This is a genomic window from Blattabacteriaceae bacterium, from assembly GCA_036390115.1.
In the GTDB taxonomy this organism is placed as follows: Bacteria; Bacteroidota; Bacteroidia; order Flavobacteriales; family Blattabacteriaceae; genus DASQPV01.
This window is the reverse complement of the sequence record DASWCM010000003.1, coordinates 115,344-173,014: the sequence shown is the minus strand read 5'-3', so window position 1 is coordinate 173,014 and position 57,671 is coordinate 115,344. Positions and strand designations below refer to the sequence as shown.

Below are 57,671 nucleotides of genomic sequence, written 5' to 3'. Positions count from 1 at the left end.
TATAATAGCCGTAGGTTGTTATGCTCAGCTTGAGCCTGAAAAACTTTCTAAAGTTAAAGGAGTCGATCTAGTATTAGGAGCTACTGAAAAATTCAGAATTACTGACTATATTAATGATCTTTCTAAGAAAGATGTGGGAGAAGTCCATTCTTGGAAAAAAAATTTTTATGTTGGATCGCATTCTATTTCTAGAACTAGATCTTTTTTGAAAATCCAAGATGGATGCAACTATAAATGTTCTTATTGCACCATTCCTTTAGCTAGAGGTGAATCTCGTTCTGAACCTTTAGAAAGCATTTTAAAAAACGTTCTAAAAATTTCGAAAATAGGGGTGAAAGAAATTGTCTTAACTGGGGTAAATATAGGGGATTATGGAAGCAAAAGGGAAAATATTCTAGTTCTTTTGCAAAAACTAGAGAAAATAGAAAAAGTGAATAGATTTCGGATCTCTTCTATTGAACCAAATTTACTTAAAGATGAACTTATAGAGTTTTTGGCAAAAAGTAAACGTTTTGTTCCTCATTTTCACATTCCGTTACAATCTGGAAGTGACAAAATACTGAAGATAATGCGCAGGAGGTATTATAGTAGTTTATATGCGAATAGGATTCGCACGATCCTATCTCTAAGGTATAATGCTTGTATCGGTGTGGATGTAATTGTAGGATTTCCAGCAGAAGATGACTTCTGCTTTTTGCAGACATATAACTTTTTGGATTCTTTAGAAGTTTCCTACTTGCATGTTTTTTCTTATTCAGAAAGAGAAAATACCGAAGCATTTTATATGGATGGGATCATCCCTAATAATATTAAATATAAAAGGAACAAAATTCTACGTGTTCTTTCAATTAAAAAAAAAAGAATATTTTATGAACGTCAAATTGGAAAAATTCGTCAAGTTCTTTTTGAAAGCGAAAATAAAAATGGATTTATACAAGGATATACAGATAATTACGTTAGAGTCAAAGCTTCTTGGTCATCAGATTTAGTCCATACATTAAAAATGTTTGAACTTAAATATCAAGACATAGATGGTGTTGTGTATGTTGATTAGAGCTCACACGTAAAGTGTGATAAGAATTTCATACACAAGAAGGAAGAGAACAAAAAGCATATAAAAAAATCTTTGGAGAGCACTTAATAAAATCCTTCCAGAGTTAAGGGTGTTTTAGCTTCATTAAAAATAGTAATAAATTATTATTAATTTCTGAAATAGATTCTGAATTTATGAAGATTTCGGAGATCATTTCTATATTAAATTACGATTTCAAATGAAAATTGCGATTAATGGTTTTGGGAGAATTGGAAGTTTAGTATTTAAGTCGGCTTTTGATAATAGAAGAATGGAAGTGGTCGCTATCAATGACTTGGTATCCTCAGAATATATTGCTTATATGCTTAAACATGATTCTATCCATGGAAAGTTTAAAGGAGAGGTTTATATAGAGGAAGGAAATTTAGTGGTTAATGGTAAATTTGTAAAAATAACCTCTGAAAAGGATCCAAGTAAACTAGCTTGGGGAAAATTAGGAGTTGAATGCGTGGTAGAATCTACTGGGCATTTTCTTACGGAAGAAAAAGCTAGAGCTCATATACAATCTGGTGCTAAAAAAGTTGTTATTTCAGCGCCTTCTAGAGATAGCACTCCCATGTTTGTTATGGGAGTAAATCATACCTCTTTGAGAGTGAATCAGGATATCGTTTCCACTGCATCTTGCACAACTAATTGTTTAGCTCCTGTAGCTAAAGTTTTACATAATGAGTTTGGAATTATTGAAGGATTAATGACAACTGTACATTCAGCTACAGCTACACAAAGAGTTGTGGATAGTCCTTCAATTAAGGATTGGAGAGGAGGAAGATCTACCCTTGTTAACATTATTCCTTGCTCAACAGGGGCAGCTGAAGCTTTAGGGAAAATAATTCCTGATCTTAATGGAAAACTTACTGGAATGGCATTTAGAGTCCCTACAGTTGATGTTTCAGTAGTTGACTTAACCGTTCGGTTAAAAAAAGAAACGAATTATGAAGCAATAAAAGAATCAATGAGACAAGCAGCTAATGGGGAGTTAAAGGGGATTCTTGGTTATACGGAAGAAGATGTAGTTTCTATGGATTTCCTAGGAGATAATAGGACCTCTATTTTTGATGCTAATGCTGGAATAATGTTAAATCCAAATTTCGTCAAGGTGGTTTCTTGGTATGACAACGAGGTTGGGTATTCGAGTAAACTTGTAGATTTCCTAGAATACATGTTTAATTAGGAGGAATTTCTATACTAGAAAGTAGTTTTTGGTTATTCCCGTCAAATTTATAAAAAATATGCTTTAATCCGTTAGTTATCATAAGGTAAGAACTTTTCAAAATCATATGATAAAGAATAATTTGTTCTAAATTTTTTTGGGTAATTCTTCCGAAAGGAGATTTACATTCTACAATAATATAGGGGTATTCTCGTTTATATACTATGATATCGGCTCTCTTTCTACTTTTTAAAAAATGTAAGGGAACTTCTACATAAATGCTTCTTGGATTATATTTTTTAAAAAAAATAAAAAAATGTAATGTATTTTGTCTTACCCATTCTTCTGGGGTAAGCAAATAAAAATTTTTTCGAATAATGCAAAAAATATAAATTTTATTATTTTTTTTCTTTTGAAAACGGAAATTATAAGCTGGAAAATTTAGCAAAATCATAAAGGATGATGTCTTTACCACATAATTGTGGTTCTTTTTGAGAAAAAACATCAATAAACTTATAAATTATGCAACAATTTATGATACAATCAAATCTATTCGTAATTATTTTATGTTTGTAGATAATATTTTAAATTGCGTTATTCTTGGATCAGGCCCTGCTGGATATTCTTCAGCTATATATGCAGCACGAGCTTATTTAACCCCTATTTTGTATACAGGTATGGAACCTGGGGGAAAATTAACCACTACAACCTGTGTGGATAACTACCCAGGTTATCCTGAAGGTATAAATGGTTCTAAGTTAATGGAGAAACTTGAAGAACAAGCAAAACGTTTTCATACTATCATTAAAAAGCAAGAAGCTGTATATTTTGAGTTTTCCACTTCCCATAAGATGGGGGTAATTCATCAAATTAAGAATGATTATGGAAATATAATAAAAACTAGAGGTTTAATAATTTCCACTGGAACTACTCCAAAATATCTTGGCCTTTATAGTGAAAAACGTTTGATTGGATTTGGGGTTTCATCTTGTGCTACTTGCGATGGGTTTTTATACAGAGCTAAAAATGTGGCTGTTATAGGAGGAGGAGATACTGCAATTGAAGATACAATCTACTTATCTAAAATTTGTGCTAAAGTTTACTTATTGGTAAGAAGAGGGTATTTTAGAGCTTCTAAAGTCATGCAGTATAGAATTTCTATTCTATCAAATGTAGAAACTTTATTTAATTATGAAATTGCTGAAATTTTAGGGGATAAAACAGTAAAAGGAATAAGAGTCGTTAATAATAAAACAAATAAAAAAAAATTTTTTTCTATAGAAGGACTATTTCTAGCTATAGGGAATACACCAAATACACAACCTTTAAAAGGTAAGCTAAAAATGGATGATAAAGGATATATACTTACTGAAAAAGTAAGTACAAAAACGAATACACAAGGTGTTTTTGCTGCTGGAGATGTTCAAGATCCTATCTATCGTCAAGCTATTACATCAGCTGGAACAGGTTGCATGGCCGCCTTGGATTTAGAACGATATCTATCAATAGTTAAATAACATTTAGAAAAAAATATCTTCTGGATAGAGAATCCTTTTCAATGATAAACCTGAGGCAGGAGCTGAATTACCTGCATATCTACGATCCTTTGCTTCAATAATCTTAGAAAAATCTGAAAGATCAATTTTTCCTCTTCCTACTTCAACAATGGACCCAACTATTGCGCGAACCATATTTCTTAAAAAGCGATTTGCTTCAATAATGAAAAATAAAGATTTTTTCCTTTTAACCCATTGGGCTCTATAAATTTTACAGGTACGTTTTTTATTCTTTTCAAGAAGTTTACAAAAACTGCTAAAATCCTCATATTTCTTCAATATATCAGTTGCCTTATTCATTTTTTTTATATTTAAAGGACTTTTAAGCCACCAACTCATATCATAAGCTTTCTCAAATGAAATATGATATTCATAAGTTCTACTAATAGCATCAAATCTAGCGTGAGAATTCTCCCTCACAGGAGAGATACGAGATACTTTAATCGTTTTAGGTAAAAAATAATTGATTCTCCTAATCTCTTTTAAATTTAAAGGAGTTTTTGAATCAAAATGTGCAAACATTTTAAGAGCATTTACACCACAATCTGTACGCCCAGAACTATAAATTTTTATGTAGGTCTTTAGAAATTTAGATAATTTATCTTCAAGAACTTCTTGCACAGATATTCCATTTTTTTGTATTTGCCATCCGTAATAATCCCCTCCATTATAAAATAATTCCATAAACAATCTCACACACGTTTTAAGTCCCATATATACAAAATAAATAGCCAATGAATCAAGAAAATGAAAAAAACAAAATTACTGACTCATCTAAGGAGCCAGATAAAAAAAAAATAGAAAAAATAGATTTCGAAAAACATATGGAGAAAATAAAAGAAGAAAAAGACAAATTTATACGTTTATTTGCTGAATTTGAAAACTATAAAAAACGAACCCAAAAAGAACGTTTTGAACTATTCAAAACTGCTCATCAAAATTTAATTATTGATCTACTACCTGTTTTAGACGATTTTGAAAGGGGAATTAATGAAATAAAACAATCAAAAGGAATAATGCTTATTAGTGAAAAATTTATTAAAGTTCTCCAAGAAAACGGATTAAGAAAAATCGAAATAAAAAAAGGAGATAATATCAATATTGACTTACATGAAGTAATTACACAAGTTCAAGCTCCAAAAGAATACTCTATGAAAATTGTAGAAATTATAGAAGCTGGATATATGATGGAAAATAAGGTAATTAGACATGCAAAAGTCGTTGTTGGTAAATGATGGAAAAAATGGCAAAAAGAGATTATTACGAAGTTTTAGGAGTTTCTAAAAATGCCTCATCTGAGGCAATAAAAAAAGCCTACAGAAAGATCGCTATAAAATATCATCCAGATAAAAACCCGAATAATAAAAAGGAAGCTGAAGAAAAATTCAAAGAAGCTGCAGAGGCTTACAGCGTTTTGAGCAATCCAGAAAGAAGACAGAGATATGACCAATTTGGTCATAATGATTATAGCAGTAGATACTATGATGGAACATCAGAAGGCATGAACATGGAAGATATCTTTAGCAGTTTTGGAGATATTTTTGGAGAAGCTTTTGGGGAAAGAGGTTTTAGATTCGGAGGAAAACGATCCATAAAAGGTAACGATTTACGGATTCGAGTGAAACTAACGTTGAAAGAGATCTCTAAAGGGATAGAGAAGAAAGTTAAGGTTAAACGGATGAAAGTAGCACCTGGAGTTATATTAAAAAAATGTGATATCTGCAATGGAAGTGGAAATGTTACACATTTTACAAACACATTTATAGGTCGAATGCGTAGTACGAGTTTATGCAAAAAATGCCAAGGAGTGGGAAAAATTATTAATCATCTACCTAAAGGGGCAAATAGTCAAGGACTCATAAAAGAAGAAGAACTTGTTCGTGTGGAAATACCGTATGGTCTTTTCGATGGAGTGCAACTAAAGGTTTACGGAAAAGGTAACGAAGCTCCTTTTGGAGCTGGAGATCCAGGCGACTTATTAGTCCTCATTGAGGAAATTACCCACAAAAACCTTAAAAGAGAAGGTCATAATTTACATTATGACCTATACATTTCTATATCCGATGCAGTTTTAGGATCTTACAAAGAAATCCCAACTATTCATGGAAAAGTTCGTGTTAAGATAGATTCTGGAACTCAATCTGGAAAAACTCTTCGTCTTAAAGGAAAAGGACTCCCTTACTTTGAATCTAAAAAATATGGAGATATCTTAATTCATGTAAATATTTGGACTCCAAAAAAGATAACCCATGAACAAAAATATTTTTTCGAAAAAATGAAGTATGCTGAGAATTTTTTTCCCAAACCTAGCCGATTAGAAAAATCTTTTTTTGAAAAAGTTAGAGATTTTTGAAAATGTTCTAAGATGTCCCATAAAAAAAGAGTTGTTGTCGGTATTTCAGGTGGAGTAGACTCTAGTGTAGCTGCTTTTTTACTAAAAAAGCAGGGGTATGATGTTATTGGAATATTTATGAGAAATTGGCATGAGGAAGGAAAATGTACTTGGATTGAGGATAAAAATGATGCTCTTCTAGCAGCCGAAATGCTAAAAATACCATATCAATTAATTGATTTCAGTAATCAGTATCAGGAAAAAATAGTAGATTATCTGTTTTCAGAGTATGCTAAAGGGAGAACCCCTAATCCAGATATTCTTTGCAATAAAAAAATAAAATTTGATCTTTTTTTGAAAAATGCTATTTTACTTGATGCTGATTTTATTGCAACGGGACATTATGTACGAAAAATAAGCTTTTTTAAAAATGGACAAAAAATTTATCGTTTGCTATTTGGCAAAGACCAAGAAAAAGATCAATCGTATTTTCTTTGCAGACTCAATCAATACCAGTTAAGCAAAGCTCTTTTCCCTTTAGGTAAGATAACTAAAAAAAATGTTAGAAGAATAGCTTCTGAAATAGGCCTTTTCACAGCTAAAAAAAAAGATTCTCAAGGTATTTGTTTTATTGGGAAAATACGATTGTTTGATTTTTTAAAATTTAGACTTAAACCTAAAATTGGAGATATTGTAGAAATATCTCCCCACTCTCCTAGATATCATCCTCCTCCTCCCTTTTTAACCTCAAACTCAAGGGAGGAGGAATTAATTTTTCTTTCTAAAAAATATAGATATAAAAAAACAGATGGAAAAATAATTGGCTCCCATCCAGGTGCATATTATTTTACTAAAGGCCAACGAAAAGGCCTAAAAGTAGGAGGATATAAAAAAGCTCTTTTTGTCATAGAAATTGATATAAAAGAAAACATTTTATATGTTGGTATGGGAAAGAATCATCCAGGATTATACAAAAAAGCTTTTTTTGTCAAAAAAAAAGATATGAATTGGATCCGTAAGATAGAATACTCTTCCAAAGAAATAGGAGTATTTTGTAGAGTTCGTTATAGACAGTCCTTCCAAAAAGCAAACTTACATCAGACAGCGGATGGAATTTATACAGAATTTGAGAATTTTCAAACTTCCATTTCTGAAGGACAGTTTGCTTCTTGGTATAGAGGAGAAGAACTTCTTGGATCTGGGGTTATTTCTTCATAAATTCTTTCTCGTTCTTCTTTTGCTAAAGCAGAATCGATAAGTATTCGTCCGCTGGTTTCATCGAGAACTATTTTTTCTCTATTAGAGATTTCTACCCTTAGTTGAGGGGGAATTAATAAATAAGAACCCATTGAAGCTCCTTTTTCTACAGGAACAACAGCTCTTCCGTCTTTTACTTTTTTTCGAATTTTATTATAAATATAAAGAAGACTTTTATCTATTTTACTGTTAAAAACATATGCTCTTTTCCTAAGAACATCCACTTTTTTTTTATTTTTTGGATTTTTTTTAAAAATGTTCTTCTTAAACAGAAGATTTTTCTTTTTATTCTCATAATTTTCTTTTAAATTTTGAAATTCTTCTTTTTTTTCATTAATTATTAGCTGGTATTCTTTTATCTTTTTAGAGGATAGCTCAATTTCTAACTGATGAAACTCTAGTTCCTTATTATCCCACTTTTTTGATTGATTCTTTGAATTTTCTAGTTTTTTTTCTTCTATTCTTTCTTCCAAAGAAGCAATAACCTTTTTTAGGCTTTTCATTTTTTTCCAAAACTCCTTTAGTTTATCTTCCAATACTTGTATTTCTAAAGGAAGAACTTGAACTAGTCCCCTTAATTTATCTATTTGAGAATCCACTAATTGAAGCCTGTATAAGGCTCTCAATTTTTTTTCCACTGTTTTCATATTTTTAAAATTATTAGATGGATGCCTTTTGAAAAGCCTGAATGGATTAGGGCAAAATTTACAATGGGAGAAAATTATCGAAAGATAAAAGAAACCATTGTAAATTATAAACTTAATACGATATGCCAAAGTGGCAGTTGTCCAAACATGGGAGAGTGTTGGAATAAAGGAGTGGCAACTTTAATGATATTGGGTAATATTTGTACCAGATCATGCAGTTTTTGTGGAGTGAAAACTGGGCAGCCTAATACAGTAAATTGGGAAGAACCTGAAAGAGTTGCTTATTCCATAAAAAGCATGAAAATTAAACACGCTGTTATTACATCGGTAGATAGAGACGATCTAAAAGATATGGGATCTTTAATATGGACAGAAACTGTTCAAGCAATTCGTAGAATTAGCCCTGGAACTTCTATTGAAACACTCATTCCTGATTTCCAAGAAAATAAATCTATTATTGATAGAATAATTTACGTAAAACCTGAAGTTATATCCCATAATTTGGAAACTGTGCGAAGATTAACTAAAAAAGTGAGAATTCAAGCTAAATATGATAGAAGTTTAAATGTACTTCGCTATTTGAAAGAAAATGGGAAAATAAGGACGAAAACAAGCATTATGCTTGGACTGGGCGAAAATAAAGAAGAAGTATATCAAGCGATGATTGATATCAAAAAAGCTCAAGTAGATATTATAACTATTGGGCAGTATTTGAAACCAAAAAATGGGCGTATATCCGTGCACGATTTTATTCATCCAGATCAATTTAAAAAATACAAAGAAATAGGAATAGATATGGGGTTCCGTCATGTAGAAAGCGGAGCTCTAATACGTTCATCTTACAACGCATATAAGCATGTTAACTAACCCTAACTCCTCTCCCTTCCTCAATATAAATTTATAAGCAGCGTCAAATTCATTAGAAATTTCCCCTTCTAAAATTGCTGCTTTTAGATATTTTTTAATGAGTCCAACTTGCTTACAAGGGTGAATCTTAAATAGATTCATAATATCATTTCCAGATAGGGGAGATCTCCAATTTCTGAGTCTATCTTTTTCTTCAAGTTTCTGAAACTTGAAGGAAACTAAAGTAAAATTATTTTTATATTGACGCTTTTTCATTACATTTTTTGTAGTGATATCTGATTTACAGAGAAGCATAAGATCTTCCAATTCATTTCCAGCATCAAAAATAAATCTGCGTAGAGCAGAATCTGTGGTATGACAGTCTACTAAAGAAACTGGTCTAGAACTGTATCTGACTATTTTTTTAACAAATCTCATTTGCGTTTCTGGGGGTAATTTTAACCTTTTAAAGATTTTAGGGATCATATTAGAACCAACGAATTCATGAGAATGAAAACTCCACCCTATATTGGGCAGATATTTTTTTGTTATCTTTTTTCCTATATCGTGCAAAAGGGCAGCCCATCTTAACCACAAAGAAGAACTTTTTCTGCTAACATTATCAACTACTTCTATTGTATGGAAAAAATTGTCTTTATGACTATATCCATCCTTTTCTTCTATACCTTGAAGGTCTGTTACTTCTGGAAGAAGAATAGACAGCAATCCAGCTCCATAAAGTAAACGAATGCCTTTAGACGGTTGGTCAGATAAAAGAATTTTATGGAATTCATCCATAATGGGTTTTATAGGAACGATCGATATACGATTGATATTTTTTTTTATGGAATAGAACGAAGATTTTTCTATTCTAAACCTTAATTTAGAACCCAAACTTAGAGCACGGATCATCCTTAATGGAGACTCTAAATAGGTTAAATCTGGATCTAAAGGCGTTCGGATTATTTTATCTTTCAAATCTTTAAACCCATTAAAAGGATCGATCAATTGTCCGAAATCATTTCTATTTAATCCTATAGCCAAAGAATTTATGGTAAAATCACGTCTTTTTTGATATGCCCCTAAAGCATCCAAAGTTTTTAAAAATTTTATTTCTTTATTCTCATATTTAAGGAAAGCTGTCCCAAAACGTCGGGAAATACGAATTCTAGTAGATCCTTCTATTTTTTTAGAAACTAGTTTGGCTAAAAGAATTACATCGCCTATAGTGAAAATATCTATGTATTTTGTTTCTTTTATTCTTCCGATTATATAATCTCGGACATATCCACCAATAACATAACCGTGATTTCCAACTTCTTGAAAAGATTGTCTTATAATTTTAAATACTTTTTTATCAAGAGCTTTATTGAGATTCATGTAAAATATTTTAAACATTTTCTATAAAACAGAAGCCTTTGTATGAAAAATTTTTTAATATAATTATTTTTGGGAGAGAAAGGAAAACTTCTTCTTTTTCAAATCTATTTATTATTTTATTAAGGCAATCCCATTCAAGTTGAATTCCTTTACTATTATCTTCTGCCCATACAAAGGTTCTAAGATTTAGAGAAAAATCATTAAAACTTGTTATTTTAACAAGAACTAAAGGGAGATAATTTTTTTTTTCTTCGTATGTTCTTCCGTCAATACAAAAAGGATGTTTTTCTACTTCTTCTTTGATAATCTTTATAGCCAAATTTAGCTTAAAGCTATAATAAATTTTAATATTTATATTTTTTCTAACTATTATGTCTCCAATATTATTATTTATAATAAACTCTTCGTTTAGAGTTCTAACAGGAAAAACAATTTTATTATTATTTACAGTTCTTATAACTGTGTGTCTTAATGTTATTTCCTGAACATATCCAGAAAAACCTTTTGATGTTTCAAAGTAATCCCCAAACCGAAAAGGTTGAGATATTAAAAGAGAAATGCTACTAGAAAAGTCAATAAAAAACTTTTGATATACTAATATCAAAATTGCAGATACAGTTAGGAGTTTATACCCAAAATTTTTCAAAGGGGGGAATATGAAAATTATTGATAGGAAAAATAGTAGGTTGTAATTCCTTAAAACAGAGGATTTTGTTTTATCAAATTTGTTATTAAACGTTAAAATTTTTAGAAAAGCTCCAAGTAAAATGGATAAACTTTCGAACAAGTATCCTATAACTCTCCAACTTAAGAGTTTTTTCCAAATTAGAAAAAAATTCCAAAACATACCACAAAAATTAAAAAGTAATAAAAAATCTCTGAAAAGGATAACTTTAAACTAATATTTTCCTCCCTTTTGATCTTCTTCTTTTCAATACTTTTTTACTACTTTTAGTACTCATTCTTTTCAGAAAACCATGTTTATTGGCTCTTTTTATTCTAGAAGGTTGATATGTTCTTTTCATATTTTTTCACACTTTGAATTATTGCAGTTTTATCCCTATTTATTTTCTGGTACTTTATTTTTCCACGCTGGAAAAGCTTAGATCATTCAAAACTCTTTACATGAGAATCAATCCTAAAATAACTCCCAAAGAAAATAACCCTAAACTCTTTAAAAAAATCGTATGTAATACGTTTTTAATAACTTAGTTATTAAGTAAAATATTAATGGTTACTTAACCTTTAAGAAAGGAGAAATTATGAGCATACTAGTTAATAAAAATTCTAGAATTATTATACAAGGATTCACGGGAAAAGAAGGAAGCTTTCATTCTGAGCAAATGCTTGCATATGGAAGTTCTATTGTTGGGGGAGTGACTCCAGGAAAAGGGGGAGAAAAACATCTAGGGATACCTGTATTTGATACAGTGGAGAAAGCTGTTAGAGAAACTAACGCAGATGTTAGTGTTATTTTTGTTCCAGCTGCATTTGCAGTTGATGCTATTATGGAGGCGGCAGAATCTAATATTTCCCTTATTGTTTGTATTACGGAAGGGATTCCTATTTCTGATATGATTAAGGTGAAAAGATACCTTAAAAAATCTAGACTAATTGGACCAAATTGTCCAGGTGTAATAACAGTTGGAGAATCCAAAGTAGGAATTATGCCTGGATTTATTTTTGAGAGAGGTACTATTGGGATAGTGTCAAAATCTGGAACGCTAACTTATGAAGCAGCTGATCAAATAGTGGCATCTGGACTTGGAATATCAACAGCTGTTGGAGTTGGGGGAGATCCTATTATTGGTAGCAGTATGCAAGAAATTGTTTCGTTATTTATGGAAGATGATGAAACCGAAGTGATTGTTATTATAGGGGAAATTGGGGGAAAAATGGAAAAAGACGCTGCGATAGGGGTTAGAGAAATAGGTAATAAGAAACCTGTTATTGGGTTCATAGCTGGCCAAACAGCTCCAAAAGGAAGAATCATGGGACATGCTGGAGCTATTGTTGGGGGAGAAGAAGATACTGCTAAATCCAAAATAAAAATAATGATAAAATGCGGAATACATATAGTAGTTTCTCCTTCAGAAATTGGACAAAAAGTACTTGAAATATTCAGAAAAATAAAAAGCCCCAGATTTTAAATGCCTACACTACATAGAATCTTTTATGTTATTGATAAACTAATTTTTATCTGAAAAATAGAAAAGCTCTACATCAATGCTACAATATTACTTATTTAAGGCAAGAAATTAAGTACACCAAATTAGGGTAGGAAAATAAGTTGGAAATTCTGTATTAACACAGATATTTTTGAATATTTTATTCTTAATTGTAAAGATGAGAATTACTTAGAGTTGTTTAATAAAGTATAATGGAAGTTAGAAAAAAAAGAAAAAAAACACTTCTATCGACAACAGACCAGCAGCTATTCAGAAAATAAAAGTTCTTGGATAGTCTGTCGCTTTTGCTAAAGAAGGTAATTATGACGTGCTAATTATTGATCCAGCTGGAAGATTGAAAGTAATGATGGATGAAATGGAGCGTATTTATAAAGCGATTCGTCCATCCGAAAGCCTTTTTATTGTAGATGCTATGAATGGACAAGATTCTGCTAATACTGCAAAAAATTTTAAAGATGTACTGTATTTTAACGGAGTATGATGCTATACTCACAGTTTGTTCCATTTATAAAAAGCCAATAAAGTTTATTGGAACTGTAAGAGTATTTAGATATTTTCTATACTGCTATAATAGCGAAAAGCCTCCTTGTAATGGAGGATGTAATCTCTATGGTGTAAAAAGTTAATGAGTAATTTAGTAAAGAACAAGCATAAGAAGGAAGATTGATCAAAATAAATTTGATCTTAATGATTTTTTAAGTCAAATTCATAAGGTTAAAAATATGTGATGGGTATGGGAAATATTTTTCATTAAATTGACTTAAAAGGGGATAAAGACCGAATCAATTATATACTCTATGTCGGAAAAAGAACGTAAAAATCCATAACTCATAAATGAAAATCGCAATATTCGTATTTCCAAAGGATCTGGAAATTCTATCGAAGAAGTAGATGATCTTTTGAAAAATTTCAGTATATAAAGAAAATAATTCGAAAAATATGATGATTCGTTTTACTTATGGAAAGGTTAGAAAGTATTCCAAAGGAATAACTCCCGCTAAAATAATTAAAGGTATTAGTCACAGTTTTTCAAAAAGAGTTTTATCAGCCAGTCTTAACGGACAACAAGTTGAATTTGATATAGAAATCTTCGAAGATTCTGAATTATCTTTTTATACATGGGATAATGCCCTAGGTAAAAAGGCTTTTTGGCATTCTTCAGCTCATTTGTTAACTCAAGCTCTTTTAAATTTTTATCCTAAAGCAAATTTACATATTGGTAATCCCATTGATAATGGGTTTTACTATGATATAGATTTTGGAGAAGCTCATTTAAAAGATTTCCATAAGATTGAGAAAAAAATTCTGGAAAACGCTCTAAAATCAAACACTTTTAAAAGTGATACATTTTCAAAAAATGAAGCTATAAAACATTATGAAGGAAACAAATATAAAATTGAATTAATCGAAAGTTTTCAAGTTATTACTTTTTGCACTTATGGAGATTTCACAGATTTATGCCTGGGCGTACATATTCCGCATACTGGATTGATAAAATCAGTAAAAATTATCAATACATCAGGATCCTATTGGAAGGTAAATGAACAGCTTACCCGTATTTACGGTATTTCTTTCCCTAGAAAAGAATATTTAGAAGAGTATCTTCTTATTTTGGAGGAAACTAAAAAGCGTGATCATAGGAAATTAGGTAAAGAACTTGGTTTATTTATTTTTTCTGAACGGGTAGGACTTGGATTGCCATTATGGCTTCCTAAAGGTACTGACTTACTTAAACTTATGGAAAATTTTCTAATAAAGTTGCAAAAAAAATCTGGGTATGAAATGGTGACCACGCCCCATATTGGGCATAAAATACTTTATGAAACTTCAGGGCACTGGAAAAAGTATGGAAAAAATTCTTTTAAACCAATAAGGACTCCTAATAAAGAAGAGGAATTTCTTTTAAGGCCAATGAATTGTCCACATCACTGTGAAATTTATCGAAATAAAAAATTCTCATACAGAGATTTGCCAAAACGTTTAGCTGAATTCGGTACGGTATATCGTTATGAAAAAAGCGGAGAGTTACATGGGATTTCTCGTACTAGATCCTTTACTCAAGATGATGCACACATATTTTGCACACAAAATCAGTTGTCAGTTGAAATTCAAAAAGTGATTGATATGATCTTTTATGTATTTAGGGTCTTTGGATTTAAAGAATATACGGCAAAAATATCTCTAAGAGACAAGAGAAATTCTTATATAGGTTCTGAAGAAAATTGGAAAAAATCAGAAGAAGCTATTATTCACTCTTCAAGAATGAAAAACTTAAAAACTATTTTAGCATATGGAGAAGCAGCTTTCTATGGACCTAAACTAGATTTTATGGTTAAAGATTCTCTAGGTAGAAATTGGCAATTAGGTACCATCCAAGTGGACTACAATCTACCTGAATGTTTTGATTTATCTTATAAAGGAATAGATAATAAGTTTCATCGACCAGTTATAATTCATCGTGCACATTTTGGTTCTTTGGAGAGATTTTCAGCTATTCTTTTGGAACACACGGTAGGAAATCTACCACTTTGGCTTGCACCAACCCAAGTTATGTTGCTAACAATAAAAAAAAAAATCTTAAATTTGCAAAAAAAGTTTTAGATTTGCTATATATTTATGGTGTTAGGGCTCTCTTGGATGAGAGAAATGAAAATATATCAAAAAAAATTAGAGACGCAGAGAACTATAAAATACCTATTTTAGGAGTAATTGGAGATTTTGAACAAGAAAAAGGTATCATCTCTATACGCCGACATATAATAGGAAATTTGGGATCTATTTCGATAAGTCTCTTTCTAGACTTTCTAAGAAAAGAAATTAATTTTTTTAAAAATATTTAAATATTGCATAGAAAATTTTATAAGAAAAAAAGTAATAGGATTAATAATAAAAAAAATCTTCACCCAATTAATGAGCATATTTACTCAAAAGAGGTTAGGTTAATTAGTGAAGATGGAAGTGGGGGAGGGGTTCTTCCTATTTTAGAAGCTCTAAAAATAGCTAAAGAGCAAGAGTTAGATCTTGTTGAAGTTGATTCAGTATCAAGGCCCCCAGTTTGTAGGATTCTAAGTTATAAAAAGTTTTTATACGAACAAAAGAAAAAGAAAAAGCAGTTAAATAGAGATAAAAAACGGATCATAAAGGAAATCCGCTTTGGGGTTCAAACCAGTTCCCATGATCTAGAATTCAAGATAAAAAGTGCTGAAAGATTTTTGAAATCGAAAGAAAGAGTTAAAGTTTCTCTATTCTTTAAGGGTAGGACTATTCTCCATAAAGGGAAGGGCGAGGAAATGATCAATAGATTTGTTGATGTTTTGAGTCCATTTGGACGGATAGAACAAGCAATAAGAACGGAGGGTAAACGAATGTTTATAATTCTATCTCCTAAATAAAAATTTAGTATGCCAAAATTGAAAAGTAAATCAGGTGCCAAAAAACGCTTCCAGTTAACATATAATGGAAATATTAAGAGAAAGCATGCATTTAAAAATCACATTCTAACTAAAAAAACACCTAAAAGAAAAAAAAGACTGACCCAGTTTACGTTAGTAAACCGGGCAGATTTTAAAAATATCAAAAGGCAACTTTTGCCGTAAAACTATGGCAAGATCAGTAAATTCTGTAGCTTCTAGAAATAGAAGAAAAAAAATTTTAAATTTAGCAAAAGGTTATTATGGAGCTAGAAGTAAAGTGTATACTGTAGCTAAAAATGCTGTAGAAAGGGCTCTTCAATATGCTTATACAGGTAGAAAAAAAAAAAAGAGATTTTTTAGATCTTTGTGGATACAGCGTATAAATGCAGGGGTTCGTATTCATGGGGTATCTTATTCAAGTTTTATGAATAAAATAAAGAAGGTAAATATTGGATTAAACCGAAAAGTACTATCTGATTTAGCGACTAATTTTCCTGAAGTTTTTAAGGAAATAGTAGAATCTGTAACTTATAGAAGAAGTGAATAATTTTACTTCATTATTTTATATTTTGTTTTTACTTTACCTAGATAGATTTCTTTTAGCTTATTTTTTAGTAATCCCATTTTTATAGGGGCAAGATAATCGATAAATAGTTTACCTTCAATATGATCATATTCATGTTGAATTACTCTGGAGTTTAAGCCATCTAAAATTTCTTTATGTTTTATCCAATGTTCGTCAAAATACTCAATTTCTATATGTGAGGGTCTTTCTATCTCTTCAAAGAGAGATGGGATGCTTAAACAGCCTTCTTGGTATTTATAATTTTTACCATATTTATTTAAAACTTTAGAGTTTATGAAAACTTTAGTATCGATAATAAATAATCGAACATTCTGCCCAATTTGAGGTGCAGCTAAGCCTATACCTTCTGCTTTATCCATCGTTTCAAACATATCTTCAATCATTTTTTTTAAAAAAGGATAATGGGGGTTTATATCTTTACATTTTCTTCTCAAGATAGGATTACCGTAAAGTATGATTGGGAGAATCATCATCTAATTTATTAGAGATTAATCTTTCTCTATCTAGAAAAGACTGCAAAATAATTGCAGCACTTATTTTATCTACAATAGATTTATCCATTCTTTTTTTCTTTTTTAGATAACTTTTTGCAAGTGCATATTTAGCTAATTTTGAAGTAAAACATTCGTCAATACGAACTATTGTAAGTTCTTCAGAATGTTTTTTTCTAAAATCATTAATAAATTTTTGAATAACTCTTTCCAAAGAGAATTCTTGTCTAGGAAGACCTATAACAATTTTTTTTATAGATTCTTTCTTTAAATATTCGTTTAAGAAGTAAAATAACTTTTTTGTTGGGACTGTAGTTAACCCGCAAGCAATAAAATTAAACTCATCCGTAATGGATATTCCAGTCCTTTTCACCCCATAATCTATTCCTAATATTTTTGACATTTTAATGAAAAAAAGATTTAAAAAGGTAATAGAGGAAAACTGGATTGATAATAAATCATGGAAAGAAGATTCTGTGAAAAATGTTGTTTTTGAAATAATTGAAAAACTTGATCAAGGAACTCTTAGAGTATCTGAGCCATTAAACCCAGAAACATGGAAGGTTAACGAATGGATAAAAAAATCCATATTAATGTTTTTTTGGATCCAAAAAATGGAAGTATTTAAATCAGTAAATTTAGAATTTAATGATAAAATACCATTAAAGGGGAGATATAGAGAAAAAAATATTAGAGTGGTCCCTCCAGCTATTGCACGATATGGATCTTATATCTCTTCTGGAGTTGTGCTAATGCCTTCCTATGTAAATATTGGAGCTTATATTGGAGCATCTACTATGATAGATACTTGGGCCACTATAGGGAGTTGTGCTCAAATTGGGGAAAGGGTCCATATTAGTGGAGGAGTCGGGATAGGAGGCGTTTTAGAACCTATTCATAAATCACCAGTAATTATTGAAGATGATGTCTTTGTCGGTTCAAGATGTATTGTAGTTGAAGGAGTCCATATAAAGAAAGAAGCTGTTTTAGGAGCTAATGTAGTTTTGACCTCATCCACTAAAATTTTCGATGTTACAAAATCTCAATCCAAACTAATGAAAGGAATCATTCCATCTCGTTCTGTGGTAATTCCTGGATCTTATCCTAAGGAATTACCTGCTGCAGGTATTTATCATATTCCATGTGCTCTAATTCTTGGAAAGAGAAAAGAGAGCACCGATAAAAAAACCTCTTTAAATGAAGCTTTAAGGGAATATAAAGTCTCTTTATGATTACCTTTTTTCTTTAATTTTCTTTCCTTTTAGGTTTCGTAAATAATAAATCCTAGATCTTCTCACTTTACCTTTTTTGTTTATTTCAATTTTTTTAATTGACGGTTGATTTATCATAAATATTCGCTCTATACCAATATCCCCACTCTTTTTACGAAGAGTAAAGGTTTTTACAAATTTTTTTCCTTTTTTCTGAATAACTACCCCCTTAAAAGACTGAGTTCTATTCTTTTCTCCTTCAATAACTTCATAGTGAACTGTAATAGTATCACCTGATTGGAAAACTGGGAATTTTCTTTCCTTTATTACATATTTTTCTTGCACGTATTTTATAAGACTTTGCATAAGCAAATGCTTTTTTATTTTATGATCTATTATTTCCCTATACAAAATTTTGAAAAAATGTTTTCCAATAAATTATCTGGACTGACATCTCCTGTCACTTCTCCTAAAAAATGTAAAGCCTGACGAATGTCCATTGCTACAAGGTCTTCTGAAAGACCTAGTTCAAGACCTTTTCGTATTTCATAAATAGAGTCCAAAGTTCCTATAAATGCTTCATAATGCCTCCATTGTGAAATCACCATCTTTTGATCTAAAATTTTACTAGATACAAAATTAGACAGAGCATTCTTCAATCCATTAATCCCTATCCCTAATTTAGCAGATATTTGGAAAAAATAAGAAAGATCAATCATCTTTAGATCAATCTTATTAACTATATCAATCTTATTAGCCACAATAAAGATTCTAGAAGCTCTAATTTTAGAAATATCATTAAGGATTCTTTCTTCTTCAAAAGAAGTTGCGTCAAAAAGATAAATAATCAATTGTGATTTACTAACTATTTCAATAGTTTTTTGAATACTTATTTTCTCAATATCATCCTCTGTTTGTCTTATGCCCGCAGTGTCTATAAACCTAAAACGGATCCCATCTAAAATAAGACTCTCTTCAATAACGTCACGTGTAGTTCCTGGAATTTTTGAAACTATAGATCTATTTTCCTTCAATAGAGCATTAAACAATGTGGATTTTCCAGAGTTTGGAGCCCCAACTAGCACGACAGAAACTCCCTGCTTTATAGCATTTCCTAAGGAAAAAGAATCAATCAAACCTTTTAATTTATTTTCAAGCTTATCCAAAAGCTTATATAGATCTTCCTTACTGGAAAATTCTACATTTTCTTCAGAAAAATCCAACTCCAGCTCAATAATAGAAGCGAATTGAAGAAGTTCTTTACGCAACTCTTTAATAAGAGGAAAAATGCCTCCTCTCATCTGCATCATAGCAATTCGATGAGAGGACTCAGATTCTGCAGAAATAAGATCTGCGACAGCTTCTGCCTGAGATAGATCCATTTTTCCATTTATAAAAGCTCGCATAGTAAATTCTCCAGGACGAGCCATTCTAGCTCCTTTTTCTAGAAGCAACTGTAAAAGCTTATCTCGTATATAAGAAGATCCATGACAAGAAATTTCTACCATATCTTCCCCTGTGTAGGAATGTGGAGACCTGAATAAAGAAACTAACACTTTATCTAAATCCTTGCCATTATTTGATAAATATCCTAAATGGACACTATGAGATTTTTGATTTCTCAAAATTTTTCTTGAATTAACTGGTCTAAAAATATTTTCTACTATATCGATAGATTCTTTTCCAGATATCCTAACTAGAAAAAGAGCCCCACTTGATGTAGCTGGAGCTGCTATAGTTTCTTTATTAATCATATTATTCCTCTCGTTTACACCTCAAATACTCCCTATATTTAGCTCTGTTTATTTCACTTCTTCGTATAGAAGAAGGCTTTATATAGTATTTCCGATCCCTTATCTCTTTCAGAAGATGAATCTTTTCAATCTTTTTTTTGTACTTTTTTAAAGCTTTATCGATAGATTCTCCTTCTTTAAGAAATGTAGTTAATTTCATATTTATTGATTTTTTTACCTATATTGATTAATTCTATGCACTTTTCCAAAGAAGCTTCTTTGGAACTGTCTACCCGAATAAAAAAATAAAAATGCAAAGTAACGAATTTTTGATCTCTTCGAGATGAAAAAAAATTGTATAGGGCCATTAAAGATAGATACTAATAAAACGTAAATCTATGTGATAAATAAATTAATTCCCTTATCTTTTAAAAGAGAAAATAATTTTTATTTTTAAATGGTCGTTTTAAACGACTAACCTCACCTACAGATGAATCGTGAATCATTACAGCTCCGTATTCTACGGCTTATAGAAGTGTAAATTTTTTAAAAATAGATGTTATAGAATTGGTAACATATTTACTATTAGTAGTATCTATGATTTATACAAAATAAAGCATTACTCTTGCCTTACTATCTCCTATCATAAGAGGAAGAACATTTATTATTCTAGGTTTATCTAAAACTTGCATCAATATGAATTTTTTATTATACTTTAAGCTACGAGGCCTCGTAGCTTAATTTGGAGAGAGCATCTGAATACGGATCAGAAGGTTTGGGGGTTCAAGTCCCTCCGAGGTCACTTAACTATTTAAGCTATGAAAGATTTGATCCTACCTTTAGGTAGGAGGAAAGCTAAGTGTAAAGTTTTTTTTGGTCAGCTATCACAATTTTTCTAATGACTACGTGGATAAAAAATAGTTATGCAAAAAATGATAAAGTATATCTACTTATTAATTTTTATATCTATTATTTATTCTTCAATTTTAAGATCCCAATCTTTTACCATTTTTGGTAATGTAGGAGCAATAAAATACACTATAGGCCCTTATCAATATGTGGTAAATGTCTCTGTGTTAATTTTTTTTGGATTAGTTACGTTAATGGAACTTTTTATCTATCTTCTCATATATTTTGAATATGATCTTTTTCTACCTGCTGCCTCTGTAGGTCTTTTAAGTATGGAAGTTCTAAACTTAAATAATAGATATAAAAAGTGATATAAAAAATGGTAAGAATACTTTAGCAGCAAGATTAGTAGCTAAAATATACCATACTTTAATAGTTTTTGGAGCCTTGAGGCTTAAAGTTAATGAAAAAAAAATCCTAGGAATATCTATCAATTTATCTTTTTAAGATTATTTTTTCCTATGGAAATTCATATTAAAAAAGTTATTCTAACGAAAGAAGAGAAAAAATTTTCTTCTGAATTTAATAAAGTGTCTATAATTACTCTAATTTTTTCCTTATTATTAGGATTAGGACAACTAATATTCTTTATTGAAAAGTGAATCAATAAACAAATCTCTATCGAAAGGTTGTCCCTCTCCTATTCCAAGATACTTTATCGGTATCTTAATCAAAAATTCCTCCCTTAGCAGAGCCATCTAGTTTTGTGATTGCTAAAGAATAAACTCCAGTACACTTGTTCAAAAGAATTCTGTCCGATAGTTCCATCTAAGACTAGCATTACCTACTGTGGAGCTTTAGGAATCAATTTTTGCATAACTCGTTTAATTTTAGAAAGCTCTTTCAGAAGATTTACTTTATTATGCAACCGTACTGCCGTATTTATTAAAACTAGATCATCCTTTCTATATTTAGCTGAGCGTATCAAAAGCTACTGAAGCTGGATCAGATCCCATATTATGTTTTATTAAAGGAACTTCTGCACGATCTGACAAATCTTAAGCCTGGATTTTTTAAACTTCCAGGCTAATTTTCCAGTAATTGAACACTCCCAACAATCATAATGACCCTTTGCTAGGAATTTCTTTTTCTTACAAAAGCAAATAGACTTCTTCCTTAAGGAAGACCTTGAATGTCTTCAAGGTTCAAGTATTTATCTTTTTCTGCGATATTTTTTATATTTTAAATGATTTTTAGACTAGTCTTTACTCCAACATCAGAATAAATCAACACCTACTCTAGGAATTTTTCCTCTATCTTAGATTTTCCTATTATAATTTTTTCCAAATTAGAAAAAAAAAAGAATCCTAGTTTTATAGGCCTCTATTTAAAAGATTTTTTGCAGATGAGAATAAATTTCCATAAATACTCATATTTATTTTTATTTTGTATTTTCTCGTTTTTTATCATCCAAGAAAATGCTCACTTGATCCGCATCAAGGATCCTTTCTTCGAAAGAATAAGCTTTCGTTTTAGAAGATTTAAAAAAAATAATTACCTTGCACTTTTTTTTTTTCATAATGAGATTACTTTATCTCTTTGTGTATAGTATGTCTTCTAAGAATGGGATTATATTTTTTTAATTCCATTCTATTAAGCGTATTCTTCCTATTTTTCATCGTTATATAACGAGATATTCCAGGAATATTACTTCTTCTATGCTCCATACACTCAAGGATCACTTGGATCCTATTAGATTTTTTTTTAGACACCTTACGTTTTTTTTTTCAAAGCTTTCTCTATACCCACCTTATTTATGGTCTTTATCCCTGAAGCTGAAACTTTCAGAGTAATCCAACGATCCTCAGATGTTAGGAAAAATCTCTTCTTACTTATGTTAATACTGAAATAACGCTTCGTCTTTTTATTGGAATGAGAAACCCTATTTCCTATAATCAATCGTTTTCCTGTTATTTGACAAATTTTAGACATTTTTTTATCTATGATAAATTAAATTGCTATGTAACGACATGCTCAATAATATAAACAAATGTTACGAACTTCTTTCATTAGAGAATATAAAAAAAAGGTCTTTATTGGACTGAATAAACGATTTTTTACTAAAACTGATCTACTTAATGAAGTATTAATTTTGGACGAAAAAAAAAAAAAATTACAAATAAAATTAGAACATCTTTTATCTAAATCTAAAAATTTAGATAAATTTTATAAAATAAACTCAGTTGAGTTGAAATTAAAAAAAGAAATTAAGTATCTAAGATACAAATTGGTAGATATTTTTGAAAAACTTTCAGAAAAACTCTTGCAAATTCCCAACATTCCTGACGAATGCGTTAAAATAGGTAAATCAAAAGAAGATAATGAACTTATTTATCAATATGGAGATTTTCCAACTCTGAGTGAATCATCTCTTCCACACTGGAATTTGGAAAAAAAATTTAGAATTTTCGATTTTGAAACTGGAACAAAGATTAGCCAAAAAGGATTCCCTATTTATTTAGGACAAGGGGCACTATTACAGCGTGGGTTAATTAAATACTTTCTAGATAAAAACACAGAATCTGGGTATTTTGAATATGAGCTTCCTTACCTTGTGAACGAAATAAGTGTACGAAGTACTGGCCAACTTCCAGATAAAGAAGTCCAAATGTACCATATTCCAATGGACGATCTTTACTTAATACCAACTGGAGAAGTTCCTTTAATGAACATTTTTAGAAATAAAATATTGGAAAAAAAACAACTACCCATTAAAGCAGCCACTTATACTCCTTGTTTTAGGAGAGAAGCTGGATCTTATGGAAATCTAGTTCGAGGCTTAAACAGGATCCATCAATTTCATAAAGTGGAAATTATACAAATTACTGAACCTAAAAAGTCAAATTATGCTTTTGAAGAAATGAAAGAACATCTTCTAATACTTTTAAGAAGTTTAGAACTACCTTTTCGTGTGTTAAGACTTTGCGGGGGGAATATGGGAATCACCGCTTCAATAACTTATGATTTTGAAATTTATTCAGCAGTCCAGCATAGATGGGTAGAAGTAAGCTCTTTATCTAATTGCACAGATTATCAAAGTACTCGTCTTCAACTTCGATATAGAACAGATGAAGGAAAAAAAACACTTTGTCATACCTTAAATGGTAGTGCTTTTGCACTACCAAGAGTTTTAGCTGCTTTGATGGAGAATAATCAAAAAAAAGAATATATTACCCTACCTAAGGAGCTAATACCTTATACAGATTTTGAAGTTATTAAAAAATGAAAGTAATTGAACATATTACCAGAACTAAAAAAACATTATTTTCCTTTGAAATACTTCCTCCTCTCTTTAAGGGATCAATAGAAATTGTTTTCGATACTTTAGATTCTTTAATGGAATTTTATCCACCCTTTATCAATATTACCTATCATCGTTCTGAGTGTTTTAGAAAAAGTAGGCAAGGAACTATAGGGAGTTGTGCTGCTGTAACGAAAAAATATAATGTTGAAACTGTCCCTCATTTGCTTTCTTCTGTATTTTACAAGAATAACATCGAAGATACTTTTATGAACCTCCAGTTTATGGGAATAGAAAATTTATTCTGCCTAAGAGGCGATTCTATCAACTGCGAAAAAGTGGGTAAAAAAAAATTATATGCCCTGGATTTACTGAAGCAAGTACCTGATACTATAAATAGTAAAACATTTGATTTATGTCTTGGAGTAGCTGGATATATTGAAAAACATTTTGAATCTCCTAATCCAGAAATGGATTTACATTATCTAAATAAAAAAATTGAAGCTGGGGCTAATTATATAATAACTCAAATGTTTTTTGAGAACAAAAAATATTTTGAATTTGTCAAAATCTGCAGAGAGAAAGGTATATCCTTACCAATAATTCCAGGTATTAAACCAATATACTGCAAATATCATTTAAAACGTTTGCCATATAATTTTTATGTAGCTCTTCCAAATGAGCTTGTAAAAGAAGCTAAAAACGAAAAATATATAGAAAAAATAGGAATAGAATGGGGGCTAAAACAATCTAAAGAATTAAAAGATTCTGGAGTAGAAATAATTCATTATTATACTATGGGCCGTTATAATAATATTGGCAAAATTATTCAAATGATCTATCAATAAATTTAAAATATGGAAAAATTAGATTTAATCATAAAATCTGGAGAAAAAAATATGGAAAAATCTCTAGAATACCTAAAGATGGTCTTTGTTAGAATCCGTTCAGGCAACTCTAACCCAATTCTCTTAGAAGGCGTAAAAATTGAATGTAACGGAAAAATGATTCCTCTTAAAAAAATAGCTAATGTAAGTTCTCCAGATTCAATGACACTAAAAATTCAACCTTGGGATCGTTCTATGCTTTCATTTATAGAAAAATCCATAATTAATGCTAATTATTCCCCAATAAACAATGGGGAAAATATACTAATTCGTTTGTCTAGGATAACTGAAGATGGCAGGAAAAATCTCGTAAAGAAAACAAAAGCTGAGTTGGAAACTATTAAAGTTAGAATCAGAAATCTACGAAAGGAGGTACACAAAAATCTTAAAAAATTAGAAGGTATTTCTAAAGACAATATGAAAAGTGCCGAAGAAAGGATTCAAAAAATAACTAATGAATACATGAAAAAAGTGGAAGATCTCTACACAATAAAAGAAAAGGAAATTATGAGCATTTAATGCATTTTTATTCAGATAATGAAAATATCTAGTGTAAAAGAAATTCTAAGTAAAGAAAATATTTCTAATAAAATCCGAACAAAAGGATGGATACGGAGTTTTAGAAATAAGAGATTCATTATACTCAATGACGGTTCATCTATAAAAAATTTGCAGATTCTCATAGAGAGATCATCCTTTAATGAATCTTTTTTGAGAAAAATGAACATAGGAACTTCCCTTAAAGTAAAAGGGAGACTCGTTAAGAGTCCTGGAAAAGAACAGTTTATTGAAATATCTACGGAAGAAATTGAAATATGCGGAGAAGCTAAAAAGGAGGATATACTAGAAACTATTTTGCAACCAAAGATCCATAGTTTGGAAAAACTTAGGGAACAATCTCATCTGAGATTTCGCACAAATCTTTTTGGTGCTATTATGCGAATACGCCATCATCTTTCTTTTTCTGTACATGAATTTTTTCACCAAAACGATTTTTTTTACATTCATACTCCTATCATCACTTCAGCTGATGCTGAAGGTGCTGGAAAAATGTTTAGTGTATCAAATGATTTTTTTGGTAAACAAGCTTATCTAACTGTATCAGGTCAATTAGAAGCAGAAACAGCTGCTTTAGCTTTTGGAAAGGTTTATACTTTTGGCCCAACTTTCCGAGCAGAAAATTCTAACACGCCTAGACATTTAGCTGAATTTTGGATGGTTGAACCAGAAATAGCTTTTTGCACACTTAAAGATAGTATGACCTTAGCTGAGATGTTTTTAAAATATCTCATTTCGCATATATGCGAAAATTGCAAAGAAGACCTGCAATATCTAGAAATATATCATTCTTTTGAAGAAAAACAGAAAAATAAATCGCTTTTAGATCAATTGAGTATAGCATTGATGCTTCCTTTTAAAAAACTCAGTTATACTGAAGCTATAAAAATACTTAAAAAAAGCAATAGAAAATTTACATGCCCCATTCAATGGGGCATGGATTTACTTTCAGAACATGAAAGGTATTTAACCGATAAGTATTTTAAATCCCCATTAATCTTATTTAACTATCCAAAAATAGTTAAACCTTTTTATATGCGGTTGAATGATGATGAAAGAACTGTTAGTGCTATGGATATTTTATTTCCCATTATTGGAGAAATAATAGGGGGTTCTCAAAGAGAAGATCGTTATGAAATCTTAGCACAGCGTATGGGAGATTGTGGAATTAATAAAAAAAATTTATGGTGGTATCTGGATACGAGGCGTTTTGGATCAGCCCCACATTCAGGGTTCGGTATGGGATTTGACAGATTTACTCAATTTGTTACAGGAATGAGGAATATTCGTGACGTCGTTCCCTATCCCAGAACACCTGGAAACGCAGAATTTTAAAGAAGGAGAGGTGGCCGAGGGGTTAAAGGCGCATGCTTGGAAAGTATGTTCACTTTATGTGTCAAGGGTTCGAATCCCTTTCTCTCCGCTATTAATAATAAGACTTCTATGAATGATCCAACTTGTTAAAGTTATCATTCTATTCCTTCCAACTTCATAGAGTGACACTAAATTTAGTAAACAGCTTCCATATCTTTAGGATGCATTTCTTTACCTTATACCAAGGATAGCAGGCTGAGGAATACACGATTGAAAGAATCCACTAATACCTTTTCTATTTTGTAAGAATCAAAACCATCTATTAGTGCACGATTGCCCAAATAACATTAGAAGTTTCTCTATCTGTCTACCATTAGAATCTTTAACCATACAATTTACCAATATATTTACCCCCATAAAAAACGTAATATGAATATGCAAATATTTATTAAACAAAAATAAAAAGAATTTTCTCTGTTACTTACATTTCATATTTAAATGAAAAAATATAGTATAAAGCCATAACAAACGTGAAAAATATCTCTATACTCCCCTCATCTGTGTTTTTTGGGGAAGAGGCATACAAACAATTGCATATTTTTTCCCATAAAAGGGATCTATCGAATATTTTTATTTTGGTTGATTCAAATACAAGAGAATATTGTCTTCCATATTTGTATAATCGCGTAACATTTTTAAGAACAGCTAAAATTGTAGAGGTACCTACTGGCGAAAAAGAAAAAAATATACAGAATTGTATAAAAATTTGGAAAGAATTTGAAAAACAAAATGCCGATAGAAAGAGTCTTCTTATTAATCTTGGTGGTGGTGTTATTACTGATATGGGGGGGTTTTCAGCTTCAGTTTTCAAAAGAGGAATAAGTTTTTTAAATGTTCCAACAACCCTTCTTTCTATGGTAGATGCTTCTATAGGAGGCAAAACTGGGATTGATTTTAACGGAGTAAAAAATGAAATTGGTATTTTCAAAGAAGCGGAATTAGTTTTAATTGATCTTAATTATCTAAAAACTTTAGGAAAAAGGGAGTTAAAATCAGGAATGGCAGAAATCTTTAAATATGGACTAGTTGCAGATTATTCTTTTTGGAAAGAAGTAAATATTTTATCCAATAATTTAATTGGGAGATCTTTTATTGAAAGATCCATTCTTATAAAAACCAGAATGGTTCGTATTGATCCAAAAGAGAAATTTGGATCAAGAAAAATTCTTAATTTTGGGCACACTATAGGCCACGCTTTAGAAGCTTTTTTTCTTGATCGGTATTCTCCTGTTTCACATGGAGAAGCAATTGCTTTTGGAATGATTTGCGAATCTTGGATTTCTTGGAAAATAAATTGCCTTACAGAAAAACAATATGATGAAATCAGTAAAAATCTTTCGAATACTTATCCAGTAAAGGAAATTGACCAAAAAACCGCAGAAACTCTTCGGAGTTTAATGCTAAATGATAAAAAAAATGAGATAGGAAAAATTTGCTTTTCCCTTCTTAGAACTATAGGAGATTGTTACTACGATAAAAAAGTAGGCGATGTAATCATTCAAGAAAGTTTGGAACAACTAAAAAGTTTAGTAAAATATGATTAAAAATGAATCTGAAGAGTAGAGTAATTCCTATTGATATAGTAAATGAAATGAAATCTTCATACATCGATTATTCGATGTCAGTAATTATTTCAAGAGCTCTACCAGACGTAAGGGATGGGCTTAAGCCTGTGCATAGACGTGTGCTTTATGGAATGTATAAACTTAATGTTCTCTCTAATAGTGCATATAAAAAATCTGCTAGGATAGTTGGGGAAGTATTAGGGAAATTTCATCCACATGGTGATAGTTCTGTTTATGATGCTATTGTTCGTATGGCGCAATATTGGTCTTTACGCCATACGTTAATTGATGGTCAAGGAAATTTCGGATCATTAGATAACGATCCTCCAGCTGCAATGAGGTATACAGAAATTCGATTAAGTAATTTTTCAGAAGATATGCTTGTTGATATTGAAAAGGAAACGGTGGATATGCAACTAAACTTTGATGATTCAATGGAAGAGCCTACCGTCCTTCCTACTCGTATTCCGAATCTCCTTATTAACGGAGCCTCTGGAATAGCAGTTGGAATGGCTACAAATATGGCACCTCATAATTTGAAAGAATCCATTGAAGCTATTTGCGCATACATTGATAACAAAAATATTAGTATTGACGAATTAATTAATTATATTAAAGCGCCAGATTTCCCTACAGGGGGGGTTATTTATGGATCTCAAGGAGTTAAAGAAGCTTTTCACGTAGGAAAAGGTCGTATTTTACTAAGAGCTCGGGTGCATTTTGAAGATATTCAAGGACGTAAATGCCTTATTGTAGACGAAATACCATATCAAGTGAACAAGGAGGACATGATAGAAAAAACTAAAAATCTTGTAAAAGAAGGTAAAATAGAAAACTTGTCGCAGATTAGGGATGAATCAGATAGGCGTGGAATGCGTATTGTATATTTGCTAAAGCAAGGGACTGAACCTCAAATAATTTTGAATAAACTTTATAAATACACTGATCTTCAGACTTCGTTTAGTGTTAACAATATTGCTTTAGTTAAAGGAAAACCTGTTCAGTTAAATCTTAAAGAGATTATTCAATATTTTGTAGATCATAGAAATAATGTTATTATGAGACGTTCCAGGCATGATCTACGTAATGCTAAAGAACGTCTTCATATCCTTAAAGGATTTATTACTGCTTTAGATAGCTTTGATCTAGTTTTTCAGCTGGTGAGTAATTCAAAAAACCCAAAGGATGCTATAAAAGCACTTACAAAAGAATTCAATTTTTCAGAAATTCAAGTACGATCTATTCTGGAAATGCGTTTGCATCGCTTTACTAGCCTTGAAAGGAACAAAATTAGATCAGAATATGAAGAGGTGAAGAAAATTATAAAAAAACTTAACAATATCCTAAATAAGGAAATGCTGCGATTGCAACTTATAAAAAGTGAACTAATAGAAATCAAAGAAAAATATAGCGATAAACGGAGAACTGAAATTGATTATTCAGGAAACGCTGAGGAATTTGTGGATGATATCACTGGAGTATTTACTTTATCTCATAAAGGATATATAAAACGCACTACTTTATCGGCGTATAAACGTCAATCTAGAGGCGTAATTGGAAATATTGGAGCTGGTGTTCATGAAAAGGACTTTATGGAACACTTACTCGTAGCTCAAAATATGCCATATATGCTTTTATTTACGAAAAAAGGAAAATGTTTTTGGCTTAGGGTGATTGATATACCCGAAAGTGCAAAAACGTCTAAGGGGAGAGCTATACAAAATTTTATCGAACTTGATAGTGATGATCAAGTTAAAGCTTATATTTTAAGTGGAAATCTAAAGAACTTTGACTATATCAATAGTCATTACGTAATTCTAGTAACAGAAAAAGGAATCGTAAAAAGAACCCCACTTAAAAGCTATTCTCATCCTAGAAAAAGAGGAATACAGGCAACAATAATTCGACCTGGTGATTCTCTAATAGAAGCAAAACTTACAACTGGAAACAGTGACATTTTTATAGCAAAAAAAAGTGGAAAATCTATTAGATTTTCTGAAAAAAAAATTCGTTTAATGGGGAGAACTTCTTACGGAGTTAAAAGTATATCATTAGCCGATGATAAAGATTCTGTTATTGGGGTGGTTTGCGTTAAACCGAAGGAAAAAGAAAATATATTGGTAGTTTCAGAAAATGGATATGGAAAACGTTCTAATTTAGGAACTTATCGCAGAACTGATAGAATTGGAAAGGGAATAAAAACAATCAATATAACTGAAAAAACTGGAAAATTAATAGCTGTTAAGAATGTAACTGATAAAAATGATTTAATGATTATTAATAAATCTGGTATTACCCTTCGCATACCTGTATCAGTGATGCGTGTTATGGGGAGAAATACGCAAGGAGTCCGATTGATCAATCTTAAAAAGGATAAAATTGCTGCAGTGGCTACTATTGAAACGTAATATGCGAATTATTTCAGGAAAATTAAAAGGTAGAAAATTTTATCCCCCTAAAAATATTTACGTTAGACCGACTATGGATAAAGCTAAAGAATCTTTATTCAACGTATTATCTAATTATTTAGAAAATAATCTTCTTGTTCTAGATATATTCAGCGGAACAGGAAGTATTAGTTTTGAATTTATTTCTCGAGGAGCTTTGATGGTTTATTGCGTTGACGTAAATTGCCTTTGCACAAAGTATATAAAGGAAACTTCTAAGAAGTTTAAAATTTCCAAGAAAATGCAAATATTTTGTGAAAACGCTTTTCATTTTTTTAATAAAAATATTCCTACTTTCGATATAATTTTTGCTGATCCTCCTTACCATATAGAGAATAGTAATTTGGAGTTATTGTTTCAATTAGTTTTGAAAAAAAATGGGTGTATTAAAACAAATGGTTTAATTATTTTGGAACATTCAGCTAAGAAAAATTATTTTGTTATGAGTCTCCCCTATTATAGGGGGACTAAGAAATACGGAGATACTTATTTTAGTTTTTTTAAAAATTTATAAAAATAATAACCATGAAAAACAATAAAAAAATAACAGGTGTAGAGGTAAATTTAAAAAAAATCTATACGGAAACTATCCCAGATATTCAAGAATGTAAAATATATAAAGGAGTTATATCCCATCTTTCCAATAGAGAAGCAATAGTGGATATTGGTTTTAAATCTGAAGGGGTGATTCCCTTAAGAGAATTTAAAAAAAAACAAGAGCTAAAAATTGGGAGCATTGTAGATGTAATGATTGAGAAGATGGATTATAAAGGTCAATGCATATTCTCCCATAAAAAAGCAAAAATTCTTAAAAATTGGGAACGTATTAACTTTAGTTATGAAAAAGATGAAATCCTTTTAGGAATAGTATTAGCTAGAACTAAAGGGGGATTGCTAGTAAAAGCTCTAGAAATTGAATGTTTTTTACCTGGTTCACATATAAATGTGAAGCCCATACGAGATTTTGACCAATTCGTTGGAAAACCTATTGCTGTAAAAGTAGTCAAAATCAATAAAAAAACGAAAAATATTGTTGTTTCTCATAAAATATTAATGGAGCGAGATATTGAAGAACATAAAAAAGAGATAATCGCTTGTATGGAAAAAGGGCAAGTAGTTGAAGGTACGGTAAAAAATATTACTAATTACGGGGTTTTTGCTAAAATAGGAGGAATAGATGCTTTGATTCATATTACTGATATGAAATGGAATCGAATTGATCATCCTTCAGAGTTAGTAGAGATTGGTCAAAAGGTTAAATGTGTTGTACTAAATGTCGATTATACCAATAATAGAATTCAACTTGGATTAAAACAGCTACTTCCCCATCCGTGGGATGCCTTGGATCCTAACATTGGGGTTGGATATAAAGTAAAGGGCGTAGTAACTTTACTGTCTGATTATGGGGCTTTGGTAGAAATTTTTCCTGGAATTGAAGGATTGATCCATACGAGTGAAATATCTTGGGATTTCCATCTTCTTTCTGCACAAGATTTTCTAAAAATAGGGGATAAAGTAGATGCTATAATTACAGGAATAGACCGTAAAGAAAAAAAAATATATTTGAGTATAAAAAGGATAACTCCAGATCCTTGGATGAATATTTACGATAAATATCCCATAAATTCAAAACATACTGGAATTATTCACAGTTTTGCTAATTTTGGGGTTTTTGTAGAATTGGAAAAAGGGATTAGTGGGGTCGTATCGTCTAAAGATCTTACTTGGTACAAAAAGATAAAACATCCTTCAGGATTTTGCAAAAAAGGAGATAAAATGGAGGTGGTTATCTTAAATTTAGATGTTAATAATAGACGTATAAATTTAGGACATAAACAGCTTATGGAGAATACATGGGATCTATATGAAAAAATATATGTCTTGGATAGTCTCCATTTCGGAGTACCGATAGAGGTTTTTGATAAAGGAGTAACAATCCTATTAGGAAGTCAAAAAAAATTTTTGGTAGAAGCTTTTGCTCCAGCTCGTTTTTTAGAAAAAAAAATTAAAAAAAATGATAAATTTAAAATTATTGAATTTAATAAGGAATTAAAAAGAATAATAGTCTCACATTATACCCAATAATAGATAATATTCTTGGCAGTTTGCTAAAAAGTTATAATATTAAATCATTCCACCTCCCATTCCTACGCCAGGTGGCGTAGCAGGTTCATCTTTTTTAATTTCTGTAACTACACATTCAGTAGTTAAAAGCATGGAACCTACTGAAGAAGCATTTTCCAATGCTACGCGGGTTACCTTTGTAGGATCGATTATTCCAGCCTTAATCATATTTTTATATTGACCTGACTTAGCATCATATCCAAAATCGTCTATTCCCTCTGCCACTTTTGCTACTACTACTGATCCTTCTTCTCCAGCATTCGCAACAATTTGACGTAAAGGTTCTTCTAAAGCTCGTTTAACTATTTTAACTCCTGTATTTTGATCTACATTATCAGTTTGGATATTTTGAAGAGCTTTTACAGCTCTTACTAAAGCTACCCCCCCTCCAGCTACAATTCCTTCCTCTACAGCTGCACGAGTAGCATTTAGTGCATCATTTACTCTATCTTTCTTCTCTTTCATTTCTACTTCAGAAGCTGCTCCAACGTAAAGAACGGCTACCCCCCCTGCTAATTTAGCTAAACGTTCTTGAAGTTTTTCTTTATCATAATCAGAAGTGGTATTCTCTATCTGAGTTTTTATTTCATTAATCCTTCCTTTTATACTTTCTTTATTTCCATATCCATTGACAATAGTTGTATTGTCTTTGTCTATGGTAACTCTTTCTGCACGTCCTAGCATATCTATTTTCACATCTTCAAGCTTTTGCCCAGTTTTTTCAGAAACCAGTATTCCTCTAGTGAGGATCGCAAGATCTTCAAGCATTGCTTCCCTACGATCTCCAAAACCTGGAGCTTTAACAGCAGCTACTTTTAAAATCCCTCTAAGCTTATTAACAACCAAAGTGGCTAAAGCTTCCCCTTCAACTTCTTCAGAAATGATTAAAAAAGGTTTTCCAGATTGAGCTACCGATTCTAATATCGGCATAAGATCTTTCATTGAAGATATCTTTTTATCGTAGATAAGTATGTATGGATTATCTAGCTCAGTCACCATTTTTTCTGAATTAGTAACAAAATATGGAGATTGATATCCTCGGTCAAATTGCATACCTTCAACAACATCTACAGTGGTTTCCATGCTTTTTGCCTCTTCTACAGTAATTACCCCTTCTTTTTTTACCTTTTCGAAAGCATTAGCTATTAAAGAACCTATTTCTTCATCATTATTAGCAGATATAGAAGCTACTTGTTTAATTTTTTCTCCTTTTTCACCTACTTTTTGGGATTGACTTTTTAGATTTTCTACCACTACCTCCACAGCTTTATCGATACCTCTTTTCAAATCCATAGGATTTGCACCAGCTGCAACATTTTTTAAACCCTCTCGTATGAGAGCTTGTGCTAATACCGTAGCTGTCGTAGTTCCATCCCCAGCCACATCGTTGGTTTTTGATGCAACCTCTTTAACCATCTGCGCCCCTAAGTTTTCAATGGCATCTTCTAATTCAATTTCTTTTGCAACAGTAACCCCATCTTTCGTTACGTGAGGACTTCCAAAAGATTTTTGGAAAACTACATTTCTTCCTTTCGGACCTAAAGTTACTTTTACAGCATTAGCTAGGATATCTACACCTGTTTTCAATCTGTCTCTGGCCCCTACATCAAATTTTATATCTTTAGCCACAAGAATTTAATTTAAATAATTGCAAAAATGTCCGATTCACGCATAATCAGGTAATCTTTCCCGTATATTCTCAATTCAGTGCCTGAATATTTTCCATACAATACTTTATTACCCTCCTTTACTGTCATAGATTCATTTCTTTTTCCAGGTCCTACAGCTACAACTACCCCTTCTTGAGGTTTCTCCTTTGCTGTATCAGGAATAATAAGCCCTGAAGCGGTTTTACTTTCTACTGGCGCAGGTTCCACAATTACGCGATCTGCTAAAGGTTTAATTTTTAACTCTTCCATATAAATTATTTTATACTATCTGTTTTTTAAAATTTTATTAAAAAAATAAATAAAAATAAAAATTAAAATCGCTAAAATACAAGTAAGCTTTTCCCAAAAATTTATAACACGTTGAACCCCGAATATTTGAATGCTTTTATCTCCTAAAGAAGAATAAGAAAGAGAATCTCTTTTAGGATTTTGTATTGTTATCACTACGGTAAGTAGTAAACAAGTAAAAATAAGAATTACCGCCAAAAATACATAAAGAAACATAAAATGTTTTCTCTTTTCAAGAATTCCCATATTACCTTAGATTAAATCAATTTATATTCGTTTAGCAAAAAATCGTTACCATATATACTAATGGTTTAAAACTTCCCCTATTAATGTAGCAGCCGTACAATCATTAATTTTTACTTTAACCAAGTCTCCTAAATGAGAATTATCTTTTGGAAAAACTACAACTGCGTTTTGAGAGTTTCTTCCATACCAATGATATTTACTTTTCTTTGATTCACCCTCAATTAAAACTTCCTGTACCTTTCCAACATGTCTCTGTATTCGTTCATAAGAATGTTTTCGTTGTAAATCTATAATTTCAGAAAGTCTACGTTTTTTAATTTTTTCAGGAACATCATCTTTAAGGTTTTTTTCAGCAAAGGTTCCAGGACGAGATGAATAGGCGAACATATAGCCAAAGTCATACTTAACGAATTCCATTAAACTCAATGTATCAATATGATCTTGGTCCCTTTCTCCACAAAAACCTGTAATTATATCCTGAGAGATCGAACAATCAGGAAGGATTGTTCTAATCCTTCTAATTAAAGAAAGGTATTCAATGCGAGTGTATTTGCGATTCATTCGTTGAAGTACTCTAGTGCTTCCAGATTGGACTGGTAAATGTATGTGCTGGCAAATATTCGTATTCCGAGAAATGGTTTCCAAAACTTCTTCCGACATATCACAAGGATTGGATGTAGAAAAACGGATACGCATGGATGGAACAGCTTTAGCGATAAACTCAAGGAGTTTAGCAAAATTTATAGATTTATATTTTTTTAAATTTGAAGCTTTATGAAAATCTTTTTTTACCCCACCTCCGTACCAAATATAAGAATCCACATTTTGCCCTAGAAGAGTAATTTCTTGGTAAGATTTTTTCCATAATTCTTCGCATTCTTCTATAATACTTTTAGGATCTCTACTTCTCTCTCTTCCTCGAGTAAAAGGAACTATGCAAAAACTACACATATTATCACAACCACGCGTAATACTTATGAAAGCAGTAACTCCATTTTCCCTAACTGGTTTAATATCTGCATATGTCTCTTCTTTATAAGAAGAAATAGAAACATTCCCAGCATTTTTAGATTCAACTAACTTAATTAAGTGAGGAATGTTTCTATAAGAGTCAGGCCCTACGATTAAATCAACGAGTTTTTCTTCTTCTAAGAGTTTGAACTTTAAACGTTCGGCCATGCAGCCAAGCATTCCTATTATAAGCTTCGGTTTTTTTTTTTTTAAAATATTAAATATTTTTAAACGATTTTTTACGTTTTTTTCAGCTTTTTCTCGTATTGAACAAGTATTTATAAATAATAAATCCGCTTCTTCAAAATTATTAGTTGGTTCAAATCCATCTTCTTTTAAGAACGAAGTTACTATTTCGCTATCAGAAAAATTCATTTGACATCCGTAATTTTCTATATACAATTTCCTCCTTTTGTATCTATACTGAATAGGCAGCATATTTATATTTTTTTTATGTATGTAGGCAACCAGGGCAGGATTCGAACCTGCGGCCTACAGTTTAGGAAACTGCAGCTCTGTCCTATCTGAGCTACCCAGTCCAGATCATATTGTTTCTATAGAAACGAAAGAAATATTCGCTTTCTTTCTGAAAAAAACCTTTCCTTCTGCTTTTGCATATAAAGTGTGATCTCTTCCAACCCCTACCCATCTACCAGATAAATATTTTGTCCCTCGTTGTCGTACTATTATATTTCCTACTTTAGCTAACTGACCCCCAAAAATTTTAACCCCTAATCGCTTACTTTTCGAATCTCTTCCATTTCTAGAACTACCGACACCCTTTTTATGAGCCATAAAATATTATTTTACCAAAAGAATAGAAATCACTTTAATTAGTGTATTTTTTTTTCTATATCCACGTTTAACTTTAAATCCTTTTCTTCTTTTTTTTTTGAAAATAAGTATTTTATCCCCTTTTATATGTTTCAGTACTTTTACTTGTACAAAAGATCCTTGTATAAAAGGGTACCCTATTATAGGGGTTCCTACTTCTTTGTTTATTAGATAAACGAGATCAAAAAATACTTCTGAATTAATTTCAGAATCTAGAAGAGGAACGAATGATAATTTTCCATTAAAAACTTTACATTGAAATCCTCCAATATCTACTATGGCATACACGTTACATTCTTTTAAAAATCTAAGAAGAGAAAATTTATTTTTCTATGAAAATTTAAAAATTTCTATGAAAGCTGACTGTGGAATCTCTATTTTACCAATATTTCGCATTTTATTTTTTCCTAGTTTTTGCTGCTCAAGTAACTTTCTCTTTCTAGAGAAATCTCCCCCATAGCATTTAGCTGTTACATCTTTTCGAAAAGATTTTATCGTTTCTCTAGCAAGAGTTTTACTTCCAAGAGTTGCTTGAATAGGAATATCGAATTGATGGCGTGGAATGAGTTCCCGTAATTTTTCACATATTTTTTTTCCCATTTTAAATGAAATACTTCGATGAGACAAGAAGGAAAGCGAATCAACTACTTGGTGATTTATCAGAATATCTATTTTGACCAAATTGGAAGGTCTATACTCTAAAAGAGTATAATCGAAAGAAGCATACCCTTTAGAAAGTTGTTTTAAACGATCATAAAAATCAAAAACTACTTCAGATAAAGGCATTTCAAAAACCAATTTAACACGATGCAAAGTAATATGCAATTGATTTTTTATCACACCTCTTTTTTCCAAGCACAAGGATATTATGGATCCTACATAATCGTACATCGTAATAATTTCAGCACGGATATAAGGCTCCTCTACACGATCCAATTTACTTAAATCAGGAAAATCTGATGGATTTTTAACTATTATAGCTTTTTTAGTTTTTTTTTTTAAAAATACATGATAAGAAACATTCGGAATGGAAATAATTACGGTCATATTATATTCTTTTTCAAGCCTTTCTTTAACTATTTCCATGTGAAGCCTTCCAAGTAATCCACATCGAAACCCAAACCCTAAAACAGTTGAAGTTTCAGAAACGAAACTTAAAGAAGCATCATTTAAACGTAATTTTTCCATAGAAGTTCTCAACTCTTCATAATCCTTATTATGTAGGGGATAAATGCCTGCAAAAAGCATTGGTTTAGATTCTACAAATTTTTTTAAAGGAAAAATAGCTGGGTTTTCTGAAGAAGTAAAGGTATCCCCAACTTTTACATCTTTAGCTTCTTTAATTCCAGATATCACATATCCTACATCACCTGTTTGAATACACTCTCTGGAAATTTTTTTCAATTTAAGGATCCCAATCTCATTAGCAGAATATGTTTGGCCAGAGGCTAAAAACTTTAGTTTTTGGCCTTTTACCATAAAGCCATGTATAATGCGAAAATAAATTTCTACACCTTTGAAAGGATTATAATTTGAATCAAATATAAACGCCTGGAGCGGCTCTAATGGAAGTCCATTAGGTGGAGGAATTCGTGTCATTATGGCTTGAAGAATTTCTTCAATTCCCAGTCCTTTTTTAGCACTAGCTAATATAATTTCTTTAGGATGACAAGAAGTCAATTCAACAACATCATCGATTACTTCATAAGTTCTAGATACAGGAAGATCAATCTTATTCAAAACTGGAATAATGGTTAAATTATTCTCCAAAGCTAAGTATAGGTTAGAAATCGTTTGAGCTTGTATACTTTGAGAAGCATCTACAACAAGTATAGCTCCTTCGCAGGAAGAAATAGAGCGAGATACCTCAGAGGAAAAATCTGAGTGTCCAGGTGTATCAATCAAATTGAGAATGTAAGTTTTACCTCTATAAGTATATGTCATTTGTATAGCGTGACTTTTTATAGTAATTCCTCTCTCTCTCTCTAGTTCCATGTCATCAAGAAGTTGATCTTTTTTTTCTTTATCAGAAACGGTTTTAGTAAACTCAAGCAAACGATCAGCCAGAGTACTTTTTCCGTGATCTATATGTGCAATTATGCAAAAATTACGTATGTATTCCCTCATAGTTTTTATATAAACCTAATATTTTTTAATTATAAATGATATAAAATGAATGAAAAAAACTTCATTGAAAAAATTCTAGAAGAAGATTTAAGAAAGGGGTTCCCTAAAGAAAAGCTTCACTTTCGTTTTCCTCCAGAACCTAACGGTTACCTTCATATAGGCCACGCTAAGGCGATTTGTTTAAATTTCGGATTTGGGGAAAAATATAGAGTACCCGTAAATTTGAGGTTTGATGACACCAATCCAACAAAAGAGAAAAATTATTATGTAGAAGAAATTAAAAAAGACATCCAATGGCTAGGTTTTAAATGGTATAAGGAATGTTACGCTTCCGATTATTTCGAAGATTTATACAAATGGAGTAAATCTCTTATAAAATTTGGCAAGGCGTACGTGGAGGAACAAACAAAAGATATTATTAACTATAATAGAAAGACGCCTTTTGAAGTTGGAATTTCAAGTCCTTTTAGGTCTCGTTCTATAGAAGAAAACCTAAATTTATTTAAAAGGATGAAATCAGGGGAATTTGAAGAAGGAAGTTATGTACTTAGAGCAAAGATAGACATGAGTTCTTCTAACATGAATTTGCGTGACCCAATCATGTATCGAATTATTAAAAAAGAACATCACCATGCTAAAAATAAGTGGTGCATTTATCCAACTTATGATTGGGCACATGGTCAATCAGACTATATCGAAAAAATATCCCATTCTTTATGTTCTCTTGAATTTGAAAATCACAGGCCACTATATGATTGGTATCTGGATCAGATCCCTAAAAAAGAAGACCAAATCCGTCCTACGCAAATAGAATTTTCTAGACTTAACCTAAGTTATACTCTTTTGAGTAAAAGAAAGCTTCATCGTATAGTGGAAGAAGGGGTAGTCAGTGGATGGGATGATCCTAGGATGCCAACTTTAAGAGGTTTAAGAAGAAGAGGATATACAGCTAAATCTATAAGAGATTTTTGTAATAGAATAGGGGTGGCAAAACGGGATAACTTAATTAACCTATCTTTACTCGAATTTTTTATTCGTGAACATTTGAACGAAATCACGCCTAGAGTTATGGTGGTTCTAGATCCTATTGAGTTGGTAATAGATAATTTACCAGATAATTATGTGGAATGGGTTTCTGGGGAAATAAATCAGACAGAAAAAATTCCTTTTTCAAAGTTTTTATTTATAGAAAGAGATGACTTTATGGAAAATGCTTCGAAAAGATTTTTTCGTTTAACTCTAGATCAAGAAGTTAGGCTAAAAAATGCCTATATTATAAAAGCAGTTAAAGCCGTTAAAGATATTAATGGAAAAATTGTAAGAGTCCACTGTTTGTATGATCCTAATAGGAAATCAGGTAGTGTAATAAAAAAGAATAGAAATATTAAAGGAACTTTGCATTGGGTCTCTATAAAGCATTCTTTTGAAATAGAAGTACGTTTATATAATAATCTTTTTTTAGAAGAAAATCCAGAAGGAAATAAGGGAAGAGACTTTATGGATTTTTTAAATCCAAATTCTCTAAAAATTGTACATGGTTACGCTGAACCCTCTTTAATGTTGGCTAAAGAGGGGGATAAATACCAATTCCAACGCTTAGGTTATTTTTGTGTTGATCCTGATAGCTCAAAGGGTAAACTGGTGTTTAACAAAACTGTTTGTTTGAAGAATAAAGTGTTCTAATTTTCTTTCATTTACTCAAATGTACGAATTGTGTGAAAGGTTGCAAAAAGATCTCTTTTTAGAAAGAAAAAAATAAATTTATTGCTTTTTAGCCTAGTAAAATATTTTTAAAAATTTTTTTTTAAACTTTATTGGCATGAAGAGAGACAAGTTCAATAGAAAGTTTTTTAGCCCATTTTTTCCAAATGTAAAATATTTTTTCTTTTATTTTTAAAAAAGCCATATTTTATCCTATTCCAAGTATAGCTCCTTTAGCCCCCATACAACTAAAACCCCAATAAGAATCTCTTTCAATGCTTTAATAGCACGTCATAAAACTGCTAATATGAGCAAAAAACCTAAAGATAACATCTTTACTCCATAATTTTCATAAGGTTTTATTTTTTCTTTTCCTTATCTAAAGATAGAAAACATTTTCCTAATTAAACATTATAGGAATAGAAGGCCTATAAACGTCACACCCATTTTAGATAAGTTATGGAATATTTACTCAGAAGTATTATATACTTTTACTCCAGACTCTGATGAGTAATTACTGTATTAATTTTTATTTTTGTGTTCCTTGCTTTAGGAATATCATATTAAAGTTTTTTTTTTGCGCTTTCTAAGCAAGCACAATCTCCTAAAAAAAAATATCAATAAGAGATTGATTATCTACAATATTAATCTACTACCCGGGATATATAAATTTCCTTTAAAAATTTTATCATTCTTTCTCTATCCATGTTCTTTAATAAACTAAAGTAAAGCTTTACGAACTTTGCATATCGTATTAATGGCAATTTTTCTAGCTTTTTTAGCTCCAAAGTGGAGAATATCATCTAGATAATTTATTTTTTTTAGAAAAATATGAAACTTTTTTCGTTCAAAAGAAAATCTATTTAAAATAAGTTCATACAAGACTTTCTTTGCTTGACTATATCCATACCCACCATTTAAATAACGTTCTCTCATTTCCTCCACTTCTTCTTTAGAAGCGAGCAATTTATAAATAGAAAAAATCCTGTCAACATCAGGATCCTTAGGATCTTTTAAAGATTTACTATCAGTTTGTATACTCATAATCTGATTTTTTAAATCCTCTTTAGAGCAAAAGATATCAATAGCATTACCTAGGGATTTACTCATTTTATATCCATCTGTACCAGGCACAGATTTCGCTTCTTCTTGTATCTTAGCCTCAGGTAGGACAAAAATTTTTCCCATTTTTCTATTGAAACGATCAGCGATATTACGAGTAATCTCTAAATGTTGCAACTGATCTTTTCCTACGGTAACTATTTTAGCATTAAAAAGTAAAATGTCAGAAGCCATCAATAGGGGATAAGAGAAAAGTCCTACGCTTATATCTTGGTTATACTTTTCTTTAAAAGAATGAGATAAAGTCAGACGTTTATAAGAAAAAAAACAACTCAAATACCAAGCTAACTCAGTTACCTCTGGCACATCAGATTGTTTGTAACAGACTACTTTATCCAAGGGTAAACCAAAGGCTAAAAAAGCTGATAAAACTCGATAAGTATTCTCTTTTATAATTTCTGAATCTTTAATATTCGTTAAACTGTGTAAATCAGCGATCAGTATAAAAGAAGGATTTGAATAAATCTTGGTCATTTTAATGGTTGGTAAAATAGCTCCAAGTAAATTACCGATATGTGGGGTTCCAGTACTTTGGATCCCAGTTAGAACTCTCATCATTTTTTTTGTTACTCCAATAAGTTATAAAATATCTTTGGTAATAGCTTCTTGTCTTATTTTGTTATATCTCAATGTTAGCTCATATTTTAAATATGAGGCATTTTCAGTTGCTATATTCATGGATGTCATTCAAGCTGTATTTTCCTATACAGTTGATTCCAAAAAAGCTTTGATAAAATTTATTCTTAATATCATTGATATAATATAATCAAAAATTCTTTCTTTTGAAGGTTCAAAAAGAAAGTTAATATCTGCTCCAGATGATAAAGTAGCATTGCTTTATAATGTGATATTTCAGACTTTTTGGTGTATTATACACTAAATATATTGATAAAAAATCCATGTTAAAAAACTTTTGCGTAAGTTTCTTTTACAGAAGAGATATTTTCTAAATTTTATTTTCGTTTAATATTTTATATTTTTTTTTAAAATATATTCCTTTTTTTCCTATATCATTATATGAATTTATTTGGAAGATTTTGTCTTTAAAAAATTTTCCTTCATCCAGAAGATGGAAGTGTTAAAAGTTCCAAATAATCCTTTATTATAGGAAAATACAACGAATAATGATTTTTTGTACTCGCATATACAAGTGCTATTTGATCAGATATTTTATCTAGTGAATTAATTGCTTGATTTATACATTCCAACGACCTTTATGAATTATTGATAAAGTTGTGGTATCTAAATCAGAACTAAATTTGGAAAATCCCTCATCCAATTTAAATGTTCCAGATAGTTTTTTCATCGATGCAATCTGAGCTTCTCCCTAGTTCCTTCATTAATTGCTGTACAGCATTGAACAAATCTGACTCAAGAAAAATTTGTCCATCCCCCCCATGATCTATAAGAGTTTTTACCAGTACCTTTTTGACTTATGTACAATATATGGGATTACCACTTTCATAAAGTCTTTTTTTATTAAGGATAATGTCAATTGCTAGGCTGTATCTCCTCCTATCATACTATTAGGACTATAATATCGATTGCTCTTTGACAGGCTTATCGTGAAGGACCTACACACAGACATAATCTTCTTCTACACAACTCTCCACAACAAACTTTTTCAAGGACGAAAACTCTAGCAACAGATTTATCGGTTTTTATAACCTATATAGCTTGTTCAAGCATCCTTTCAATTTGGGATTTTTCCTCTAACTCTATCTTTTATGGAGAGAGCCTCTTTTAAAAGAAAATCTCGTTCTATGCAAGCTTCTCTTAAAATTTTCTCTTTTTTAAGAGCTTGTCTCTCTAAGTCAGAGAATATTTTTTTTCGCGTTTTTCAATAATTTCTATAAGATACTCCAAGCAAATCTCCTTAGTAAAACTAATAAAATAATAAAAATAATTTTTTGCCAAATAATTAAACCAACGGAACAAATCCATAACATAAATTGCTATTTAAGAACATATCTAAGAGATCATAAATGCCTGACAGAAGCTTCTGTAGCGATTATACTCTTCTAGCTGATGATGTTCCACAAGAGTCATTCCACAAAGAAGATAAAGCTGTAAAAATAAAAGATTGCCAATATTTCAATGTGGGTTTTGGGTAAATAGAAAACTAAGCAGCTGTAATAATTAGTTTTGTAGATTCTTTCTTTAAAGAATCTGTAGTAGCAATGATTGCCTTCTATGAATTTATTTCCATGATTAAATCATGACGAAAGAAAAATACGAAACCCTCTATACCATAAAATTATCGGAAGATAAATTATCTTTTCTTTTACAAAAAGATGCCATTCATGAGAATCTTTTATATTATCTAAGATGCCCTTAGATGGATCAAAATTATTTGATTTAGGCGGAGAAGCTCTAAAAAAAAAGAGAAGAAAGGAAACATAATAAAAAAATATCTTCAAAAGTTTGTTATTTTAAAACCTCTTTTACGGTAGAGACTACTTCTTCTAGAGCTGGGAACCAATATTCCATCAAAGCAGATGAATAAATAGCTGGAACATCTGGTAATGTTATCCTTTTTATCGGAGCATAAAGACTAGCTTTTTGTTGCAAAATATAGGAGATTTCAGCAGAAATAGAAGCTAATGGCCATGATTCTTCAAGTATAACTAGTCTATTGGTTTTCTTCACAGAAGATAATATTGTTTCATAGTCTAAGGGACGGACCGTTCTGAGATCAATTAACTCAACTTCAACATTATCTTCAGATAATTTTTCAATAGCTTTAAAAGCTACTTTTAAAATTTTTCCAAATGAAACTAGCGTTACGTCATCTCCTTTTTTTTTTACACTAGCTAGACCAATAGGAACAAGATATTCTTCATCTGGAAGGAACATAGTGTCACTATACATTTGTTCAGATTCCATAAAAATAACAGGATCATCATCTCTAATAGCAGCCTTTAAAAGGCCTTTCGCATCATAAGGATTTGAGGGAACAATCACCTTTAATCCAGGGCAGTTAGCATACCAATTTTCAAAAGATTGAGAATGCGTGGCACCTAATTGTCCAGCTGATGCAGTGGGACCTCTAAAAACTATAGGAATATTCCACTGCCCCCCACTCATTTGATAAATCTTAGCAGCATTATTGATAATCTGATCAATCGCTATTAAAGAAAAATTAAATGTCATAAATTCAATGATTGGTCTGCATCCATTCATTGATGAACCAATTCCGATACCAGAAAATCCCAGTTCTGAAATTGGGGTATCTATTACTCTTGCTGAGCCAAACTCCTCCAGCATTCCTTTAGAAGTTTTATAAGCTCCGTTGTATTCAGCTACTTCTTCTCCCATTAAATAAACGGTTGGATCCCTTCTCATTTCTTCACTCATAGCTTCCGAGATAGCTTCTCTAAAAGTTACTTCTTTCATATTTAAGGGTTGAAATTTTATATACCTCTATGTTTTATGATAATTACTGGGGAAAACTGGTTAAAAATTATTTTATATACTAAGGTAGTTTTTACTATGAACTTTATATACGGTATCCATCCATTAATAGAGGCTATTCAATCAGGTGTAAGGATCTATAAGATATTAATGAAAAAAAGTTTTAATCATCAAAAGCTTATGCTTTTGATAAAAAGCAATGAAATTCCTCTTCAAATGGTTCCTTTAGATAAACTAAACAGACTCACTAGAAAAAATCATCAAGGTGTTCTAGCGTTAATTTCTCCAATTAATTTTCATAGAATTGAAAATTTGTTACCTATTTTTTCTAAAAATGGTAAAACTCCTTTTCTCTTAATCCTAGATGGGATTACTGATGTACTAAATTTTGGGGCAATACTTCGAACTGCTGTCTGCGTAGGTACAGATGCAGTTATAATTTCCACTAAAGAAACTCCCTATATTGGAGCAGACTCTATAAAAACTTCTTCAGGTGCCATTTTCAGAATACCTATTTGTAAAGAAAATGATCTAAAAAAGACGATTTTTTTGTTAAAAAATTCCGGTATTAGAATTTTAGCAGCAACTGAAAAAGCTAAAAGACTTTTGTGGGAAGAAAATCTTACCGTTCCATTAGCCTTCCTTCTGGGTAGTGAAAAAAATGGAATCCATAATAAATATATAACTATTTGCGATGATAAAATAAAAATTCCTGTGCATGGAGTTAATTCACTAAACGTTTCCACTGCGTGTGGGATTATCTTATATGAAACATTGAGACAGCGTACTATTCGCTCCTAAATTGAGTCAAAAATCGAATATCATTATCAAAATATAATCGTATATCGTTTATTTGATATAGCAAAAGTGCAATACGTTCAATCCCTATACCAAAAGCAAATCCAGAGTAAACTTCTGGGTTTATTCCAACATTTTTCAAAACCTTTGGATTTACCAAACCGCAACCCATAACTTCTAACCAAGGACCGTTACTAGATAATTGTATATCTATTTCTGCACTAGGCGTAGTAAATGGAAAATAGGAAGGTCTTTCTCTAATTTTTGAATTTCCAAAAATAGAATGTTTCAAATATTGAATGGTTTGTTTTAGATCTGCGAAAGAAACCCCTTTATCCACAAATAACCCTTCAATTTGATGGAACACGCAATGCGAATGAGAGGATATTACTTCATTTCTATAAACTCTTCCATAAGAAATAATCCTAATTGGAGGGGGAGTATTTTTCATAAATCTAATTTGAACAGAAGAAGTATGTGTCCTCAATAAAATATCTGGATTTTTTTCAATAAAAAAAGTATCTTGCATTTCTCTAGCAGGATGCAGTTCAGGAAAATTTAAAGCAGTAAAATTATGCCAATCATCTTCAATTTCTGGACCTTGGCTTAAAATAAAGCCAATTCTTTCAAAAATTTTAACAATTTTATTTTTCACTAAAGAAATAGGATGTCTAGCTCCTAGTTCCCAAGAATAGCCTGGAAGGGTGAAGTCCATTTCCTCTGATTTTTTTTCTTCCTCTGAAAGTTCTTTCTTATTCTTCTGGATTATATCCAATACAATTCTTTTTAGCAAATTAATGCTACCTCCAACCCTTTTTTTTTCTGTTTTTGAAATATTTTTTAATTCTCCAAATAGGGCTGGAATTAGCCCATTTTTACCTAGGTACTTAATCCGAAAATCTTCTATATCTTGAAGTTTTACAGCTTGGAAAACTGACGCTTCTTTTTGAATTTCTTTTATTTTTTTTATCATAAATGCTTCAATGAGAAAAAGAGATAAACTTCTTCAAGAAGTTATCGAATCTGAATATAAATACGGTTTCTATACAAATATTGAATGCGATAAGTTTGCAAAAGGGCTAAATGAGAAGGTTATCCATTCTATTTCTCAAAAAAAAAAAGAACCAGAATGGATGCTACAATGGAGGTTAGATGCCTTTTCCATTTGGAAAAAAATTTCAGAGCCTAAATGGGGTAATATAAAATATAAAAGGCAAAATTTTCAAGAGATTAGTTATTATTCTGCACCTAAAACTATATTTAATAGCTTGGAGGAAGTTGATCCAGAATTGATGGATACTTTTAACAAACTTGGGATTTCTATTGATGAACAAAAAATACTTTCAGGTGTAGTTGCAGTCGATGTCGTAATGGATTCAGTTTCGTTAGGAACAACCCTTAAAAAAATTCTTTTTGAAAAAGGTATAATTTTTTGCTCAATTAGCGAAGCTATTAGAAAATATCCAGAATTGATAAAAAAATACATAGGAAAAGTAGTGCCAAAAGAGGACAATTTTTATTCGGCACTTAATTCTGCTGTGTTTTCTGACGGATCTTTTTGTTATATCCCGCTAGGAGTCCGATGTCCAGTAGAGCTTTCTACCTATTTTAGAATCAATGAAAGTGGAACAGGCCAGTTCGAAAGGACTCTTATTATAGCAGATAAAAATTCTTATGTAAGCTATCTTGAGGGATGTACAGCTCCTATACGAAATGAAACCCAATTACACGCAGCTGTAGTAGAACTTATTGCCTTAGAAAATTCAGAAATAAAGTATTCTACTATTCAAAATTGGTATCCAGGAAATAAAAAAGGCAAGGGAGGAGTATATAATTTTGTCACTAAAAGAGGTTTATGTGAAAAAAATGCTAAAATTTCTTGGACTCAAATAGAAACTGGATCATCTATTACATGGAAATATCCATCTTGCATTTTAAAAGGGGATAACTCTTTAGGAGAATTTTATTCTTTGTCGATAACTAGGAATTTTCAGCAGGCTGATACAGGTACTAAAATGATCCACATTGGTAAAAACACTAGAAGTACTATAATTTCCAAAGGAGTTTCATCTGGAAAAGCGCAAAATAATTATAGAGGTTTAGTTAAAATATCTACAAAAGCAAAGAATGCAAGAAATTTTTCTCAATGTGATTCTTTGCTACTCGGTAATAAGTGTGGAGCCCATACTTTTCCTTTTATAGAAGTAAAAAACCCCGAGTCTATGGTTGAGCATGAAGCAACGACCTCAAAAATAGAGGAAGAACAAATTTTTTATTGTACTCAAAGAGGAATCGATAAAGAAAAAGCTATATCACTTATTATTGGGGGATTTAGTCGTATCGTTCTTAAAAAGTTGCCACTGGAATTCGCAGTAGAAGCACAGAAACTTTTAGAAATTTCTTTAGAAGGAACAATAGGTTAGGTATTATGTTAAAAATTATTGATTTGCATGTTTCTTTAGAAAAGAAAGAAATTCTAAAAGGTATTAATCTAGAAATACAAGCGAATCAAGTCCATGCTATAATGGGACCAAACGGTTCTGGAAAAAGTACGCTTTCATCAGTAATTGCTGGAAAAAAAGAGTATAAGGTTACAAAGGGAGCTCTTTTTTTTGAAAAAAAAAACATTTTAGATATGCCCCCTGAAAGTAGAGCGCATTTGGGAATATTTCTTTCTTTTCAAGATCCAGTAGATATTCCAGGAATATCTGTAATAAATTTTATCATAACTTCTGTGAATTCCTTCAGAAAGGCTAAAAAAATGGAAGAAATTCCATCAGGGGAAATACTTAAAAAAGTTCGTAAGTATTCTAAAATACTAGGAATTGATGAAAAAATTCTTTACAGATCTGTAAACGAAGGTTTTTCTGGAGGTGAGAAAAAGCGTAATGAGATTCTTCAAATGAGTATTCTAAATCCTAAATTCATTATACTTGATGAAACGGATTCAGGATTAGATATAGATTCACTTCGTGTGGTTTCCAATCTCATTAATGGAATGAGAAGTATTAAAACTGCTATGTTAATCATAACTCATTATCAAAGAATTTTGGAATATGTAACCCCGGATTATGTACATATTTTGGATAATGGAAAGATTATAAAATCAGGGGGAAAAGAGATAGCTTTTAATCTTGAGAAAATGGGATATGAATGTTTTCGAAAAGAGCATAAAGTTTAGTTAATGGAAAAGACCTCAGAATATATTTATCGTTTGCAATGTATAGCTTTTGATTTCTTTAGAAAGAAGGGCTTTCCTTCTTCTATGGAAGAAGATTGGAAATTCACTGATTTAAAAAAAATTCTTAGAAAGGAATATGGGTTCTTTCTTAAACAGGAAGATAGATCTGAAGATGTAAAAAAAAATCTATTCAAGAATTTTGATAGTTATCGTATTATTTTTGTCAATGGTGTTTTCCATTCTTCCCTATCTAAGATAATTGATAAAAACGTATTTAGATTATATGATGCTTTGAAAAGTAAAAGGCATCAATCAATCATTGAAAAATTTTACGCAAAAATTGCACCTAAAAAGGAATCTTTGGTGGCTTTAAATACATCTTTTGCTAAAGATGGAGTTTATGTACATCTTCCCAATAAAACATTAGTCAAAAAACCTATTGAAATCCTTTATTTTTTTACTTCTAAAACTATTAACTTTCCAAGAAATCTAATAGTTTTAGAAGAAGGTTCTTTTGTTCAGATTATTGAAAGACATCAATGTCTGAACAATAAAAATGAAGCTAATGCTTTAAATAATTCAGTAACGGAAATTTATGCCTCTCCTAATAGTAAAATAAAATATCTTAAAATTCAAGATTGTCATTTGAAAAGTTCATTGATGGACAATACTTTCATTGTACAAAAAAAGAACAGTTCTTTCTCTATCCATACTTTTTCACTTCAAGGAAGTTTAATTAGAAACAATCTACATCTTTATCAGAAAGATGAGGGAGTTAATTCTCAATTAAAGGGATTAAGCATTTCTCTAAAAGAGGGGATAATTGATCATCATACTTTAGTAGATCATCTTTATCCAACTTGCAATAGTTATGAACTTTACAAAAGCATTTTTTCTGGAAAAGCTAAAGGAGTTTTTAATGGAAAAATAATCGTCCGTAAAAAAGCTAAAAATATTAATGCTTTTCAAAAAAGTATTAATATTCTCCTATCTAAAGAATCTTGCATAACTGCAAAACCCCAATTGGAAATATTTGCTAACGATGTTAAGTGCTCTCATGGTTGTACAGTTGGGCAGTTTAGCGAATCCGTTTTATTTTATTTACGCTCTAGAGGTATACCAGAAAAAAAAGCAAAGGATTTGATGCTACTCTCTTTCATTAAAGAAATATTAGATAATGATATGGAGTTCATTGGTAAAATGGTTCTTAAAAATCTCAAGATCTTGGAATAAGAACTAAAATGTATTCAAAAGAAGAATTCATAAATATTCGTAATCAATTTACCATTTTGTCAATAAATATTTACGGAAGACCATGCATTTACCTAGATAATGCAGCTACTACTCAAAAACCCAAAAAAGTAATTAAAGCTATAGAAGACTATTACAAAGAAATAAATTCCAATGTGCATAGGGGTACTCATTACCTGAGCCATAAAGCGACTGAAACTATGGAAAAAAGCAGAATCAAAATACAAAAATTTATTTGTGCTGAATATTCTAACGAGATTCTTTTTACTAGAGGAACTACTGAAGCGATTAATTTAGTTGCTTCTGGTATGAGAACTCTCATAAAAGAGGGAGATGAGATAATCGTTTCTCAAATGGGGCACCATTCTAATATTATACCTTGGCAAATCCTGTGCCAAGGTATAGGAGCTCTTTTGAAAGTCATCCCTCTAGATAAGAATAATCAATTATGTATTGAAAGTTTTGAAAAACTTCTTTCAGATAAAGTGAAAATACTAGCGATTAGTCATATTTCCAATGTTTTAGGAAAAGTTAATCCTATAAAAGCTTTCATTAAAAAAGCGCATCAATATGGAATTATAACTTTAATAGATGGAGCACAAGCTGTATGTCACGATTACGTAAATGTTCAGGATTTAGAAACGGATTTTTACGTATTTTCAGCACATAAAATGTATGGACCAACTGGTATTGGGGTCCTTTATGGAAAAGAATTTTTTTTAGAAAAACTTTATCCATTCCTCGGTGGAGGGGAAATGATCAAAGAAGTTCTTTTTAATAAAACTACTTATGCAGATTTACCCTTACGGTTTGAAGCTGGAACTCCAAATATAGAGGGAATAATAGCATTGTCAGCTTCCATTGCTTTCATTAAGCAGATAAGAATGAAAAAAATAAAAAAACATGAAAAGTTCCTTTTGGATAGAACTCTTGAGGGGTTAAAAAATATAAAAGGAATTCTCTTATATTCATCTAATGAACCTAGATCTGGAATTATCTCTTTTAACCTTAAAAACGTTCATCCATTTGACGTGGGAAGTATTCTAGACCAGCTTGGAATTGCAGTGCGAACTGGGCATCATTGCGCTCAACCTTTAATGCGTTTTTTAGGGGTAGCAGGAACTGTAAGAGTAAGTTTTTGCGTATATAATAACGATGAAGAAGTGGACCATTTATGCGAAGGAGTTTTAAAAGCAAAAAAAATGCTAGTTAAGCTAAAAGAATTCTAGAACATCTCCACTTAGTAGATCGTTGTAATTTTTTATAGACACTCCGCATTCCTGTCCATTTTTCACTTCTTTTACATCTTCTTTAAAGATTTTGAGAGAACTGAGTTCGCCAGTATAAATAACAACTCCTCCTCTAATATGACGAACTTTAGCTGGTCTTATTATTTTCCCAAGTGTAACTACACATCCAGCTATGGATCCTACACTTGGGATTTTGAATACTTCTCGTATTTTAGCCTTTCCGATAATTTTCTCTTTAGGCTTATGTAAATCTTCTATGATCCTTTTTATGTCATCGATTAGGTGATAAATCACCGAATAAAGTTTCATTTGAACCCCTTCATAATTTTTCGACCTAAAAATAGGTCGTACATTGAATCCAATAATCATAGCATTAGAAGACTTAGCTAAAAGAACATCTGACTCTTTAATAGATCCAACTTCCTTGTGGATAATATTTACTTTTATTTTTTCAGTCGATAAACGAAGCAGAGCATCTATCAAAGCTTCTAAAGATCCATCTACATCTACCTTAAGGATTATTTTAAATTCTTTTAAATCTTTTAGGAAAAAGCGTTTTTCCGCTTCATTCAACATTACCCTTTTTTGGATCTGCATCTTTTGTTCTCTGTGAAAATGCTCCCTACGGAGAGCAATACTCTTCACTTCTTTTTCAGACTTGAAAACCCTAAATCTCTCTCCTGCATTAGGAGCCCCATTTAATCCTATAATGGTAACAGGTTTTGATGGTCCAGCTTCCTGAATAGAATTTCTACGTTCATCTAGAATAACTTTCACTTTACCATAAAAACATCCAGCTAATAAATAATACCCAGTTCTAAGGGTTCCCTCCTGAATAAGAACCGTAGAAACATATCCTCTTCCTTTATCTATGGAAGATTCCAGTACAGTACCTGATGATAAATTATTAGGATTAGCTTTCAGATTCAGCATCTGAGATGTTGAGATAATTTTTTCCATTAATTTATCTACACCATATCCAGTTTTAGCTGATATTTCTTGGGTTGGATATTTCCCCCCCCATTTTTCTACAAGTATATTCATATTAGCAAGTTGTTCATATATTTTTTCAATTTTATATCCAGTTTTATCTATTTTATTTATAGCAAATATCATAGGGACCCCTGCAGTTATAGCGTGACTAATAACTTCTTTAGTTTGAGGCATAACCTGCGCATCTACTGCTATCACAATAATAGCAATATCAGTAATGAGAACTCCTCTTGCTCGCATAGCAGTGAAGGCTTCGTGTCCAGGAGTATCAATAAAAGTTACCTCAATCCCTTTTTTTATTTTTACACTATAAGCTCCTATATGCTGAGTTATACCACCATGCTCTCCTGCAATTCGATTAGTATTTAGAATATAGTCTAGTAATGAGGTCTTTCCATGATCTACATGTCCCATTACAGATACAACAGGAGGTCTAGATTTTAGATCTTTTTCATTACCTTCTTTTTCCGAATGTAAAAAATCGATGAACTCAATTTTGTATCCAAATTCATCTGCAACAAGCAGAATCGTTTCAGCATTCAGTCTCTGATTCATTGTTGCTGGAATTCCCAATGATATACAGGTCCCAATAACTTCTGTAGGAGAGACTTGCATCATGCAAGAAAACTCGTTTACCGTAATAAACTCGGGAACTTTCAATAGATTATTCTCCTTTTTATTTTTAATAGAATTCTTTTCTTTTATTTTTTTTAAATTTTTTTTTACTGGTAATCTTTCTACTTGGTTAAGCTTTTTTTTCTTTTTAAATTTTGATTTTTCTTTTCTATGTTTTTTATATTTTTTTTCCTTTAAAAAATTTTTACGTAACCCCACTTTTTTAGTTTTTTATTACAGAGCCATTCTTTTTTGATTTTCATCATCTTTATCTAGATAAAATTTGTAGCGGGGGCAGGATTCGAACCTGCGGCCTACGGGTTATGAGCCCGTTGAGCTACCACTGCTCAACCCCGCATTGCATTTATTTTAAATAAATATAATAATTTTTAGAAAAAAATCAAAATTTAAAAAGAAAAAAATCAAATTTTGTTAAAAAAAGTCTAAAAATAATAGAGATCTATGCGAGTTAGATTAATTAATGTATCCACGGCTGGATTTGAACCAGCACATCTTTTCAGATACCATCCCCTCAAGATAGCGTGTCTACCAATTTCACCACGTGGACAAAAAATTTAAAAAAAATGAAAATAGCATTGATTGGTTATGGAAAAATGGGAAAAGCTGTTGAAGAGATTGCTTTAAAACGTGGTCATAAAATAGTTTTTGCTTCTTCTTCTACTCCTGAAGCTCAGAAACTGAATACATCTGAGGTGGTTCTAGAATTCAGTAGGCCTGAAGTAGCTTTTGAAAATATTAAAATATGTATCACACACAATATACCTATTGTGTGTGGTACTACAGGATGGTTAGAAAAGTTTAAAGAGGTGGAATCCATTTGTAGGGAATATAACGGATCTTTCTTGTATTCTTCTAATTTTAGTTTAGGAATGAATATATTTTTTGATATTAATCGAAAACTGGCTAGATTCGTAAGTACTTACGAGTTTAAAGTAGAAATACTCGAAATTCATCATCTTCAAAAGTTAGATTACCCTAGTGGAACATCTATATCCTTAGCTAAGGATATAGTATCTGAAAGTAGAAAAAAGTATAGTTGGATTTTTGGCAAATCAAAAAAAGGGGATAAAATATCTATTTTTTCAAAACGGGTTGAAAACGTTCCAGGAATACATACGGTTACTTACCAATCAGCAGATGATGAAATCAAAATTACTCATAAAGCTTATAGTCGTAAAGGGTTCGCTATAGGTGCAGTACTAGCTTCAGAGTGGATTGTAAATCAAAAGGGATTTTTTTCTATGAAGAATGTTTTTGATTATGAGTAATTATATTCTTGTCTTTTTTATCATACTAGGAATTCATTTTCTGGGAACTTATAGGTTATATAAAAAAGCTGGAAGAAAATCTTGGGAAGCTGCTTTGCCTTTTTACAATATTTTTATATTACTAAAAATTGTTAATCGTCCAATTTATTGGGTTCCAATTTTCTTTGTCCCAATTATTTGCACAGTAATGTTCCCTCTATTATGGATTGATTTTATTCGATGTTTTGGAAAAACTAGGAAAAGAGACTATATTCTAGTAATCCTAACATTAGGTTTATATATTTTTTATTTTAACTATAATAATAATATAAATTTTTTTGCTCCAAAAAAAGAGCCCATTTTTTCAATTTTTCTCTCTTCTATAATTTTATCATCTTTTATTCACATATATCTTATTCAGCCATTTACCATACCAACCTCTTCTATGGAGAAAACTTTATTAGTTGGAGATTTTATTTTTGTAAGTAAAATCCACTATGGATTACGATTACCAATAACTCCAATAAGTTTACCACTTTTGCATAACAGATTACCATTTTTTGGCATTCGTACTTATTTAAAGTGGATCAGATTACCCTACCTGCGTATTCCATCTTTAACTAACATTAAACGTTCTGATATTATCGTATTCAATTTTCCCCATTCATCTTATACCGAGATAGATAGAAAAGATCATTATATAAAACGATGTATCGCTATTTCGGGAGAGACTGTAGAAATACGTAGATCTATTTTATTTATAAATGGTAAAAAAGAAAGATTGTCCAAAAATGTAAAAAGAAAATATTTATATATTCTTAGTACCTTAAGGTCTCTAAACAAAATAATGCTTACAGAATTAGAAGCTAAATTAATCAGAACCCTTAATGAAGTAGGATCTGTAAACAGATATATTCTCCCAATATACAAAAGTCAAAAATTTTTAGGAAATAAAAATTTTAGTTGGAATTTAGACTTTTACGGGCCGTTAAAAATTCCTAAGAAAGGAGATCATGTAATGCTAAATTATGATAATATCAACCTGTATAAAGACATTATAAATATATATGAAAATAACTACTTAAAAATAAAAGGAAAAAAATTTTATATTAACAACATGGAAACTTCTGAATATGTTTTTAATCAAAACTATTATTTCATGATAGGAGATAATTGGTATAATTCATTGGATTCTCGTTTTTGGGGGTTTGTACCCGAAGACCATATTGTGGGAAATCCAATTTTTACTTGGATGAGTATTTCTTGGGATTCTCTTTATCCCAAGAACGTATTTAAATGTAAATTAAGATTAGAGAGAATAAAGTGCTTTTAGAATAAAATTCAAAATTTCCTTGTATTCTATAGGAGAAAACCATAGAATAGAAGAATCTTTTCTTAAACAGGTAATTTGTTTCTTCGCGTATTTCCTAGTATTTTTTTTTATTTCATTTACAGCCTGATAAAAGTCGTAATGACCGTCTAGATAATCGAAAAATTCTTTATATCCTATAGTTTTTAAGGCATTTAAATGCCTACAATTAGACCATATACGCGTTTCTTCAAGTAAACCATTTTTTATCATTTTGTCTACTCTTTGATCTATTCTCTTATAAAGTTCTACCCTAGGCAATATAAGACCAATTTTTATAACCTTTATGTTTTTCCTTCTTCTTTTCTTTAGAAAATAAGAAAACGGACGCCCACTAGATTCAATAACACTTAAAGCACGAATCATCCTATGTGGATTATTCAAGTCTACCGTTTTATAATAACATGGATCTCTCCATTTAAGAGAATCTTGTAAAAAATGCAATCCCTTTCTTTGAAAGAATGAAATCCATAAGTTTTTTATTTCGCTAGATACTTCTGGAAAAATATCTAAACCTTCAAGTAGAGCTTTTCCATATAAACATGATCCACCTACAACGAATACTGCATTGGATCTTGAAAAGATTTCATCTAGCTTTTCTGAAGCATCTCTTTCAAAACTTCCTGCATTATAGGTTTGATACACGCTTAAGTGTTCTATGAAATGGTGGGGTACTATTTTAAGTTCTTCTTTTGAAGGTTTAGCTGTTCCAATTACAAGCTCTTTATAAAATTGCCTAGAATCACAGGAAATAATTTCAAACCCTAAGGTTTTAGCTAGTAAAATTGAAAGATACGTCTTGCCTATAGCTGTAGGACCGAATATTGATATTATATTCATAGTTTTGTTAGCTTTCCATAAAGCCAATAATCAGCTAAAACTAAGGCAGCCATAGCTTCCACAATAGGAACTGCTCTAGGGAGAACGCAAGGATCATGCCGTCCTTTTCCTTTGGAAAGGCATATATTTTCATTTTTATCTAAGGTTATCTGTGTACTCATCAAAGTTGCTATGGGCTTGAAGGCTACGCTAAAATATATGTCAATCCCATTAGATATTCCACCTTGAATTCCCCCAGAAAAATTTTTTTTCGAGGTTCCATCAACGTTAAAAATATCATTGTGATTACACCCCCTCATATGGGTTCCAGAGAATCCACTTCCGAATTCGAACCCTTTAGCTGCATTAATAGATAACATAGCGTGAGCTAATTCTGCATGAAGTTTATTAAAAATGGGCTCTCCTAGTCCAATTGGTACATTTTTAATGACACAACTTATTACTCCTCCTACGGAGTCTCCAGATTTTCTCACTTTTTTAATTAAATCTATCATTTTACTGGAAATATATGGATTTGGACAGCGAATAGGATTAGATTCTATAGAGTTGAGATCTAGATTTATAAAGTTTTTCTCTAAGCTAAACTCCTCAACGGAGGAAACGTAAGCAATTATTTTTACGTTTTTTAGCATTAGTAATTGTTTGGCAATAGATCCAGCGGCTACTCTGCAAACTGTTTCTCTGGCAGAAGATCTGCCACCTCC

General features: G+C 31.0%; 56 protein-coding genes, 5 tRNA genes and 3 pseudogenes (2 of these 64 cut by a window edge). 33 read left to right on the top strand and 31 right to left on the bottom strand.

The annotated features are described in order from the left end of the window. Both mtaB and gap read left to right on the top strand, forming a co-directional pair. A protein-coding gene (mtaB, locus tag VF849_01130; GenBank protein ID HEX9232634.1) for a tRNA (N(6)-L-threonylcarbamoyladenosine(37)-C(2))-methylthiotransferase MtaB crosses the window boundary here: on the top strand, nucleotides 1-1,054 show its 3' portion. Its footprint begins 221 nt before the window's first position; only the last 1,054 of its 1,275 coding nucleotides appear in the window; its start codon lies beyond the left edge, outside the window; the stop codon is at nucleotides 1,052-1,054. Nucleotides 1,055-1,271: 217 nt separating this feature from the next. After that, nucleotides 1,272-2,264, top strand: coding sequence for a type I glyceraldehyde-3-phosphate dehydrogenase (gap, locus tag VF849_01125; GenBank protein ID HEX9232633.1), 993 nt, complete (start codon nucleotides 1,272-1,274; stop codon nucleotides 2,262-2,264). Here gap and VF849_01120 read toward each other — a convergent pair. Beyond that, nucleotides 2,257-2,697, bottom strand: a complete 441-nt coding sequence (locus VF849_01120) for a type I restriction enzyme HsdR N-terminal domain-containing protein (GenBank protein ID HEX9232632.1) — start codon at nucleotides 2,695-2,697, stop codon at nucleotides 2,257-2,259. The two genes, gap and VF849_01120, sit on opposite strands and share 8 nt — an antisense overlap. 37 nt (nucleotides 2,698-2,734) lie before the next feature. Here VF849_01120 and trxB point away from each other — a divergent pair, with 37 nt between their 5' ends. Beyond that, complete coding sequence (gene trxB, locus VF849_01115) at nucleotides 2,735-3,760, top strand: thioredoxin-disulfide reductase (protein ID HEX9232631.1); 1,026 nt, start codon at nucleotides 2,735-2,737, stop codon at nucleotides 3,758-3,760. A gap of 3 nt (nucleotides 3,761-3,763) precedes the next feature. On the opposite strand, the gene truA is transcribed toward trxB, so the two are convergent. Further along, the gene (truA, locus tag VF849_01110; GenBank protein HEX9232630.1) at nucleotides 3,764-4,495 is read right to left on the bottom strand and encodes a tRNA pseudouridine(38-40) synthase TruA; all 732 of its coding nucleotides are present in this window, start codon (nucleotides 4,493-4,495) and stop codon (nucleotides 3,764-3,766) included. 38 nt (nucleotides 4,496-4,533) lie between these two features. On the opposite strand from truA, the gene VF849_01105 reads away from it, so the two are divergent. From VF849_01105 to mnmA, 3 genes are read left to right on the top strand one after another with little or no spacing between them, the layout of a single operon-like run. Next, the gene (locus VF849_01105; protein ID HEX9232629.1) at nucleotides 4,534-5,034 is read left to right on the top strand and encodes a nucleotide exchange factor GrpE; all 501 of its coding nucleotides are present in this window, start codon (nucleotides 4,534-4,536) and stop codon (nucleotides 5,032-5,034) included. 8 nt (nucleotides 5,035-5,042) lie between these two features. Beyond that, nucleotides 5,043-6,152 (top strand): DnaJ C-terminal domain-containing protein, encoded by a 1,110-nt coding sequence (locus VF849_01100; GenBank protein ID HEX9232628.1) that lies wholly within the window; start codon nucleotides 5,043-5,045, stop codon nucleotides 6,150-6,152. A gap of 12 nt (nucleotides 6,153-6,164) precedes the next feature. Continuing rightward, nucleotides 6,165-7,349 carry a tRNA 2-thiouridine(34) synthase MnmA gene (gene mnmA / locus VF849_01095; GenBank protein HEX9232627.1) on the top strand — a complete coding sequence of 395 codons (1,185 nt, stop codon included), beginning with the start codon at nucleotides 6,165-6,167 and terminating at the stop codon, nucleotides 7,347-7,349. On the opposite strand, the gene VF849_01090 is transcribed toward mnmA, so the two are convergent. Continuing rightward, nucleotides 7,268-8,035 carry a hypothetical protein gene (locus tag VF849_01090; protein HEX9232626.1) on the bottom strand — a complete coding sequence of 256 codons (768 nt, stop codon included), beginning with the start codon at nucleotides 8,033-8,035 and terminating at the stop codon, nucleotides 7,268-7,270. The genes mnmA and VF849_01090 overlap by 82 nt on opposite strands. 21 nt (nucleotides 8,036-8,056) lie before the next feature. Here VF849_01090 and lipA point away from each other — a divergent pair, with 21 nt between their 5' ends. Continuing rightward, on the top strand, nucleotides 8,057-8,902 hold the full coding sequence (gene lipA / locus VF849_01085) for a lipoyl synthase (GenBank protein HEX9232625.1): 846 nt from the start codon (nucleotides 8,057-8,059) through the stop codon (nucleotides 8,900-8,902). On the opposite strand, the gene VF849_01080 is transcribed toward lipA, so the two are convergent. Genes VF849_01080 through rpmH form a run of 3 tightly spaced genes read right to left on the bottom strand, consistent with a single transcriptional unit; the run spans nucleotide 8,870 to nucleotide 11,286 of the window. Continuing rightward, nucleotides 8,870-10,261 (bottom strand): HD domain-containing protein, encoded by a 1,392-nt coding sequence (locus VF849_01080; GenBank protein HEX9232624.1) that lies wholly within the window; start codon nucleotides 10,259-10,261, stop codon nucleotides 8,870-8,872. The genes lipA and VF849_01080 overlap by 33 nt on opposite strands. A gap of 10 nt (nucleotides 10,262-10,271) precedes the next feature. Next, nucleotides 10,272-11,108: a mechanosensitive ion channel family protein gene (locus tag VF849_01075; GenBank protein ID HEX9232623.1), complete on the bottom strand. Its 837-nt coding sequence runs from the start codon at nucleotides 11,106-11,108 to the stop codon at nucleotides 10,272-10,274. Nucleotides 11,109-11,154: 46 nt separating this feature from the next. Beyond that, nucleotides 11,155-11,286: a 50S ribosomal protein L34 gene (gene rpmH, locus VF849_01070; GenBank protein HEX9232622.1), complete on the bottom strand. Its 132-nt coding sequence runs from the start codon at nucleotides 11,284-11,286 to the stop codon at nucleotides 11,155-11,157. Between the two features lie 237 nt (nucleotides 11,287-11,523). Here rpmH and sucD point away from each other — a divergent pair, with 237 nt between their 5' ends. The 6 genes and pseudogenes from sucD (at nucleotide 11,524) to rplT (ending at nucleotide 16,410) form a co-directional block, all read left to right on the top strand. Further along, nucleotides 11,524-12,411 (top strand): succinate--CoA ligase subunit alpha, encoded by an 888-nt coding sequence (gene sucD / locus VF849_01065; protein HEX9232621.1) that lies wholly within the window; start codon nucleotides 11,524-11,526, stop codon nucleotides 12,409-12,411. A gap of 328 nt (nucleotides 12,412-12,739) precedes the next feature. Further along, nucleotides 12,740-12,931 (top strand): annotated as a pseudogene (locus tag VF849_01060) (signal recognition particle protein). A 461-nt stretch (nucleotides 12,932-13,392) separates the two neighbouring features. Next, nucleotides 13,393-15,290, top strand: a pseudogene (thrS, locus tag VF849_01055) (threonine--tRNA ligase). 3 nt (nucleotides 15,291-15,293) lie between these two features. Beyond that, the gene (gene infC / locus VF849_01050; GenBank protein HEX9232620.1) at nucleotides 15,294-15,842 is read left to right on the top strand and encodes a translation initiation factor IF-3; all 549 of its coding nucleotides are present in this window, start codon (nucleotides 15,294-15,296) and stop codon (nucleotides 15,840-15,842) included. 9 nt (nucleotides 15,843-15,851) lie between these two features. Continuing rightward, nucleotides 15,852-16,046 carry a 50S ribosomal protein L35 gene (gene rpmI / locus VF849_01045; GenBank protein ID HEX9232619.1) on the top strand — a complete coding sequence of 65 codons (195 nt, stop codon included), beginning with the start codon at nucleotides 15,852-15,854 and terminating at the stop codon, nucleotides 16,044-16,046. Nucleotides 16,047-16,050: 4 nt separating this feature from the next. Continuing rightward, complete coding sequence (rplT, locus tag VF849_01040) at nucleotides 16,051-16,410, top strand: 50S ribosomal protein L20 (GenBank protein HEX9232618.1); 360 nt, start codon at nucleotides 16,051-16,053, stop codon at nucleotides 16,408-16,410. A 2-nt stretch (nucleotides 16,411-16,412) separates the two neighbouring features. Here the strand turns inward: rplT and def are convergent, their stop codons facing one another. Further along, on the bottom strand, nucleotides 16,413-16,919 hold the full coding sequence (gene def, locus VF849_01035) for a peptide deformylase (protein ID HEX9232617.1): 507 nt from the start codon (nucleotides 16,917-16,919) through the stop codon (nucleotides 16,413-16,415). Next, nucleotides 16,891-17,343 (bottom strand): Holliday junction resolvase RuvX, encoded by a 453-nt coding sequence (gene ruvX, locus VF849_01030; protein HEX9232616.1) that lies wholly within the window; start codon nucleotides 17,341-17,343, stop codon nucleotides 16,891-16,893. The genes def and ruvX overlap by 29 nt, the downstream gene beginning before the upstream one ends. Nucleotides 17,344-17,347: 4 nt before the next feature. Between ruvX and VF849_01025 the strand changes: the two genes are divergently transcribed. Further along, nucleotides 17,348-18,172 (top strand): 2,3,4,5-tetrahydropyridine-2,6-dicarboxylate N-succinyltransferase, encoded by an 825-nt coding sequence (locus VF849_01025; protein ID HEX9232615.1) that lies wholly within the window; start codon nucleotides 17,348-17,350, stop codon nucleotides 18,170-18,172. Here VF849_01025 and rplS read toward each other — a convergent pair whose 3' ends face one another. The 3 genes from rplS to rpsU are packed head-to-tail and all read right to left on the bottom strand — an operon-like array spanning nucleotide 18,173 to nucleotide 20,104. Then, the gene (rplS, locus tag VF849_01020) at nucleotides 18,173-18,517 is read right to left on the bottom strand and encodes a 50S ribosomal protein L19 (protein HEX9232614.1); all 345 of its coding nucleotides are present in this window, start codon (nucleotides 18,515-18,517) and stop codon (nucleotides 18,173-18,175) included. 29 nt (nucleotides 18,518-18,546) lie between these two features. Continuing rightward, nucleotides 18,547-19,905 carry a tRNA uridine-5-carboxymethylaminomethyl(34) synthesis GTPase MnmE gene (gene mnmE / locus VF849_01015; GenBank protein HEX9232613.1) on the bottom strand — a complete coding sequence of 453 codons (1,359 nt, stop codon included), beginning with the start codon at nucleotides 19,903-19,905 and terminating at the stop codon, nucleotides 18,547-18,549. A 1-nt stretch (nucleotide 19,906) separates the two neighbouring features. Next, on the bottom strand, nucleotides 19,907-20,104 hold the full coding sequence (gene rpsU, locus VF849_01010) for a 30S ribosomal protein S21 (protein HEX9232612.1): 198 nt from the start codon (nucleotides 20,102-20,104) through the stop codon (nucleotides 19,907-19,909). Nucleotides 20,105-20,610: 506 nt separating this feature from the next. Here rpsU and VF849_01005 point away from each other — a divergent pair. Next, nucleotides 20,611-20,686 (top strand) — tRNA-Arg (locus VF849_01005). A 121-nt stretch (nucleotides 20,687-20,807) separates the two neighbouring features. Beyond that, nucleotides 20,808-21,104 (top strand): hypothetical protein, encoded by a 297-nt coding sequence (locus VF849_01000; GenBank protein HEX9232611.1) that lies wholly within the window; start codon nucleotides 20,808-20,810, stop codon nucleotides 21,102-21,104. A gap of 267 nt (nucleotides 21,105-21,371) precedes the next feature. On the opposite strand, the pseudogene VF849_00995 reads toward VF849_01000, so the two are convergent. The 4 genes and pseudogenes from VF849_00995 to rpmB form a co-directional block, all read right to left on the bottom strand. After that, a pseudogene (locus VF849_00995) lies at nucleotides 21,372-21,785 on the bottom strand (signal recognition particle-docking protein FtsY). A gap of 389 nt (nucleotides 21,786-22,174) precedes the next feature. After that, entirely contained in the window at nucleotides 22,175-22,312 is a 138-nt protein-coding gene (locus VF849_00990) for a DUF4295 family protein (protein ID HEX9232610.1), read from the bottom strand. Between the two features lie 7 nt (nucleotides 22,313-22,319). Beyond that, a complete protein-coding gene (gene rpmG / locus VF849_00985; GenBank protein HEX9232609.1) occupies nucleotides 22,320-22,505 on the bottom strand; it encodes a 50S ribosomal protein L33 in 186 nt (61 codons plus the stop codon). A gap of 1 nt (nucleotide 22,506) precedes the next feature. After that, entirely contained in the window at nucleotides 22,507-22,725 is a 219-nt protein-coding gene (rpmB, locus tag VF849_00980) for a 50S ribosomal protein L28 (protein HEX9232608.1), read from the bottom strand. A gap of 58 nt (nucleotides 22,726-22,783) precedes the next feature. Here rpmB and serS point away from each other — a divergent pair, with 58 nt between their 5' ends. From serS to VF849_00935, 9 genes are all read left to right on the top strand, one after another. Further along, nucleotides 22,784-24,019: a serine--tRNA ligase gene (gene serS / locus VF849_00975; GenBank protein ID HEX9232607.1), complete on the top strand. Its 1,236-nt coding sequence runs from the start codon at nucleotides 22,784-22,786 to the stop codon at nucleotides 24,017-24,019. Next, nucleotides 24,016-24,882: a methylenetetrahydrofolate reductase gene (locus VF849_00970; protein HEX9232606.1), complete on the top strand. Its 867-nt coding sequence runs from the start codon at nucleotides 24,016-24,018 to the stop codon at nucleotides 24,880-24,882. Before serS ends, VF849_00970 begins: the two co-directional genes overlap by 4 nt. A gap of 9 nt (nucleotides 24,883-24,891) precedes the next feature. Then, entirely contained in the window at nucleotides 24,892-25,440 is a 549-nt protein-coding gene (locus VF849_00965) for a ribosome-recycling factor (protein HEX9232605.1), read from the top strand. An 18-nt stretch (nucleotides 25,441-25,458) separates the two neighbouring features. Beyond that, a complete protein-coding gene (asnS, locus tag VF849_00960; protein ID HEX9232604.1) occupies nucleotides 25,459-26,814 on the top strand; it encodes an asparagine--tRNA ligase in 1,356 nt (451 codons plus the stop codon). Between the two features lie 4 nt (nucleotides 26,815-26,818). Next, nucleotides 26,819-26,902: transfer RNA gene (locus VF849_00955), tRNA-Ser, on the top strand. 421 nt (nucleotides 26,903-27,323) lie between these two features. Then, on the top strand, nucleotides 27,324-28,397 hold the full coding sequence (gene aroB / locus VF849_00950; protein HEX9232603.1) for a 3-dehydroquinate synthase: 1,074 nt from the start codon (nucleotides 27,324-27,326) through the stop codon (nucleotides 28,395-28,397). A gap of 2 nt (nucleotides 28,398-28,399) precedes the next feature. Continuing rightward, entirely contained in the window at nucleotides 28,400-30,826 is a 2,427-nt protein-coding gene (gene gyrA / locus VF849_00945) for a DNA gyrase subunit A (GenBank protein ID HEX9232602.1), read from the top strand. A 1-nt stretch (nucleotide 30,827) separates the two neighbouring features. Then, nucleotides 30,828-31,379, top strand: a complete 552-nt coding sequence (gene rsmD / locus VF849_00940) for a 16S rRNA (guanine(966)-N(2))-methyltransferase RsmD (protein ID HEX9232601.1) — start codon at nucleotides 30,828-30,830, stop codon at nucleotides 31,377-31,379. An 11-nt stretch (nucleotides 31,380-31,390) separates the two neighbouring features. Next, nucleotides 31,391-32,950: a S1 RNA-binding domain-containing protein gene (locus VF849_00935; GenBank protein ID HEX9232600.1), complete on the top strand. Its 1,560-nt coding sequence runs from the start codon at nucleotides 31,391-31,393 to the stop codon at nucleotides 32,948-32,950. Between the two features lie 39 nt (nucleotides 32,951-32,989). Here VF849_00935 and groL read toward each other — a convergent pair whose 3' ends face one another. The 8 genes from groL to lepA all read right to left on the bottom strand — a co-directional run bounded on the left by groL (nucleotide 32,990) and on the right by lepA (nucleotide 39,165). Next, nucleotides 32,990-34,618: a chaperonin GroEL gene (gene groL / locus VF849_00930; protein ID HEX9232599.1), complete on the bottom strand. Its 1,629-nt coding sequence runs from the start codon at nucleotides 34,616-34,618 to the stop codon at nucleotides 32,990-32,992. A gap of 11 nt (nucleotides 34,619-34,629) precedes the next feature. After that, nucleotides 34,630-34,908, bottom strand: coding sequence for a co-chaperone GroES (locus tag VF849_00925; protein HEX9232598.1), 279 nt, complete (start codon nucleotides 34,906-34,908; stop codon nucleotides 34,630-34,632). 15 nt (nucleotides 34,909-34,923) lie between these two features. After that, nucleotides 34,924-35,163 (bottom strand): preprotein translocase subunit SecG, encoded by a 240-nt coding sequence (gene secG / locus VF849_00920; protein ID HEX9232597.1) that lies wholly within the window; start codon nucleotides 35,161-35,163, stop codon nucleotides 34,924-34,926. 87 nt (nucleotides 35,164-35,250) lie between these two features. Next, nucleotides 35,251-36,642: a tRNA (N6-isopentenyl adenosine(37)-C2)-methylthiotransferase MiaB gene (gene miaB / locus VF849_00915; protein HEX9232596.1), complete on the bottom strand. Its 1,392-nt coding sequence runs from the start codon at nucleotides 36,640-36,642 to the stop codon at nucleotides 35,251-35,253. Between the two features lie 26 nt (nucleotides 36,643-36,668). Further along, nucleotides 36,669-36,743, bottom strand: a tRNA-Arg gene (locus VF849_00910). Nucleotides 36,744-36,747: 4 nt separating this feature from the next. Beyond that, nucleotides 36,748-36,999 (bottom strand): 50S ribosomal protein L27, encoded by a 252-nt coding sequence (rpmA, locus tag VF849_00905; protein ID HEX9232595.1) that lies wholly within the window; start codon nucleotides 36,997-36,999, stop codon nucleotides 36,748-36,750. 6 nt (nucleotides 37,000-37,005) lie between these two features. Beyond that, complete coding sequence (gene rplU, locus VF849_00900; GenBank protein ID HEX9232594.1) at nucleotides 37,006-37,326, bottom strand: 50S ribosomal protein L21; 321 nt, start codon at nucleotides 37,324-37,326, stop codon at nucleotides 37,006-37,008. A 42-nt stretch (nucleotides 37,327-37,368) separates the two neighbouring features. After that, entirely contained in the window at nucleotides 37,369-39,165 is a 1,797-nt protein-coding gene (gene lepA, locus VF849_00895; protein ID HEX9232593.1) for a translation elongation factor 4, read from the bottom strand. A 45-nt stretch (nucleotides 39,166-39,210) separates the two neighbouring features. Between lepA and VF849_00890 the strand changes: the two genes are divergently transcribed. Continuing rightward, nucleotides 39,211-40,848, top strand: a complete 1,638-nt coding sequence (locus VF849_00890; protein HEX9232592.1) for a glutamine--tRNA ligase/YqeY domain fusion protein — start codon at nucleotides 39,211-39,213, stop codon at nucleotides 40,846-40,848. Between the two features lie 738 nt (nucleotides 40,849-41,586). Here VF849_00890 and trpS read toward each other — a convergent pair. Further along, entirely contained in the window at nucleotides 41,587-42,546 is a 960-nt protein-coding gene (trpS, locus tag VF849_00885; GenBank protein HEX9232591.1) for a tryptophan--tRNA ligase, read from the bottom strand. A gap of 1,869 nt (nucleotides 42,547-44,415) precedes the next feature. Then, the gene (locus tag VF849_00880) at nucleotides 44,416-45,384 is read right to left on the bottom strand and encodes a pyruvate dehydrogenase complex E1 component subunit beta (protein HEX9232590.1); all 969 of its coding nucleotides are present in this window, start codon (nucleotides 45,382-45,384) and stop codon (nucleotides 44,416-44,418) included. Nucleotides 45,385-45,420: 36 nt separating this feature from the next. On the opposite strand from VF849_00880, the gene rlmB reads away from it, so the two are divergent. Then, nucleotides 45,421-46,203, top strand: coding sequence for a 23S rRNA (guanosine(2251)-2'-O)-methyltransferase RlmB (rlmB, locus tag VF849_00875; GenBank protein ID HEX9232589.1), 783 nt, complete (start codon nucleotides 45,421-45,423; stop codon nucleotides 46,201-46,203). Here rlmB and pheS read toward each other — a convergent pair. Then, complete coding sequence (gene pheS / locus VF849_00870) at nucleotides 46,190-47,173, bottom strand: phenylalanine--tRNA ligase subunit alpha (protein ID HEX9232588.1); 984 nt, start codon at nucleotides 47,171-47,173, stop codon at nucleotides 46,190-46,192. The two genes, rlmB and pheS, sit on opposite strands and share 14 nt — an antisense overlap. Nucleotides 47,174-47,183: 10 nt before the next feature. Here pheS and sufB point away from each other — a divergent pair, with 10 nt between their 5' ends. Genes sufB through VF849_00850 form a run of 4 tightly spaced genes read left to right on the top strand, consistent with a single transcriptional unit; the run spans nucleotide 47,184 to nucleotide 51,861 of the window. Further along, nucleotides 47,184-48,623: a Fe-S cluster assembly protein SufB gene (gene sufB / locus VF849_00865; protein HEX9232587.1), complete on the top strand. Its 1,440-nt coding sequence runs from the start codon at nucleotides 47,184-47,186 to the stop codon at nucleotides 48,621-48,623. A 5-nt stretch (nucleotides 48,624-48,628) separates the two neighbouring features. Beyond that, on the top strand, nucleotides 48,629-49,381 hold the full coding sequence (sufC, locus tag VF849_00860; GenBank protein ID HEX9232586.1) for a Fe-S cluster assembly ATPase SufC: 753 nt from the start codon (nucleotides 48,629-48,631) through the stop codon (nucleotides 49,379-49,381). Nucleotides 49,382-49,384: 3 nt separating this feature from the next. Next, a complete protein-coding gene (sufD, locus tag VF849_00855) occupies nucleotides 49,385-50,614 on the top strand; it encodes a Fe-S cluster assembly protein SufD (GenBank protein ID HEX9232585.1) in 1,230 nt (409 codons plus the stop codon). Nucleotides 50,615-50,622: 8 nt separating this feature from the next. Then, nucleotides 50,623-51,861, top strand: coding sequence for a SufS family cysteine desulfurase (locus tag VF849_00850; GenBank protein ID HEX9232584.1), 1,239 nt, complete (start codon nucleotides 50,623-50,625; stop codon nucleotides 51,859-51,861). Here the strand turns inward: VF849_00850 and infB are convergent. From infB to VF849_00835, 3 genes are all read right to left on the bottom strand, one after another. After that, complete coding sequence (infB, locus tag VF849_00845; GenBank protein HEX9232583.1) at nucleotides 51,847-53,709, bottom strand: translation initiation factor IF-2; 1,863 nt, start codon at nucleotides 53,707-53,709, stop codon at nucleotides 51,847-51,849. The two genes, VF849_00850 and infB, sit on opposite strands and share 15 nt — an antisense overlap. A gap of 67 nt (nucleotides 53,710-53,776) precedes the next feature. After that, a tRNA-Met gene (locus VF849_00840) sits at nucleotides 53,777-53,848 on the bottom strand. A 126-nt stretch (nucleotides 53,849-53,974) separates the two neighbouring features. Next, a tRNA-Leu gene (locus tag VF849_00835) sits at nucleotides 53,975-54,058 on the bottom strand. A 16-nt stretch (nucleotides 54,059-54,074) separates the two neighbouring features. Between VF849_00835 and dapB the strand changes: the two genes are divergently transcribed. Both dapB and lepB read left to right on the top strand, forming a co-directional pair. Continuing rightward, nucleotides 54,075-54,779, top strand: coding sequence for a 4-hydroxy-tetrahydrodipicolinate reductase (dapB, locus tag VF849_00830; GenBank protein HEX9232582.1), 705 nt, complete (start codon nucleotides 54,075-54,077; stop codon nucleotides 54,777-54,779). Then, entirely contained in the window at nucleotides 54,772-56,091 is a 1,320-nt protein-coding gene (gene lepB / locus VF849_00825; protein ID HEX9232581.1) for a signal peptidase I, read from the top strand. The genes dapB and lepB overlap by 8 nt, the downstream gene beginning before the upstream one ends. Here lepB and miaA read toward each other — a convergent pair. Together miaA and aroC are read right to left on the bottom strand one after the other, a co-directional pair. Further along, entirely contained in the window at nucleotides 56,068-56,967 is a 900-nt protein-coding gene (gene miaA, locus VF849_00820; protein HEX9232580.1) for a tRNA (adenosine(37)-N6)-dimethylallyltransferase MiaA, read from the bottom strand. The two genes, lepB and miaA, sit on opposite strands and share 24 nt — an antisense overlap. Then, nucleotides 56,964-57,671, bottom strand: the 3' portion of a protein-coding gene (aroC, locus tag VF849_00815; protein HEX9232579.1) for a chorismate synthase. Its footprint extends 363 nt past the window's final position; only the last 708 of its 1,071 coding nucleotides appear in the window; its start codon lies off the right edge, out of view; the stop codon is at nucleotides 56,964-56,966. The genes miaA and aroC overlap by 4 nt, the downstream gene beginning before the upstream one ends.

Excerpts from the sequence above, each read along its gene's own strand:
- mnmE (HEX9232613.1), bottom strand. The coding sequence starts at position 19,905 with ATGATTAATAAAGAAACTATAGCAGCTCCAGCTACATCAAGTGGGGCT.
- gyrA (HEX9232602.1), top strand. The coding sequence starts at position 28,400 with ATGAATCTGAAGAGTAGAGTAATTCCTATTGATATAGTAAATGAAATG.
- rlmB (HEX9232589.1), top strand. The coding sequence starts at position 45,421 with ATGATAATTACTGGGGAAAACTGGTTAAAAATTATTTTATATACTAAG.
- miaA (HEX9232580.1), bottom strand. The coding sequence starts at position 56,967 with ATGAATATAATATCAATATTCGGTCCTACAGCTATAGGCAAGACGTAT.
- VF849_01000 (HEX9232611.1), top strand. The coding sequence starts at position 20,808 with ATGCAAAAAATGATAAAGTATATCTACTTATTAATTTTTATATCTATT.
- rsmD (HEX9232601.1), top strand. The coding sequence starts at position 30,828 with ATGCGAATTATTTCAGGAAAATTAAAAGGTAGAAAATTTTATCCCCCT.
- dapB (HEX9232582.1), top strand. The coding sequence starts at position 54,075 with ATGAAAATAGCATTGATTGGTTATGGAAAAATGGGAAAAGCTGTTGAA.
- lipA (HEX9232625.1), top strand. The coding sequence starts at position 8,057 with ATGCCTTTTGAAAAGCCTGAATGGATTAGGGCAAAATTTACAATGGGA.
- VF849_01105 (HEX9232629.1), top strand. The coding sequence starts at position 4,534 with ATGAATCAAGAAAATGAAAAAAACAAAATTACTGACTCATCTAAGGAG.
- rpmH (HEX9232622.1), bottom strand. The coding sequence starts at position 11,286 with ATGAAAAGAACATATCAACCTTCTAGAATAAAAAGAGCCAATAAACAT.
- rpmI (HEX9232619.1), top strand. The coding sequence starts at position 15,852 with ATGCCAAAATTGAAAAGTAAATCAGGTGCCAAAAAACGCTTCCAGTTA.
- VF849_01080 (HEX9232624.1), bottom strand. The coding sequence starts at position 10,261 with ATGAATCTCAATAAAGCTCTTGATAAAAAAGTATTTAAAATTATAAGA.
- sucD (HEX9232621.1), top strand. The coding sequence starts at position 11,524 with ATGAGCATACTAGTTAATAAAAATTCTAGAATTATTATACAAGGATTC.
- lepA (HEX9232593.1), bottom strand. The coding sequence starts at position 39,165 with ATGAGGGAATACATACGTAATTTTTGCATAATTGCACATATAGATCAC.
- secG (HEX9232597.1), bottom strand. The coding sequence starts at position 35,163 with ATGTTTCTTTATGTATTTTTGGCGGTAATTCTTATTTTTACTTGTTTA.
- VF849_00935 (HEX9232600.1), top strand. The coding sequence starts at position 31,391 with ATGAAAAACAATAAAAAAATAACAGGTGTAGAGGTAAATTTAAAAAAA.
- VF849_00925 (HEX9232598.1), bottom strand. The coding sequence starts at position 34,908 with ATGGAAGAGTTAAAAATTAAACCTTTAGCAGATCGCGTAATTGTGGAA.
- VF849_01075 (HEX9232623.1), bottom strand. The coding sequence starts at position 11,108 with ATGTTTTGGAATTTTTTTCTAATTTGGAAAAAACTCTTAAGTTGGAGA.
- sufB (HEX9232587.1), top strand. The coding sequence starts at position 47,184 with ATGAGAAAAAGAGATAAACTTCTTCAAGAAGTTATCGAATCTGAATAT.
- VF849_00990 (HEX9232610.1), bottom strand. The coding sequence starts at position 22,312 with ATGAAAAAAAAAAAGTGCAAGGTAATTATTTTTTTTAAATCTTCTAAA.
- lepB (HEX9232581.1), top strand. The coding sequence starts at position 54,772 with ATGAGTAATTATATTCTTGTCTTTTTTATCATACTAGGAATTCATTTT.
- VF849_00890 (HEX9232592.1), top strand. The coding sequence starts at position 39,211 with ATGAATGAAAAAAACTTCATTGAAAAAATTCTAGAAGAAGATTTAAGA.
- pheS (HEX9232588.1), bottom strand. The coding sequence starts at position 47,173 with ATGATAAAAAAAATAAAAGAAATTCAAAAAGAAGCGTCAGTTTTCCAA.
- VF849_00965 (HEX9232605.1), top strand. The coding sequence starts at position 24,892 with ATGGAAAAATTAGATTTAATCATAAAATCTGGAGAAAAAAATATGGAA.
- ruvX (HEX9232616.1), bottom strand. The coding sequence starts at position 17,343 with ATGTCAAAAATATTAGGAATAGATTATGGGGTGAAAAGGACTGGAATA.
- gap (HEX9232633.1), top strand. The coding sequence starts at position 1,272 with ATGAAAATTGCGATTAATGGTTTTGGGAGAATTGGAAGTTTAGTATTT.
- rpsU (HEX9232612.1), bottom strand. The coding sequence starts at position 20,104 with ATGAAATTAACTACATTTCTTAAAGAAGGAGAATCTATCGATAAAGCT.
- VF849_00970 (HEX9232606.1), top strand. The coding sequence starts at position 24,016 with ATGAAAGTAATTGAACATATTACCAGAACTAAAAAAACATTATTTTCC.
- rplT (HEX9232618.1), top strand. The coding sequence starts at position 16,051 with ATGGCAAGATCAGTAAATTCTGTAGCTTCTAGAAATAGAAGAAAAAAA.
- trpS (HEX9232591.1), bottom strand. The coding sequence starts at position 42,546 with ATGATGAGAGTTCTAACTGGGATCCAAAGTACTGGAACCCCACATATC.
- rpmB (HEX9232608.1), bottom strand. The coding sequence starts at position 22,725 with ATGTCTAAAATTTGTCAAATAACAGGAAAACGATTGATTATAGGAAAT.
- def (HEX9232617.1), bottom strand. The coding sequence starts at position 16,919 with ATGATTCTCCCAATCATACTTTACGGTAATCCTATCTTGAGAAGAAAA.
- mnmA (HEX9232627.1), top strand. The coding sequence starts at position 6,165 with ATGTCCCATAAAAAAAGAGTTGTTGTCGGTATTTCAGGTGGAGTAGAC.
- VF849_01090 (HEX9232626.1), bottom strand. The coding sequence starts at position 8,035 with ATGAAAACAGTGGAAAAAAAATTGAGAGCCTTATACAGGCTTCAATTA.
- rplS (HEX9232614.1), bottom strand. The coding sequence starts at position 18,517 with ATGCAAAGTCTTATAAAATACGTGCAAGAAAAATATGTAATAAAGGAA.
- VF849_00880 (HEX9232590.1), bottom strand. The coding sequence starts at position 45,384 with ATGAAAGAAGTAACTTTTAGAGAAGCTATCTCGGAAGCTATGAGTGAA.
- sufD (HEX9232585.1), top strand. The coding sequence starts at position 49,385 with ATGGAAAAGACCTCAGAATATATTTATCGTTTGCAATGTATAGCTTTT.
- serS (HEX9232607.1), top strand. The coding sequence starts at position 22,784 with ATGTTACGAACTTCTTTCATTAGAGAATATAAAAAAAAGGTCTTTATT.
- asnS (HEX9232604.1), top strand. The coding sequence starts at position 25,459 with ATGAAAATATCTAGTGTAAAAGAAATTCTAAGTAAAGAAAATATTTCT.
- sufC (HEX9232586.1), top strand. The coding sequence starts at position 48,629 with ATGTTAAAAATTATTGATTTGCATGTTTCTTTAGAAAAGAAAGAAATT.
- miaB (HEX9232596.1), bottom strand. The coding sequence starts at position 36,642 with ATGCTGCCTATTCAGTATAGATACAAAAGGAGGAAATTGTATATAGAA.
- VF849_00850 (HEX9232584.1), top strand. The coding sequence starts at position 50,623 with ATGTATTCAAAAGAAGAATTCATAAATATTCGTAATCAATTTACCATT.
- VF849_01120 (HEX9232632.1), bottom strand. The coding sequence starts at position 2,697 with ATGATTTTGCTAAATTTTCCAGCTTATAATTTCCGTTTTCAAAAGAAA.
- rpmA (HEX9232595.1), bottom strand. The coding sequence starts at position 36,999 with ATGGCTCATAAAAAGGGTGTCGGTAGTTCTAGAAATGGAAGAGATTCG.
- VF849_01100 (HEX9232628.1), top strand. The coding sequence starts at position 5,043 with ATGGCAAAAAGAGATTATTACGAAGTTTTAGGAGTTTCTAAAAATGCC.
- VF849_01025 (HEX9232615.1), top strand. The coding sequence starts at position 17,348 with ATGAAAAAAAGATTTAAAAAGGTAATAGAGGAAAACTGGATTGATAAT.